Source organism: Stenotrophomonas genospecies 3 (assembly GCF_054473855.1).
In genome coordinates this window covers 1-56,287 of the sequence record NZ_JBTMUR010000010.1, presented here as the reverse complement: position 1 = coordinate 56,287, position 56,287 = coordinate 1, and the positions used below count along the sequence as shown (strand labels likewise).

The following is a 56,287-nucleotide window of genomic DNA, read 5'->3' as shown; positions in this document are numbered from 1 at the left end:
CGGCACCAGGTTGCCCAGGTTCTGGTTGAAGGTGACCACCAGCTTGCCGTTCTTCACCTGCGCCGACTGCACCTGCAGCGCGCCGAGCAGGCCGGCCACGGCCGGGTCCAGCTTGTAGATCGGTTCGCGCTGGGCGTAGTCGCTCAGCCAGGCATTGAGCAGGCCGCGGGTGCGCGAATCGAGGCGACCGCCCTGGTTGGCCGGGGTGAAGTCATCCACGCTGGGCTGCTGCAGGTGGAAGCCCTGGGTCTGCGCGTCGTAGCGCAGTCCACTGCTGAGCTTCACCGTGCCCAGCTTGGCCGGGTTGCCACCGGCGGTGGCCAGTGCCACATCCATGCCCAGGTTCAACCGTTCGCCGGCCGGAAGGCTCAGCTGTGGATGGCTCATGGTCAGCGCGATCAGGCCGCCGAGGGCGTCCTGGGTGCGTGGGAAGCTGCCATCGAGGTACTGCTGCACGTCACTGGCGCCGACCGACAGTTCGCGGCCGGAGATGGAAGGGGCGGCCTGGGCGCCGATCGCAGCGGCGATCAGCACGGTGGACGCCGCGAGGCGGGTCATCAGGGAACGCAGGCGCATGGCGGTGACCGGTGGATATGAATGGACGAATCAAAGAGTAGCCGCGCCGGCTGAATCGCGCGTGCATGCCGCTGCAACGGTTCAGTCCAGCGTTGGCCGCAGTTGCGCCGACTGGATCTGCCAGGCGCGGCCATCGGCACGGGGTTGCACCCGGTACCAGCCACCGAAGCGGAAGGTGCCCTCAGGGGTCACTGCGCGGATCTGTACCGGAACCTCCAGCAGCTGCGGCGGCTGGTGACCGTCGCGCGCGATCGGTAGTTCGCTGGTCAGGCGCAGGCTGCGCACGTCCGTGAGCTGGCGCAATGCGGCATCGTCGGCGCGTCGTGCATCGCTGGGCGGGAAGGTCCACGCGGCGTCGACGGCCTTGCGATCGCGATTGAGCAGGGCCATTACATAGGCATTGAGCATTCCCGCCGGCAGCTCGGCCTCGGCCGCGACGGCGGCAAACAGGGGCTCGACATCGATGGCCTGCACGGCCGGTGCATCGCCTTCTGCGGCGGTCTGTGACTTCGTGCGGGCAGCCGCCTCGGCCGTGGCCGACGGTGTGGCATCCGCTGGATCGGATTGCGATGTCGGCCGGGAACAGGCCAGCAGCACCAGCGGTGCGAGCAGTATCAGGAACCTGCGCATGTCTGCCTCCTCCCCGAGGCGAACGGAAGGAGGCAGTGTATCGGCTGTGCCGCGATCAGCGGGAGGAGGGCAGCTGTTCCAGTGCATCCAGCGCTGGCAGCACCTGCGTGGCGATGGCGGCCAGGGCATGCCCTTCGGTGTCGGCGTGGCGCTGCACGATGTCGCGCAGCAGCTGGGTGGCGATCACCAGGGTCGCGCGCTCGTCACCGCTGATACCAGCGGTGCGCGGCGCCGCTTCCAGCAGGCGCATCAGGTCGCGGCTTGCGCGATGTTCCAGTTCGATGGTGCAGCGCCCGGTGCACTGCAACCCGTCCTTTTCGATGGGGGTCACCGAGATCCGGTAGCGGGTGGAGGGGCTGGCCATGAGGGTGTGCTCGCCGTAGCTGTGGAGGATGTGCCCACCTTAGGCAAGGCCGTGCCCGGCGGCGATGGCCGGGGCTGCACGCAGTGTTCCACCCGGTACGTTCCGGGGCCGCAACGGACCACGCCCAGCCAATGGCGACGGGCCTGTACGCGCATTCCCGGGGATGCGGCAACGCTGTGTTGCGGGCTGTGGTTGGGACAAAAAAAACGGGACGGCCAGAGCCGTCCCGTCGGAATCCGCGTTGGGGCGCGCGCTTACAGCGCGGCGTCCTTCAGCTTCTTCAGCGGACGCACCTTCAGCTTGGTGGTGGCCGGCTTGGCAGCGAACCACTGCTCTTCCTTGGTGAACGGGTTGATGCCCTTGCGCTTCGGCTTGGCCGGCACATTGACGGTGGTGATCTTCAGCAGGCCCGGCAGGGTGAAGGAGCCAGCGCCCTTCTTGTGCACCGAGGAGGCGACGGCGCTTTCAAGCGAGGCCAGCACAGCGCGGACGTCCTTGGCGATGACGCCGGAGGCTTCAGCGATGTGTGCAACCAGGCCGGACTTGGTCAGCACTTCCTTGATCGGCTTCGGAGCGGCCGGCTTGGCGGCTGCCTTCGTCGCGACTTTCTTCACTGCCTTCTTCGGGGCAGCCTTCTTAGCGGTCTTTGCCATGGTTTCCTGTTCCGTGAACGGTTGGTTGTTTGGTCGGCGCCGAACCCCGTCGGCAAGCGCAATGTAGGGCAACTCTCGGGCGCCGCCAATAGCCCGAAGCGTGGAAAGTGCATGTTTTTTCATATCCAGGCCGATTCAGTACATGGCCGGCAGTGGGGGAAGGGGGTGTGGCAGCGCGCGCGATAGCCCGCGCCCGCGCATTGGAGGAATGCGCGAAACCACTGAAAACAAGGGAAAAATGCGCGCCGGCCTGGCGAAGAAGTGACCAGTTGTCCGGTTTCCGGCGGACCTGTGGCGTGCGGCGGAGCGACGCAGGGCTAACGCCTCCCGTGCGAGGGTGACCGTTCATCACCGTCACGCAGGAGCAGCACATGGGAATCTCGCGACACGCCACCGCGCACTGGGAAGGCGATCTGAAGTCGGGCAAGGGGCAGTTGAGCACGCCGCAGAGTGGGCTGCTGGACAAGACCCGCTACGGCTTCAACAGCCGCTTCGGCGACGAAAAGGGCACCAATCCGGAAGAACTGATCGCTGCCGCGCACGCCGGCTGTTTCACCATGGCGCTGTCGGCCAAGCTCGGCGAAGCCGGCTTCACCCCGACTTCGCTGGATACCGAAGCCAAGGTCGATCTGTCGCTGGAAGGCGGCCCGCAGCTGTCGCAGATCCGGCTGAAGGTGAAGGCGGTGGTGCCGGGCATCGACGCGACGCAGTTCCGTGCGATTGCCGATGACGCCAAGCAGAACTGCCCGGTATCCAAGGCGCTGAGCGCAGTGCCGATCAGCCTGGAAGCCGAGCTGGGCTGAGCCGGCGTATCTGTAGAGCCGAGCCCATGCTCGGCTCCTCTGGCTGCCATGATCTGGCCGGAGAGCAGCCGAGCATGGGCTCGGCTCTACAGCATCCCTTTACCAATCGATGGTGCCGGTGATGACCGTCTGCACCTGGCCACCGGACCAGACTTCCCCGTCTTCATCGACGAAAAGGGTCAGGCGCGCGTCGTGGCCGACTTCGCGGCCCTGGCTGACTTCGAACGGTGCGCGACCACGGGGCAGCGCATCGCGCAGGTCCAGCCATGCGGCCAGCACCGCATTGGCGGCACCGGAGGCGGCGTCCTCGAAGCGGCGTCCATTGCCGACGAAGGCACGTACCGCCAGATCGAAGCCCTCACCGCCATCGCTGAAGGCATAGGCAAACACGCCCATGCTGTCGGTGGACTCGGCCAGTGCGGCCACCGCATCCCAGTCCGGCTGCAATGCGCGCAATGCGGCCTCATCGGCCACCTGCACCACCCACCAGCTGCGTCCGCCCTGCATCCGCGCCGGCGGCAGGGAGCCCAACGGCCAGTCCTTCAGCGCCGCCTGCAGGCGTGGATCGGTCGCCTCGGCAGTCTCGGCCAGCTGCGCGCGCGGCGTGCGGATGGCGATGCGCTGCTGCGCACCCTCACCGCTGACGCGTAGCGGCAGGGCACCGGCAATGCCGTCCTGTACCAGCACACCATCGACCGCTGCGGCCAGGCCGGCCTGCAGCACCGCATGCGCGGTGCCGACGCTGGGGTGGCCGGCAAACGGAACTTCCTTCTGCGGGCTGAACATGCGCAGCCGGTAACTGGCACCGGCGACCTGCGGCGGGAACACGAAGGTGGTTTCGGGCAGGCGCGTCCAGCGCGCGATGGCCTGCATGCTGGCGTCGTCCAGGCCCTCGGCATCGAGCACCACGGCCAGCGGATTGCCGGCGCCGGCGCGCGGGGAGAACACATCCAGCTGCAGGAAACGGCGGGTGGACATCAGGCGGCACTCCAGTAAACAGGCCGCATAGCGTAGCGCGGGGCACCAAAAAGGGGACGGAGGGAATTAAGTCGCTTTTGCCCCATGTGCCATAAGCGACTTAATTCCCTCCGTCCCCTTTTTTCCGTGGGCTACCAGCGGATGTGGCCGTCGATGACCGCCTGCACCTGGCCGCCGATCCAGACCGTGCCCTGCGCATCGACCTGCACCTGCACGCGGCCATCGCGGCCGACTTCGCGGCCCTGGCTGGCCACGTAGTGGCCCTCGCGGCCGGGCAGGGCATCGCGCTGGCGCAGCCAGGCGCCGATCAGCGCATTGGCGCTGCCGGTCACAGGGTCCTCGGGTACGGCGGCCGCATCAGCGGGGCAGAATGCGCGCACCACCCGGGTATGGTCGGTGCCGGCTTCGTCGGCGAACACGGCCAGGCCGGTGGCATCAGTGGTGAGGCTCCAGTCGGCCAGTGCGGCCATGTCCGGCACCAGGTTGCGTACGGCGGAGGCGTCGCGCAGCGGCAGCAGCCACCAGCGAGCGCCGTTGTCCCAGAGTTCGGGTACGTGCCCGCTGGCAGCCAGCGCCAGCAGCGCTTCCGGCGCTCCGTCCGCCGCTGTGTCCAGTTGCTGCGCCGGTGGGCTGGCCAGTTGGATCTGCAGTGCCTCGGCCGGGCCGCTCACCCGTACCGGCAGCAACCCCGCCGCGCATTGCTGCAGCAGAGCACCGTCGCGTGGTTGCGCCAGGCCGCAGGTCACCGCCGCCCAGGCGGCGCCGACGCTGGGGTGGCCGGCAAATGCCAGCTCGCGGGTCGGGGTGAAGATGCGGATGCGGTAGTCGGCGCCGGGCGCACTGGGGCGCAGGAAGAACACCGTCTCGGACAGGTTCAGCCAGGCGGCCAGGGCCTGCATCTGGCTGCTGGAGAGCTCGTCGGCGTCCAGGATGACGCCCAGTGGGTTGCCGGTGCCGGGGCGGGGGGCGAAGACATCGAGCTGCAGGTAACGGAGGACGGCCATCTACGGGGATATTGCGCTTAGAATCAAAGGTTCCGCCCCCGAGGGCGGCTTCCCCACATTCTACATAGCCAATCCATGTCAGCTTCCCCCCTTGTCGATCGTTGGATCGTACTGAAGTTCGGCGGCACCTCGGTGTCGCGTCGTCATCGCTGGGACACGATCGGGAAGCTGGCGAAAAAACGTGCGGAAGAGACCGGCTCGCGCGTGCTGGTGGTGGTTTCGGCGCTGTCCGGGGTCACCAACGAACTGACCGCGATCGCCGATGGCGCGCCGGACAGCCGTGATCGCGTGGCGGCGCTGGTCGAACGCCACGAGGCCTTCCTGGTTGAACTCGGCCTGGGCCGCGAGGTGCTGGCCGAGCGCCTGGCGGCGCTGCAGGGGCTGCTCGACGACGCGCGCGCGGCCACCCGGCCGCTGCAGTGGCAGGCCGAAGTGCTGGGCCAGGGCGAACTGCTGTCCTCCACCCTGGGCGCGGCTTATCTGCACGCTTCGGGCCTGGACATGGGCTGGATGGATGCCCGCCAGTGGCTGGACGCGATGCCGCCGCAGCCGAACCAGAGCGACTGGTCGCAGCGCCTGTCGGTGAACTGCCAGTGGCGTGCCGATGCGGAGTGGATGCAGCGCTTCCGCGCGCAGCCGACCCGCCTGCTGATCACCCAGGGTTTCATCTCGCGGCATGCCGATGGCGGTACCGCCATCCTCGGCCGTGGTGGCTCGGATACCTCGGCGGCGTACTTCGGCGCGCTGCTCGGCGCCAGCCGCGTGGAGATCTGGACCGACGTGCCGGGCATGTTCAGCGCCAACCCGAAGGATGTGCCGGACGCGCGCCTGCTGACCCGCCTGGACTATTACGAGGCGCAGGAAATCGCCACCACTGGCGCCAAGGTGTTGCACCCGCGCTCGATCAAGCCGTGCCGCGATGCCGGCGTGCCGATGGCCATCCTCGATACCGAGCGCCCGGAACTGCCGGGCACCAGCATCGATGGCAGCGCTGCGCCGGTGCCGGGCGTAAAGGCGATCAGCCGCCGCAACGGCATCGTGCTGGTGTCGATGGAAGGCATCGGCATGTGGCAGCAGGTCGGCTTCCTGGCCGATGTGTTCAACCTGTTCAAGAAGCATGGCCTGTCGGTGGACCTGATCGGTTCGGCCGAAACCAACGTCACCGTGTCGCTGGATCCGTCCGAGAACCTGGTCAACACCGATGTGCTGGCCGCGCTGTCGGCCGACCTGTCGCAGATCTGCAAGGTGAAGGTGATCGTGCCGTGCGCAGCGATCACCCTGGTTGGCCGCGGCATGCGTTCGCTGCTGCACAAGCTGTCGGACGTGTGGGCCACATTCGGCCGCGAGCGCGTGCACATGATCTCGCAGTCGTCCAACGACCTGAACCTGACCTTCGTCATCGACGAAGCCGATGCCGATGGCCTGCTGCCGATCCTGCACGCCGAGCTGATCGACAGCGGTGCGATGCCGGTGGAAGAGACCGAAGTGTTCGGCCCACGCTGGCGCGAGATCGCCGGCACCGTGCGCCCGCGTGGCACGCCGTGGTGGCGGGGCCAGCGGGCGCACTTGCTGCAGCTGGCCGACGCCGGTACGCCGCGCTATGTCTACCACCTGCCGACCGTGCGCGCCCGTGCCCGCGCGCTGGCCGCGATCAAGCCGATCGACCAGCGCTACTACGCGATCAAGGCCAACAGCCACCCGGCCATCCTGCAGCTGCTGGAAGCCGAGGGCTTCGGCCTTGAGTGTGTATCGCACGGCGAACTGAAGCACGTGTTCCAGCACCTGCCGGAACTGTCGCCCAAGCGCGTGCTGTTCACCCCCAGCTTCTGCCCGCGCAGCGAGTACGAAGCCGCGTTCGCGCTGGGCGTGACCGTCACCGTCGACAATGTCGAAGCGCTGCAGCGCTGGCCGGACCTGTTCCGCAACCGCGAGCTGTGGCTGCGCGTGGATCTGGGCCGTGGCGAAGGCCACCATGCCAAGGTCCGTACCGGCGGCAAGGACTCCAAGTTCGGCCTGCCGATCGCCCGCGTCGATGAGTTCGTGCGCGCGGCCACCGATCTGGGCAGCCGCGTGGTCGGCCTGCACGCGCACCTCGGCAGTGGCGTGGAAACCGCGCAGCACTGGCGTCTGATGTGCGATGAGCTGGCCGGTTTCGCCCGCCGCATCGGCAGCGTACACACCATCGATATCGGCGGTGGCCTTCCAATTCCGTACAGCGACGAAGACGAGCCGTTCGACCTGGACGCCTGGGCCGAGGGTCTGGCCGAGGTCAAGGCACTGCATCCTGCATTCCGCCTGGCGATCGAGCCGGGCCGCTACCTGGTGGCCGAATCCGGCGTGCTGCTGACCCATGTCACCCAGGTGGTGGAGAAGGACGGCGTGCGCCGTGTTGGCCTGGATGCCGGCATGAACGCACTGATGCGCCCGGCCCTGTACGACGCCTGGCACGACATCGAGAACCTCAGCCGCCAGGGCGGTTATGCCGAAGCGGCATTCGACGTGGTCGGCCCGATCTGCGAATCCAGCGATGTGTTCGGCAAGCGCCGCAAGCTGCCGGTGTCGACCGCACCGGACGACGTGATGCTGATCGCCGATGCCGGCGCCTACGGCTATTCGATGGCCAACACCTACAACCAGCGGATGCTGCCGCGCGAAGACGTGATCGAATGACCACCGCGCGCGCCCTGCACCCGCCCACCGACACGCCCCGCGCCATCGCGCGGGCCCGTGCCTGACCGGATACACCATGACTGCTTTCGACAAACACCAGGTTTCCCGCTTCCGCTTCGTCCGCTGCGAATTCGCCGCGGACACTGGCGTGGCCAAGCTGGTCTACGCCTTTGATGACGGCCCGGAGATGGTGGAAACCATCACCGTGCCGGGCGCCCCGTTCGTGCTGGACGAAGCGCGTACCGCCGCTGTGCAGCGCGCGCTGCAGCTGCTGCACCTGATCGCCGGTGTCAGCTACTACAAGGCGGGCGTGCCGGAGACGGTCAGCATCGACAGCTACGCCATCGATGCCGATACCGCTGCGCTGGTGGAGACGGTCTACCTCAATGGCCTGGGTGAATTTGCCTACCGCAACGGCCTGAACCTGCGCGGGCGCTTCCGCCTGCCGGTGCAGGGCGAGGCAGTGCAGGCGCCGGTGCTGGGCCTGCAGCCGCACGCGCTGGTGGCGATCGGTGGCGGCAAGGATTCGCTGGTCAGCATCGAAGCGCTGCGCCGTGCCGGCGTGGACGAGACGGTGACCTGGATCGGTGGCTCGCAGCTGATCCGTGCCTGCGCTGAACGCACCGGTCTGCCCACCTTGAACCTGGGCCGCGCGCTGGCGCCGGAACTGTTCGAGCTCAACCGCCAGGGCGCCTGGAACGGGCATATCCCGGTTACCGCGGTGAACTCGGCAATCATGGTGCTGGCCGCGCTGCTGCAGGGCGTGGACCAGGTGGTGTTCTCCAACGAACGTTCGGCCAGCTACGGCAGCCAGATTCCAGGCACCGGCGAAGTGAACCACCAGTGGTCCAAGGGCTGGGCGTTCGAGCAGGCGTTCGGCAGCCACGTGCAGAAGCACGTCGCTGCGGACCTGCAGTACTACTCGCTGCTGCGCCCGATGTCGGAGCTGGCGGTGGCTCGCCAGTTCGCCAAGACCGACTTCTACGACGCGCATTTCTCCAGCTGCAACCGCAACTTCCACATCCTCGGCGAGCGCCCGGTGAACCGCTGGTGCGGCGTCTGCCCGAAGTGCCATTTCGTGTTCCTGGCGCTGGCCCCGTTCATGCCCAAGACGCGCCTGGTGCGTATCTTCGGCCGCAACCTGCTGGACGATGCCGAGCAGGCCGGTGGCTTCGACGCACTGCTGGAGTTCCAGGACCACAAGCCGTTCGAGTGCGTGGGCGAAGGCCGCGAATCGCGCGCGGCGATGGCGACCCTGGCGCAGCGCCCGGAGTGGAAGGAAGACGTGCTGGTGAAGCGCTTCTGCAATGAGATCCAGCCGCAGCTGGATGCCGCCGAACTGGAACTGGCACCGCTGCTGCAGCTGCAGGGCGAGCATCGCGTTCCGGCTGCGCTGTGGGAACGGGTGCGTGAAGATTTCGAAGCTTGAAGGAAAGCGCGTTGCGCTGTGGGGCTGGGGCCGTGAGGGCCGTGCGGCATTTGCGGTGCTGCGTGAGCGCCTGCCGGCACTGCCGCTGAGCCTGTTCTGCCCGGCGGCCGAAGTGGAGTCCGCGCGTGCGGAAACACAGGGCGTGCTGGACGTGCGTGGTGAGCCGTCGGCCGAGGCGCTGGCTGCCTTCGATGTGGTGATCAAATCGCCCGGCATCAGCCCGTACCAGCCGATCGCGCTGGCCGCGGCGGCGCAGGGCACCACTTTCATCGGTGGCACCGCGCTGTGGTTTGCCGAGCATGCGGGTGCCGATGGCATCGTGCACGACACCGTGTGCGTGACCGGCACCAAGGGCAAGAGCACCACCACCGCGCTGGTCGCGCACCTGCTGCGTGCCGCCGGCCACCGCACCGGCCTGGTCGGCAACATCGGCCTGCCGCTGCTGGAAGTGCTGGATCCGCAGCCCACGCCCGAGTACTGGGCGGTGGAACTGTCCAGCTACCAGACCGGCGAAGTGGCACGCAGTGGCGCCCACCCGCAGGTGGCGGTGGTGCTGAACCTGTTCCCCGAACACCTGGACTGGCATGGCAGCGAACAACGTTACATCGAGGACAAGCTGCGGCTGGTGACTGAAGCCGCACCGCGCATCGCCGTGCTCAATGCCGCCGATCCGCATCTGGCTGCGCTGTCGCTGCCCGATAGCGAAGTGGTCTGGTTCAACCAGCCGCAGGGCTGGCATATGCGTGGTGACATCGTGCATCGCGGCGAGCAGGCCGTGTTCGATACCCGCAACACGCCGCTGCCGGGTCGCCACAACCGCGGCAACCTTTGTGCGGTACTGGCGGCGCTGGAAGCGCTGGGGCTGGACGCCGTGGCGCTGGCACCGGCGGTGCAGGATTTCCGTCCGCTGCCGAATCGCCTGCAGCGCATCGGCGCGGCCGATGGCCTGACCTACGTCAACGATTCGATCAGCACCACGCCGCATGCCAGCCTGGCCGCGCTGGAGTGCTTCGCCGGGCAGCGCATCGCGTTGCTGGTGGGCGGGCATGACCGTGGCCTGGACTGGACCGATTTCATGCAGCACATGGCGCACGACGTGCCGCCGGTGGAGATCGTGACCATGGGCAGCAACGGCCCGCGCATCCACGCGATGCTGCAGCCGCTGGCCGATGCCGGTCGCTTCGGTCTGCACGCGGCGGCGGATCTGCCCGAGGCAATGGCGCTGGCACGTGCCGCGTTGGGTTCTGAAGGCGGGGTGGTATTGCTGTCGCCGGGCGCGCCGAGCTTTGGTGCCTACCGGGATTACGTGGCGCGTGGCCGTCATTTCGCTGAGCTGGCTGGGTTTGACCCGGAGAGCATCAGCGCGATTCCCGGGCTGGGTATCGCTTGAAGGTAGTGCCGGCCGCTGGCCGGCAACCTCCGGAGAAATTCATCCACGCATGGCGTGGATCTACTGTTCGTCTTCGATGAACGCGTAGCCGCCTTCGATCAGCTGCTGCAGGTACGCATCGAAGCTGGGCGCGATCACCGCATAGCTGTCCGGATCGTGCAGGTAGCGCACCACCTGGCCGACCGCGCCGCCCGGCGCGGGATCAAAATCCAGGTACAGCATCGAGGTGCCGCCGTTGTTCATGCAGTGCGAGAAGCACAGGCGGCGGTTCATCGGCAGATCGGCGTCGATGCCCTCACCCAAGATCTCTGGCTCGTCATCCAGCCACTCTTCGTAGATCGAACGGATGCTGTCGTCCCACTGCTGCTGGTCTTCGAAGATCTGCGCAACCGAACGCAGGTAGTAGGGATAGCCGCCGTCCTCCACGTCCGAGCCGAGCACCAGCACGCAGACCTCGCCGCCGGGGTACTCACGGAAGTGGGTGCCATCCACGCGGGACAACAGTTCCAGCAGGCTGTCTGGCACCTGAGGCCACTGCGCACGCAGGCGCTGCAGGTCTTCGCCGCTGGCGCCCTGCACGTGGGCCCACTGCGGGGCATCCTCGGCAGGCAGGCGGGGGATCAGGCCAGACAGAAAGCGATCAACAAGGTTCATGCAGAAAAAAGGGGACGGAGGGGATTAAGTCGTATCCAACCACACCTGCGTCACGTCGCCAATGCAGAATGCGACGCGGGAGGGGCGAATACGGCTTAATCCCCTCCGTCCCCTTTTTCTTGCGGAGCAGGCGCATGAATCGTTGGCGATGCAGTGTGGCGGTGGTTCTGGGGCTGGCGGCGATGCCGGCGTGGGCGGCGATGAAGACGCAGCCGGTGGAGTGGAAGCACCAGGGCACGACTTTCAGCGGCGTGCTGGTCTATGACGACGGCGACAACGATAAGCGCCCCGGGCTGGTGATGGTGCCGAACTGGAAAGGCGTGAACGAATCGGCGGTCGAGAAGGCCAAGCAGCTGGCCGGCGATGACTATGTGGTGCTGGTGGCCGATGTCTACGGCAAGAGCGTGCGGCCGAAGACCGATGCCGAGGCCGGGCCGGTGGCGACCAAGCTCCGCAATGATCGGCCGCTGCTGCGTGCGCGTGCGCTGGAGGCGGTGAACGTGCTCAAGGCCCAGGCCGGCAAGGCACCGCTGGATGCCAGCCGGATCGGTGCGGTGGGCTTCTGTTTCGGTGGCACCACGGTGCTGGAGCTGGCCCGTGCCGGTGCGCCGCTGGCAGGGGTGGTCAGCCTGCACGGCGGGCTGGGTTCGCCGCTGCCGGCACAGGCTGGTGGCAGCCACCCGTCGGTGCTGGTGCTCAATGGCGCCGACGACACCAGCGTGACCGCCGAGGACATCGGCAGCTTCCAGAAAGAAATGGACGCGGCCAAGGTCGATTGGGAGTTCACCAACTACAGCGGCGCGGTGCACTGCTTTGCCGAGCGCGATGCCAACAGCCCGCCGGGCTGCCAGTACAACGAACGGGCGGCCAAGCGCGCCTGGAAAGCGCTGGATGAGTTCTTCGAGGAGCGCTTCGAGAAACGTTGATCCGTGCAGCGGTAGTGCCGGCCGCTGGCCGGCATTCCCGTGACATCCGCAGCATCATGAGGTTGCCGGCCAGCGGCCGGCACTACAATGCGGTAAACGCGATCGGTCGGTAGTCACCGATGTTTCCGTGCCGACCGTTGGTCGGCACACCTCAACCCATCAATGCGAGCGCTGCACCGCGTAGCGGGCCAGGCCGCGCAGGGCCGCCACGGCATCATTGTCGGCCAGGCCATCGAGCGCGCGCTCGGCGGCCTCGGCATATTCCTCGGCACGCGCGCGGCTGTAGTCCAGGCCGCCAGTAGCGCGGATCGCGGCCAGCACTTCCGGCATCGCCGAGGCGTCGCCGTCCTGCACGATGGTGCGCAGGCGTTCGCGGGTGGCGGCGTCCGAATGGGCCATGGCATGGATCAGGGGCAGCGTGGCCTTGCCCTCGGCGAGGTCGTCACCCAGGTTCTTGCCCAGCTCCTCGGCATTGGCCGAATAGTCCAGCACGTCGTCGGCAATCTGGAACGCGTAGCCCAGGTGCATGCCGTAGTCGAACAGGGCCTGCTGGGTGGCTTCATCCACGCCGCTGGCCAGCGCGCCCAGGCGGGTGCCGGCGGCGAACAGCACCGCGGTCTTGCGCTCGATCACGCGCAGGTAGGCGGCTTCGTCGGTATCCGGGTTGTGCACGTGCAGCAGCTGCAGCACTTCACCCTCGGCGATGCGGTTGGTGGCATCGGCCAGGATCTGCATCACCGACATGCGCTCCAGCTCGACCATCAGCTGGAAGCTGCGTGAGTACAGGAAGTCGCCGACCAGCACGCTGGGCGCGTTGCCCCACAGCGCGTTGGCGGTGCTGCGGCCACGGCGCAGGCTGGATTCGTCCACCACGTCGTCGTGCAGCAGGGTGGAGGTGTGGATGAACTCGATGATCGCCGCCAACTGGTGGTGGTCCGGACCGGCCTGGCCGACCGCATGGCCGGCAAGCATCACCAGCATCGGGCGCAGGCGCTTGCCGCCGGCGGAAATGATGTGGTCGGCGATCTGGTTGATCAGCACGACGTCCGAGGACAGGCGGCGCCGGATCAGGGCGTCGACGGCGGCCATGTCGGCCGCGGCAAGCGACTGGATCTGGGGCAGGCCCAGGGCGGGACGGGTGTCTTCGGTGATGGTCATGCGATCAGGCTTTCAGGCTCATCGCTGATTATAGGCGTTGCCTGTGAATTCGGGCGCAAACCGGGCAGGCCGGCGTCCGCGGCCCGGCCACGGATGCCGCCTGCGTGAATACGTATGCAGGTTGCGCCATGCCCGTGAGGCCACCGCTAAGCTTGCGGCATCAGGATTTCGGCCCGCTCCCGGCGGGTCCCGCACGCCCGGAGGGGGGCTGTCGATGTCGCACTATCCATGGTGGCGCGGAGCCGTCATCTACCAGATCTACCCGCGCAGTTTCCTTGACGCCAACGGCGACGGGGTAGGCGACCTGCCGGGCATCATCCAGCGCCTGGACCACATCGCAACGCTGGGCGTGGACGCGATCTGGATCTCGCCGTTCTTCAAATCGCCGATGGCCGACTTCGGCTACGACATCGCCGACTACCGCGACGTCGACCCGCTGTTCGGCAGCCTGGACGACTTCGACCGCCTGCTGGCCAAGGCGCACGGTCTGGGCCTGAAGGTGATGATCGACCAGGTGCTGAGCCATACCTCGATCGAGCACGCCTGGTTCCGCGAGAGCCGCCAGGACCGGACCAACCCCAAGGCCGACTGGTACGTATGGGCGGACCCGCGCGAGGACGGCACGCCGCCCAACAACTGGCTGTCGCTGTTCGGCGGCGGCGCCTGGCAGTGGGAGCCGCGCCGAGAGCAGTACTACCTGCACAACTTCCTGGTGGACCAGCCGGACCTGAACTTCCATCACCCGGACGTGCAGCAGGCCACCCTGGACAACGTGCGCTTCTGGCTGGACCGCGGCGTGGATGGCTTCCGCCTGGATGCGATCAACTTCTGCTTCCATGATGCGCGCCTGCGTGACAACCCGGCCAAGCCCGCCGACAAGCGGGTGGGGCGCGGCTTCAGCCCGGACAACCCGTACGCCTACCAGTACCACTACTACAACAACACCCAGCCGGAGAACCTGCCGTTCCTGGAGCGCCTGCGCGCGCTGCTGGACGAGTACCCGGGGGCGGTCAGCCTGGGCGAGATATCTTCGGAGGACTCGCTGGCCACCACCGCCGAGTACACCTGCGATGGCCGCCTGCACATGGGCTACAGCTTCGAGCTGCTGGTGGACGACTACAGCGCGGCCTACATCCGCGATACGGTTTCGCGGCTGGAAGCGGCGATGACCGAAGGCTGGCCGTGCTGGGCAGTTTCGAATCACGACGTGGAGCGGGCGGTCAGCCGCTGGGGCGGCCACCCGGCTGACCCGCGCCTGGCGAGGATGCTGGTGGCGATGCTGTGCTCGCTGCGCGGCTCGGTCTGCCTGTACCAGGGCGAGGAACTGGGCCTGGCCGAGGCCGAGGTGCCGTTCGAGGCCCTGCAGGACCCCTATGGCATTACCTTCTGGCCCAACTTCAAGGGCCGCGATGGCTGCCGGACCCCACTGCCGTGGACCGACGCGCCGCTGGCCGGTTTCACCGCCGGCCAGCCGTGGCTGCCGATCCCGCCCGAGCACCGCGCCGCGGCCGTGGCGGTGCAGGAGCGCGACCCGGACTCGGTCCTGGCTGCGTTCCGCGGGTTCCTGGCCTGGCGGCATAGCCAGCCGGCACTCCTGCATGGCAGCATCCGATTCATCGAAAGCGCCGAGCCAGTGCTGCTGTTCGAGCGTATGCTTGCAGATGAAACCCTCCTGCTGGCCTTCAACCTGTCGGCCGAGGCGGTGAGCCATCCGCTGCCGCCGGGCAACTGGCAGCAGGTGGCGGTGCCAGGCCCGGATGCGGGCACGGTGCAGGGCAATGAACTCCAGCTGCCGCCGCGCGCGGTGTATTGCGCCCGACGCAGCTGACCGTTTTCTCCGGTGGCGGTACTTGCGGGGACGGGGCCGAAGCGCCCCGTCCCTTTTTTGTGGGTGGGATGCCGGTGAAGGGCATTCGCGCAAAAGAAAGCCCGCTGCCTGCGCAGCGGGTTTCCGGTCCTGCTCCCTGTTTTCTGTTGCCGGCCAGCGGCCGGCACTACCGGGTCCGGGTTGCCGGGCGCGGCCCGGCGCTACCTCAGAACTTGTAGTTCACGCCCAGCATGTAGGTGCGGCCCCACTCGATGTACTCCAGCGGGCGGTCCTTGCTGCCGGCGTAGGTGCGGTACGGCTCGTTGGTCAGGTTGCTGCCCTGCAGCAGCAGGGTCAGCCCGCGCAGGCTGCTGCTGTCGCTGAAGGTGTAGCTGACCTGTGCATCGGTCACGTTCTCGCCCACCACGTAGCGCAGCGTGCGATTGCCGTTGAAGTTGCCGATCTCACCGATGAAGTCCGAACGGCGGCGCTGGCTCACACGTGCTTCAAAGCCGCTGCGCTCGTAGTAGGCGGTGAAGTTGTACACGCGCTTGGACAGTCCCGGCAGGCTGATCGGGTCGGTGCCCACACTGGAGGCGCTCTCCGGATCCAGGATGGTGATGTCGCTCTTGTTGAAGGTCGCGCTGGCCTGCACGCCGAAGCCGCGCAGGCTGTCGGTCAGCATCTCCAGCGGGAACGACCCGGTCAGCTCCAGCCCCTTCAACGTGCCGCCCTTGCCGTTCTGCGGCGTGGAGAAGGTGCCGGTGGTCAGCACCGGTGCGGTCATGCCCGGCGGTGGCACGTAGTTGCCGAGCAGGCCGCTGAAGTCGTAGTTGTCCACCGACTGCGTGTAGACGTAGCTCTTCAGGTCCTTGTAGAAGATCGCCGCAGCCACGTAGGCCTTCTCGCCGAAGTACTTCTCATAGGACAGATCCAGCGCGGTGGCGCGCCACGGATCCAGCAGCGGATTGCCACCGCTGCCACCGGGGCGGCCGTTGTTGGTATCCACGCCGAATTCCAGGCCGGCACGCATCTGGTCCACGCGCGGGCGCGCGACCTGCTTGGCGGCGGCGAAGCGCAGCGTCTGCTGGTGCGGGAACATGAACACCAGGTTCAAGCTCGGCAGCCAATCCTTGTAGGTCCTGCCGGCAGAGAAGGGCTGGATGTTGCTGCCCGCCGGCTGCGAGCTGTCCCAGTAGCGCGAGTCCGAGCTCTGGTCGGTGTGCTGCATCTGCACGCCGATGTTGCCGCGCACGCCGACCACGCCGATGTCGGTGTTGATGTTCAGGCGTGCCCACGCCGTGGTGATCTTCTCCTCGACCGTCCAGGATTTCGGAATCAGGTAGTCCAGGTTGTCGACCGGGTTGAAGGTCATGTAACGACCGACGGCTGCCGGCACATTCCACGACGGGATGTAGCCGATGCCGGCGAAACCGAGGTTGACCGGGCGGTACTGCAGGTCCGGTGCGATGGTGGATTCGCCTTGGGAGCCGAGCAGGATGTTGCCTTCGGCCTGGGCCTTCTGCTTGCGACGGTCGGCATAGTTCACGCCCACGTCCACATCCGAGAACCAGCTGGACATCGCCTCGGGAACCGGCAGCGTCGCCGCCAGCTTGGCGCCCTTCAAGCGGTCTTCGACCTCTGGCACCTTGCCGTAGCCGGAACCATAGATCGTGTTGGTCAGGAACAGGCTGTCCGGATTGGAATAGTCGCGCCCCGGCGTGATCTGCGAGAAGCTGTTGTTGTTCACCACCAGCCCGATCGTGTCGAACTGCGGGCGCGGCACCAGCTGCAGGTTGTTTTCCAGGTTGATCTCGCGGCGGGTTGCCTTCGAATAGTTCAGGTCGGCGACCAGCTTCACGCCACCGACGTTGAACTCGTTGTTCCAGCCGAACGCATCGATCTTGTCCTTGCGCTTGTTGTACATGCCGCGCACCAGCGGGTACGCATTGTTGATCGTGCCACCGGTGAAGCTGCCATCGGCATTGCGGCCGACATTGCTGAACACCGGCAGGATCGCGTTGGGATTGTTGCTGTCCTCGCCGTTGCCGCTGAGGCTCAGCTCGAACTGGTTGGCGGTGTCGATCTGCTCGGCTTCGGTGTGGAACGCATCGAAGGTGCTGGTCCAGCTGTTGCTGGGGCGGAACTGGATCGTTGCCATCACGCCGTCGCGCTTGTTGTTGCCGGTGCGGCGCAGGGCCTTGATGCCATCGGTGAAGTAGGTGCCAGGTGCGATTCCGCGACGCTCGCCCTTGTCGGTGTGTTCGGTGGTCCAGGGCTCGTACAGGCCGACCTGGTTCTCCTGGATCGGCATGTCGCTGTGCGCATAACCAATGGCGATGCCCAGGGTGTTGTCGAAGAACTGGTCGATGTAGCTGGCGCTGAAACGGTTGCCATACGGGTCGATGTTGGCAGCGCGGCCCAAGGAGCTCTTCTGGTAGCGGCCGCTGACCGCGATCACCCGCTCGCCGAAGCTGAGCGGGCGTGCGGTCTGCATGTCGATGGTGCCCGACAGGCCCTGGCCGACCAGCGCCGCGTCCGGGGTCTTGTACACGGTCACGCCGTTGACCAGCTCGGACGGGTACTGGTCGAATTCGACGCCGCGGTTGTCGCCGGTGCTGACCACTTCACGGCCATTGAGCAGGGTGGTGGCGAAGTCGGGCGACAGGCCACGCACACTGATCACCTGCGCACGGCCGGCCACGCGCTGGGCAGCCAGGCCGGGCAGGCGCGAGATGGATTCGGCGATGCTGACGTCGGGCAGTTTGCCGATGTCTTCGGCGGAGATCGCTTCGACCACCGAGGTGGCGTCCTGCTTGATCGCGATCGCATTCTCGATGCCGCGGCGGATGCCGGTGACCTGCACCGTATCCAGATTGGTCGCGGCAGTGGCGGCCGGCGTCGTGGTGCTCTGCGTGGACTGTGCCGACGCCAGCGTCGGCGCCAGGACAACGGCCAGCGCGATGCTCAGCGCGCTGCGCTTGTGGTTCAACATTTTCCCCTCCCAGGCAATGTTGCAGATCGATTCGTGAACGTCCCGGCGTGACCGTGGACGTGCGACGCGGTGGCCGCTGTCGTCGCCGCTATGGTAGGCAGCGTGTTCTTCGCGGGAATCACCCTGCATACGTATTCAATGGCGTCTGCAGGGATGTAATCGCTTTCAGGTTCTGTTTGCGGTAGTGCCGGCCGCTGGCCGGCAATCGCGTTCACCGGGTTGCCGGCCAGCGGCCGGCACTACCGGGGCATTCAACGCGGCGTGAAACGAATGGCCTGCCCACCGCCCGGTGCCAGCACCAGCGTCAGCACGTCGGCGCTGGTCACCTCGCGGGTTTCGCGCGTGAATGCGAATGGATTGCTGCGGAAATCGGCGTCCTCGCCATCGCGGTAGATCTCGGCGCGATAGCGCACGCCCGGTTCCAGGAAGCCCAGCGACACCGGCAGCACACGGCCGTGCTCGTCGGTGATGCTGCCGAGGAACCAGTCGCGGCTGTTGCGGTCGCGGCGCACGATCGTCACGTAGTCGCCCACTTCGCCATCGAGCACGCGGCTCTGCTCCCAGTCCACCGCGACGTCTTCGATGAAACGGAATGCCTCGCGATGCTGCAGGTAGTGCTCGGGCAGGTCGGCGGCCATCTGGATCGGGCTGTACAGCACCACATACAGCGCCAGCTGGCGTGCCAGCGTGCTGGGAATGGCCTGGCCGTGGCGGCCCTTCAGGCTGAGGATGCCGGGGGTGTAATCCATCGGCCCGGCCAGCATGCGGGTGAACACCAGGTTGACCTCATGTTCCGGCGGGTTCGGCGGCTGGCCCCAGGCGTTGTACTCCATGCCACGTGCGCCTTCGCGCGAGATCCAGTTGGGATAGGTGCGGCGCAGGCCGGTGTCCTTGATCGGCTCATGCGGGTTCACCGACAGATGGCGGCGCGCAGCCTCCTGCACCACCGTCAGATGGTGGCGGGCCATGAACTGACCGTCGTGCCACTCGCGCCACAGCGGGCCGCCCGAGGGATTGCGGCGGTCGACCTGGCCGTCGTCACAGACATAGCCGGTCTTGAACTGGTCCACGCCCAGCCGCGCGTACAGGTCCAGCGCAGCGTCCAGCTGCTCCTCGTAGTGCTCGATGGCGCAGCCGGTTTCATGGTGGCCGATCAGGTGCACGCCCTTCTTCAGGCCATACGCCGACAGCGCTTCAATGTCGAAATCGGGCGTGGCACGGGTGAAATCGAAGTCGTAGCCGTTGCCGACCCAGTTGCCGTCCCAGCCCGGGTTCCAGCCTTCCACCAGCACGCCACGGAAGCCGTGTGCGGCGGCGAAGTCGATCACCTTCTTCGTCTTCGCGGTGGTGGCCGCATGCTTCGGCCCGGTCGCCCAGCTCTCGTTGTCCAGGTGCATCGACCACCACACCCCCAGGTACTTGGCCGGCTTCACCCAGCTCACATCACCCAGCGCATTGGGTTCGTTGAGGTTGAGGATCAGGTCCGATTCGACCAAGCCGCCGGCACGGTCGGCAATCTGCAGCGTGCGCCACGGCGTGGCGAAGGGCAGGGTGCGGCGCACCTTCCAACCTTCGGCTGAGGGTGACAGCTGTGCGCGCAGGCGTTGTCCTTCCGTGCGGCGCAGCCACATGCCGGCATAGTCCACCAGCGCGGCCTCGTGGATCGCCACGTGCAGGCCATCGCGGCTGCGCAGGGTCATCGGCGTATGCACCAGCGGCACCTCGCGCAGCGGCGTGCGCTGGTACAGGTACTCGTAGTGGATCGGTTCGCCGGCAGGGATCCACCACGCGGTGGAATCCTGCGCGATGGCGAACTCGGTCAGCTCGTCATCAATGATGGCTTCGCGCAGGTTCGGCTGCTCGGGGAATACGTAGCGGAAGCCGAGGCCATCGTCGTAGACGCGGAACACCACATCCAGCCGGCGCTTGCTGCCGGTGGTCTCGGCCAGCTGCACGGTCAGTTCGTTGAAGTGGTTGCGGGTGAGCCGGCGTTCGCCCCAGGGCTGTTCCCAGTTGTCATCGACGCTGCGTTGCTGTTGGCCGAGCAGGGCGAAATCCCGGTCCAGGCGCCCATCGCGCAAGGCAAAGCCCAGCTTCGAATCTTCCACCACGGTCTCGCCGAAACGCTCGACGCGATAGCGCGCGGTGCCACCGTCCAGCACCAGGCTGGCCTTGAGCATCCTGCCAGGCGATTCGACAGTGAGGACCTGCGGCGCAGCCTGCGACAGCGTGGTCATTCCCAGCAACGCCAGGCCGAACACGTGCGCGAGCACAGTGCGTACAGCAGTGGACGACATCGGCATTTCCCCTCCCAAGGCGCCGTTGGCAGACCCGGACCATAAGCCAGCGCGGCAGGCCCGCTACCGCGCAACGCCATGAATACGTATGCAGCTGGACGCAGCCGACAGCCCCGCGTCTACCATGGGGCCAAGGCACCTTGAGGGAGGGGCCGCGCCCGCCCGCCGGCAACGGTGGTGCGGACCTACAACGCGTGCAGAGAGGGAGGGAGGCCGACGGGCGCAAGCCGGTCCGCCGCTTCGATGCTGAAGATCATTTGCCTGACCGCTGCCCTGGGGGCAGCGCTGGGATCGACCGCGCAGGCGGCCGACCTGCAATTCGACGGCCGCCATGCGCGCGCCGAAGCCGCTGCCAAGGGCAGCTACGTGCTGCATGCGCCGAAGGCTGAGGTGCGTATCGCGCCCATGCCGATGCGCAGCCAGACCGGCAGCGTGATGTTCGATGCACTGTTCGCGCTGGCCCAGCAGGAGATGGACCAGGACCGCGTGGATGCGATCCGCGATCCCGCGTTCGACGAAGGCCGGCCGGTGCCATGCGAGTGCTTCCAGACCGGCGCGCGCTGGCCCTACGTGTGGACCCGCGATGTCAGCTTCGCCGCCGACCTGGCGCTGGCGCGGCTGGACCCGAAGCGCACCCGGCAGTCGCTGCAGTTCAAGCTCTCGGCGGCGCGCGATGGCCATACGCCCGGCCTGTTCGTCGCGCAGGACACCGGTTCCGGCGGCAGCTGGCCGATCAGCAGCGACCGCGTGGTGTGGTTCCTTGCGGCACGCCACCTGCTGGACGATCGCGCGTTTGCCGACCAGGTCTGGCAGGCGCTGCAGGGCACGCTGGCGCAGGACCGCGCGATGGTGTTCGACGCGCAGGTGGGCCTGTACCGTGGTGAGACCTCGTTCCTGGACTGGCGCGAGCAGACCTATCCGGACTGGACCCGCGAGGACGTGCGCTTCATCGGTGATTCCTACGCACTGTCCACCAACGTGCTGCACTACCAGGCACTGCGCCTGGCCGAACGCCTGGCCGGCCAGCACGGCGACGCCCGCGCAGCCGACTACAAGGCCTGGGCCGATGCGCTGGCGCAGCAGATCGATGCGCGCTTCTGGCGCGAGGACATGGGCCAGTACATGAGCTACATCGGCGAAGCCGCGCACCCTGTGCCGTACGTCAAGGTCGATCTGCTCGGGCTGTCGCTGGGCATCCTCGCCGAGGTGCTGCCGCCCGAGCGCGCGCGCCGTGCACTGGCTGCCTACCCGATGGGGCCAGCCGGCAGCCCGGTGGTCTGGCCGCAGGAATCGCAGCAGCCGATCTACCACAACCGCGCGATCTGGCCGTTTGTCAGCGCGTACTCTCTGCGTGCGGCGCGGCAGCTGGACGATGCGCCGCGCATCGCCGCCGAGATCCGTTCGCTGATGCAGGGCGCTGCGCTGGCCGGTTCCAACATGGAGAACTACGAGCTGGTCAGCCAGGCCGTGCATGTTGACGAGGGCGCGTTGAGCGGCCCGGTGGTCAACTCCGAACGCCAGCTGTGGTCGGTGGCCGGCTATCTGTCGATGGTGCTTGAAGGTGTGTTCGGTGTGCAGGACGATGGCCGCGTGCAGCCCAAGCTGCCGGCCGTGCTGGTGCCGGAGCTGTTCGGCACGCATCCCCGCATCACGCTGGAAGCCAACGGCAGGCGCTATGTGCTGGAGCGCCCGCAGAACGTGGGCGATGGCCTGCTGGTGGCCGGCAGCACCATCACACGTGGCACGACTACCACGGTGCAGCTGGTCGCTGTCCCGGCAGCAACCGGTTTCGCTGCCACGACTGCGGATGCCAACGCGCGTGCGCCCGCAACACCGGCGGCACCGCAGGCCCTGCGCATGGGCACGGGCTGGAACGTTCCGGTGCAAGCCGAGCAGGTTCTGTGGAAGGACGGCAGGGCCCTCGTCGCCAGCAATGGCCCGGTGCACATCAGCGACGATGGCCTGCAGCACTGCCTCAGCCTGACCCTGCGCGAGGGTGCGCTGGAGTCGCTGCACAGCCCGACGCTCTGCGTCGGTCCGCAGCAGGTGCTGAAGGGCGAGGAACGCTGGCAGTTCAACTCGGTCAAGGCCGGGCAGGTGCGCCTGCGGCTGCAGTACCGCAACCCGAACGGGCCGATCAACACCGGCGTCACCGCTGCGGTCAAGCAGCTGGTGCTGCAGTGCCCGGGCCAGCCATTGCAGCGGCATACGGTCACCCTGCCGCACAGCGTGGCGATGCAGGACTCGACCTCGGCGACATTCACGGTGCCAAAGGGGCAGTGCACGGTCGCGCTTGAAGAGGGCTTCAACATGAGCGCGCTGCAGCACTTCGCGCACTACACCGGCGGCAAGGGCGGGCGTGATGGTGTGCTCAACCAGGCCCAGGTGCAGGCGCTGAAGGTGGCGCCGGTGGCGATGGAAGAGGGCGCACGATGAGTCGTCCCGCCAAACCGCAGCTGTCGTTCTGGCAGATCTGGAACATGTGTTTCGGCTTCCTCGGCATCCAGTTCGGGTTCGCCCTGCAGAACGCCAACGCCAGCCGCATCTTCGAGACCCTGGGCGCGGACATGGACGCGGTGCCCGGGCTGTGGATCGCGGCGCCACTGACTGGCCTGCTGGTGCAGCCGGTGATCGGTTACCTGTCTGATCGCACCTGGACGCGCTGGGGCCGTCGCCGCCCGTTCTTCATGATCGGTGCGGTACTGACCACGCTGGCGCTGCTGGTGATGCCGAATTCGCCGACGCTGTGGATCGCCGCCGGTACCTTGTGGGTGCTGGACGCCTCGATCAACGTGTCGATGGAACCGTTCCGCGCCTTCGTCGGCGATCAGCTGGCGCCGCGCCAGCGTCCGGCCGGCTATGCCATGCAGAGCTTCTTCATCGGTGTGGGCGCCATCGTCGCCAGCTTCCTGCCGTTCATCCTGGCCCACTTCGGTGTTGCCAATACCGCAGCTGCGGGAGAAGTGCCCGATACCGTGCGCTATGCGTTCTACTTCGGCGCGGTGGTGCTGCTGGCGGCGATCACCTGGACGGTGGTCAGCACCCGCGAGTACTCGCCGGCGGAGCTGGCCGGGTTTGACGATGCCGAGCCGCCGGCGCACCACGCAGGGGCTGCGATCAGTGGCCCGGCACCGTGGACGCAGGTGGCGCTGTGGCTGGGGCTCGGCGTGGTGCTGGCGCTGTTGATCGCCTGGCGGCAGGGCGACAGGATGCTGTATGTGCTGGCAGGACTGTGCGCCGGCTACGGCCTGCTGCTGGCGGCCGCGCGTGCGTTGCCGGCCACGCATATGCTGGCCGCCATCGTCGGTGACCTGCGCGCGATGCCGGTGACCATGCGTCGTTTGGCGTGGGTGCAGTTCTTCTCGTGGTTCGCGCTGTTCGCGATGTGGATCTACACCACCGCCGCGGTGGCGGGTACCCACTTCGGCTCGACCGATCCGCAGTCACCGGCCTACAACGAGGGCGCCAACTGGGTGGGCGTGCTGTTCGGTGCCTACAACGGCTTCGCCGCGCTGGCCGCAGTACTGATCCCGCCGATGGTGCGTGCGATTGGCCTGCGCTGGAGCCACCTGGTCAACCTCTGGCTGGGCGGTGCAGGCCTGGTCTCGCTGATGTTCATCCGCGACCCGCACTGGCTGCTGCTGTCGATGGTCGGCGTCGGCTTCGCCTGGGCGTCCATTCTTTCGCTGCCATACGCACTGCTGTCCGACAGCGTGCCGGCATCGAAGATGGGCGTGTACATGGGCATCTTCAATTTCTTCATCGTGATCCCGCAGCTGGTTGCGGCCAGCGCGCTCGGCTTTGCCCTGCGTGCCTGGCTGGGTGGCCAGCCGATGCATGTGCTGGTGCTGGGCGGCTGCAGCCTGTTCGTTGCCGGCCTGTGCGTGCTGCGGGTTCCGTCCCGTCCGGAGGTGGTGTGATGCGTGGTGCGCTGTCTGTTGCTGTTTCCCTGGTACTGCTGGCCGGCCATGCGGCGGCCGCGCCACGCCCGGACTATGTGGGCACCACCGAACCGTTCGCCAGCGATGCGGTGTACTTCGTGGTCACCGACCGCTTCGTCAACGGCGACCCGTCCAACGATCATCGCGACCAGGGCGGCAAGCACCGCACCTTCGATATCCCGGTGCCGTGCCCGGACAAGGTGGACGGCAACATCGGCTATCTCGGCGGTGACTTCCGCGGCGTGCTCGACAATGCGCAGTACATCCGCAACCTCGGCTTCGGCGCGGTATGGATCACGCCGATCGTTGACAACCCGGACGAGGCGTTCACCGGCAGCAAGCCGATCAGCTGCACCAGTACGCTGACCGATCGCGGCAAGACCGGCTACCACGGCTACTGGGGCATCAACTTCTACAAGCTCGATGAGCACCTGCCCAGCAAGGACCTGGACTTCGCGGGGTTGACCAAGGGCCTGCATGGCGCAGGCCTGAAGGTGGTGCTGGACATCGTCGGCAACCACGGCTCGCCAGCCTGGACCATGCCGAGGCGGCAGCCGCAGTTCGGCCAGATCTTCGACAAGGACGGCACACTGATCGCCGATCACCAGAACCTGCCACCGCAGAAACTGGACCCGAAGCACAACCCGCTGCACGCGTTCTACAACAACATCGGTCCGGTCGACAGCAAGGATGGCTCGATCTTCGACGGCAACCTGGCTGAACTGTCCGACTTCAACCAGGACAATCCGGCGGTGATGGATTATCTGGTGGGTGCTTACCTGCAGTGGACCGGGCAAGGCGTGGATGTGCTGCGCATCGATACCATCGGCTGGCTGCCGCACCCGTGGTGGCATGCCTTCGTCAAGCGCATCCGTGCTGAACATCCGGGCATGTTCATGTTCGGCGAAGCGTTCGATTACAACGCGGCGAGCATCGCCGAACACACCTGGCCGGCCAACGCCAATGTCAGCGTGCTCGACTTCCCGCTGCGCGGCGCACTGGAGCAGACCTTCGGCACCGCTGGAAAGGGCTTTGAAACCCTGGGCGAGCCGCTGCACCTGACCGGCGGCCCGTACGCCAATCCGTACGAGCTGATGAGCTTCTACGACAACCACGACATGCCGCGCCTGCAGGCCAGTGACAGCGGCTTCATCGATGCGCACAACTGGCTGTTCACCGCACGCGGCATTCCGGTGGTCTATTACGGCTCGGAAACCGGCTTCATGCGCGGCCGCGCCGAGCATGCCGGCAATCGTGCCTACTTTGGCCAGCCGCGCGTGGACGCCGCACCGGAGAGTCCGATCTTCGCGCCGCTGCAGCGTATCGCGCGATTGCGCGAAGCCACGCCGGCGCTGCAGCGTGGCCTGCAGGTGAACGAGCGCCTGCAGGGTGATGAGGCGGTGTTCTTCCGCGTGCTGCAGTATGGCGACGTGGCGCAGACCGCGCTGGTGCTGCTGAACAAGGGCGACCGGACCAGGACCCTCACTGTGTCGCGTTACGTGCAGGCGGGCCGCTGGCGCGATGCACTGGACGGCGGTTCGTTGCAGGTGGATGCCTCCCTGAAGGCCGACGTGCCCGCGCACGGCGTGAAGGTCTACGTGCTGGACGCCGCCGTGCAGCAGCCGGCATTGCAGGCCGAGCTGGACAAGGCGATGGCCGACCAGAGGGCGCGGGATCAGCGGCTGGGGCGGTAGTGCCGGCCGCTGGCCGGCAACCCATGAATCCATGGCACCTTCAGGTGCCGGCCAGCGGCCGGCACTACCTGGTTTGCCTGCATCCGGCACAATAGGCACCCCTCACGCCCCGCCGTACCGCCATGACCGACCTCGCTCCGCAGACCCCGATCGAAACCCTGCTGAAGGCGGCGATGGACGGGGCGGTGCCGATCCGCGCCTTCATGGAGGCCTTCGTCGCCTCGGAAGTGGTGCTGCTGACCGGCAGCCTGGTCACTCCCGACGGCAGCGGCTTCGACCCGCTGCTGTTCGACAAGCAGGGCACCCTGCATGTGGCGGTGTTCACCGAGCCGTCGCGGGTGGGCATCTACAGCCAGCAGGCCGAACACCAGATCCGCTGGCTGATGCTGGACGTGCTGCGCCGCTTGCCGGGTGGCTATGGCGTGGTGATCAATCCGGGCACTTCGCTGGGCTTTGAGATTTCGCCGAGCGGCGTGGGCGAGATCCTGAAGGACTTCGCCCAGGGCTGAACCGCCACCGCGCTATATTTGTAGAGTCGAGCCATGCTCGACTGCCTTTCGCACAGTGCCAGATCAGTCGAGCATGGCTCGACTCTACAGAACGCTTCCCCATCGAGGCATTGCCATGGAATTCAGGGTATTACCCGCCGATGCACCGGAACGGCAGCAGTTGGCCCGGTGGTACCACGCCGAATGGGGCCGCGACGCCGGCCTGTCGCTGGAACAGGAACTGCAGCGGCTGAACACACCTCAGGACGCCGAGGGTTTCCCGCACCTGATCGCTGCCTTCGATGACGGTCAGGTGGTCGGTGCGGTGCAGCTCAAGCGCCGGGAGATGCAGGCCTTCCCGCAGTACGAGCACTGGCTGGGCAGCGTGTTCGTGGCCGATAGTCATCGCGGGCGTGGGCTGGCTGGCGGCCTGGTCGAGCAGGCAGCAGCGCAGGCGGTGCGGATGGGTGTATCCGACCTGTATCTGCAGACCGAGGCCCTGGATGGTGGGCTGTACGCGCGGCTGGGCTGGAAGCCGCTGCAGGAAGCCGACAACCGCAGCCACCGTGTGCTGGTGATGGTGCGTTCGCTGTAGGAGAAGTGCCCTGGTGCTTCGTCCAGGCGGTGAGCTGGATGTGCCGGTTGAATGAGCTTGGGAGCTCCGGCTCACTGCTGTCGGAAAAGGGGCGACCTCAGGGCTTGGAGACTTCGGACATCGCATGCTCAATCGGCAGCCAGGTTGCCCGCGACGAGGACAGCGTTGTGTCGTACATCGTCACGCTCGATGTATCGCAGGAGGTCCTGTGCGAGAACGCGTTTGCTGATTGTTGCCAAACGCTCATTGTCCGCATCCGATTTTGCCGATGAGCTGGCTGAGAGCAACAGCATGTTAACGATGTGGGATGAGATTCTGGACTGCAGTTCAGCCTGGGATCTTGCTTCACCATCCTCGTCGAAAAGCATGTGGATGGACATCGCAAGATCATCGCTGTACTGCTGCTTCAGACTGGGTAGTCCATGGGTGATGTGAAAGGCTCCCAGAAGCGAGAACGCAATGGCGACCAGGGAATGCGATCCCAACTGCAACCATATCTTCATGACGGAACTCCTAGCGGGGACGGACCCATTCGCAGCGGTCCAGCTTTCCGTTTATCGATCCGCATCGGTAATAGCCGCCACTAAAGTTGTAGCGGATCTCACGTGGCCAATCCCCCTTGTCGATATCAATATCAATCTGTCCCCCATTCCTGATGGTGTCTGATTCAGGCAATGCCTGGCCAAAAACATCCCTGGCGGTGTCTTTGGTCAGTCGAGCCGCCCCTCTTGCCATTGGATTGATCTGCCAGCAAGCGGTGTCGCCGTTGTCCATCAGCAGGCAGCCGCCAACGCCTCTCCCGAAGAAGTACTCGAGCGACCGGAAGAGTGAGCCAATGAGGTTTCCATTGATCTGCCCGTGTTGCCAGGCTGGATTGTTTGCGGTGTGCGCGATTCGGATAGCATCGTCCACTGCGGGGATGAACTGGTTTGCGACATGCAGGCTTGAGAAGTAGCCGCTGTCGTTTACGGGTTTTATGAACACCCATTCTTTCGACATGCGGACGATCGCTTCAAGCTGAAGTCGTTCGCCGTCTGCCAGGCCCTGTGAACTGCTATCGAAGTCACCTTGCCCATACCGGGTCAGCACCGGTTGGCTCGGTAGGCGCCAGCTTGGAACGTTGATGTCGGCAGCGACTCCCAGATCGCCCTGGGAAGGGGCCTGGTGGAGGCGTCTGGGCACCTCGCCAGGAGGAATGTAGTTGACGGTGACGTAAAGCGCTTGGGCGGTGTTGGGGTTGACCACGAGGTAGGCCTCCCAGCCACGACGGAACCCATGAGCCATCTCGCCAGCGGATTCGTATTGCCAGGATTGAGTGCAGTTGCCACAGGTGACTACCTGGACCGCGTGTGCCTCGAACGGGGAAAGCACGGAGCCTGCGAGAATCAAGGTGGCTGCAGAGATCATTTTCACAAAGTGGCTCCTTGGACGAGTGGGTGTACCTGCGGGTACACCTTCCTGATCCACGGTGTTCCCACGCATTCACCTTGCGCTTCGTGGCGACTGCCGCGTATCGGTATCCGCCGTGCGGTTCGTCAGAGATCCGAGGATCTTGATGTCAGGCATCCAATCTGACCCCTGCTGCACCCAATGTCAGTCAGCGTTATTCTGGAAGCGGACTTCATCTTCTGATGGCTGATAACGTGACCATGGCTGTACCCCGCCATTCCCGCTCCGCCCTGATCTTCCTGATCGCGGCGATCGTTGCCGCGTTGGTCTCCATGCCCCTGCTGCGCGCCCTGGGCATGGTGCTGTGGCCGGTGTTCGTCATTGCCTGGCTGATCAATCTGGGCGCGGCCTGGCATCTGGCCCAGTGGGCGCGCCAGCAGGGCCGTTCGGCGTGGGCATTCGGGTTGCCGGCGGCGCTCGGCACCGTCGCCTCGATCGTGGTCTTCGTGCTGCTGGCGTTGCTGGGGCCGAAGGCGACGGTGCGCTGAAGCTTCGCGGTCACCGTGTGCAGTATGCCGAGCATGGCTCGGCACTACAGTAAGGCCGAGCCAAGCCCGCAGGTGTTGCGTGGAGCGCCGGCGGACAGGCCGGCGCCCCGTTGCCTCACATCGTCACCTTGCGCCGGTTGTCATCGCTCACCCGGTCGATCAGCTTGTTGTAGGGATCGAAGCCTGCTTCATCCGGCTTTTCATCCACCGTCACCGTGATCTTCGGCGCGGCACTGGTGATGTGGTGGCGCTGCAGATACAGCACCTTCTGGTCGCGTTCCTTGCCCGAAGGCCCGTTGGCGAACACGCCGATCTCGACCCAGTCATCCATCGTGCCGTCGCTCTCCTTGCCCTTGCCATCGGCGTACTGCTTGGCGGCGTGCAGGTCCAGGGTAACCTCGTAGCGACCGTCAGCACGCTTGCGGGCGCTGGCGGCCATCACCCGGTTGTCGTAGAAGCTGATCTTCTCGAACAGGTCGGTGACCAGCTGCTGGCGGTCGGCCGGGGTCTCGGCGCGGATGTAGTCCAGCAGTTCGCGTGAGGTGGTGTACGGCGGTTGCTGATAGCCCTTGTCCTGCAGAAAGCGCTTCAACGCCCGGTTCAGCGCCTGCTCGCCGATTTCCTCGCGCAACCGGTAGAACACCAGCGAACCCTTCTGGTAGTGGATGTACTGCTGGTTCTCCACACGTTCCAGCGGCTGTTCCTCGATGGCCTCGCCGCCGCGGCCGGACAGGTAGCCGTCCAGTTCGCGCTTGAGGAACTGGCGCATGTGCTGGCGGCCGTACTCCTGCTCCATCACCATCAGCGCAGAGTACTGCGACAACGATTCGGACAGCACCGTCGCGCCCTGTACGTTGGCACCGATCACCTGGTGCGCCCACCATTGGTGCGCGATCTCGTGCGCGGTTACGTAGAACACGTAGTCCACCTTGTCCGGGTCACGCAGGTCGGCGATGAAACCGATGGCCTCGGAGTAGGGGATGGTGTTGGCGAACGACTGCGCGAAGCGGGCATAACCCGGGAACTCGATGATGCGCACCTGGCGATGCTGGTACGGGGTGAAGTTCGCCTCGTAGTAGGCCAGCGATTTCTGCACCGCTTCGATCATCCGGTCCACGTTGTAGCCGTGCGCCGGGTCGAAGTAGACCTCGATCGGGATGTCCTTGTACTTCGCCTTGCGCACCTCCCAGCGTGCCGACAGATAGGCGTAGAAGTTCAGCATCGGCCGATCCATGGCGTAGCTGAAGCAGCGGCGGCCATTCACCGCGGTCTCCTTCAGCAGGTAGCCCGGCGCCAGCGCCACCTGGTCCGGTGCGGTGCAGACCGTGGTGCGGAAATCGAGCCAGTCGGCATCGTTGGAGATGTAGGTGTTGGCACGCGCGGCTTCGTCTTCCAGCTTGGGCATGCGCCGCGGCTCACCCAGGTCGCGCTTGCGCCGCTCGTTGCGGTCGCTGATCTCGGCGCCTTCGTTGTAGCCGAAGGAAGGCAGCACGCGGCTGTTGAAGAAGGTGCCGTTGTCGACGATGTTGCTTGGCGCCTGGCCCGCGGTGATGCCGTTGGGCTTCTGCACCACCCGGAAATGCACGCTGCGGGTTTCACCCGGTTGCAGCGGTTTCTGCAGGCGGTAGATGCGGTAGCCGAGTTCGGCGTCATGCATCGAAAGTGTCTGCCCACCCAGGTCAGCCGCGACCAGTTGCTTGTCGTCGCCCATCGAGACATGCACGTCCTGGATCGGCACGGCATGCGTGTTGCGCACCGTCCAGTTCGCATCGATCACCATCGACTGCGATTCGGGGAACAGGTCAACGCGGTTGTCCACCGCCACGATGCGAGGCTGCGGCAGGTTGCGGTACTTCGACAGTTCACGCTCGTAGCGGGCCTGCAGATCCAGCTGCTGGTCGGGCGAGATGAACTCATTGCGGATGTTGGTGCTCCAGTACAGCCAGCCACCCACGCCGACGAAGGCCAATGCGGCGACTCCGGCGAAGACCCCGGTCGGGCCGCGCAGGCGGCGGCCGGCCAGGGCCAGGCGCTGACGCAGGCCCTGGCTGACACCTCGTACCCAGAAGGCTGACGCCAGGCACATCAAGGTCAGCAGGAACAGGGCCCAGTAGCCCTGGAACGCCAGTTGCCCGGTCAGGAAGTGGCCGTAGCCGTTCATGTCCGAATAGGGCGCGTTGGGCCAGCTGCCGAAGTTGTACAGGTTCTGCGTGTAGTCGAGCAGGCCGAGCACACCCTGGCCGATCATCACCACGATCAGCAGTGCGTAGCCGACGAACTTGTTGTTGGTGAGCACCTGCAGCACCAGCGCCAGGCCGCCCATCAGGATGTAGACCACCGAATCCAGGGCCAGGCTGCGCAGGTACAGCAGCGGCTCCAGATGCGTGTAGCCCTTGGCCAGCTGCACACCCATCGCCGCCAGCGCGCCGGCGGCCTGGAAGCAGACGATCACCGCCAGCAGTGAGGTGAACTTGGCCAGCAGCGGTACCCAGTTCGGCACCGGCATGGCATCGGTCACTTCATTGATGCGCGCGCTGCGTTCCTTCCAGACCAGCTCACCGGCGAAGAACAGCACGATGATCACCAGCAGCCAGCTGAAGGCGCCCTGCAAGCCCATGATCATCTGCGAGGTGACCGGCCAGATCGAGGTGCCGTACAGGGTCTGCCGGAACAGCGCGCTGGGCAGGAAGTTGGCCAGGCCCAGCACCAGCAGCACGATGAACGGCACGCTGCGCAGGACACCACGTGTATCGAAGCGGACCTGGCGCAGGAACTGCTGCCACGCCGTGGTGGTAGTGAACGCCGGTACCACGCGCGGCAGCGTTGCGCGGGTGGGGCGGACGGCGCCGGCATCGGCAACCGGTTGCGCCTGCCTGCGGCCCCAGCGCCGACGGCCACTGCCGCTGCGTTCGGTGCGGAACAGCGCGAAGGTGGCGGCGAACAGCGCGGCAGCCACGCCCAACCACAGGGCGCGATTGGCCAGCAGGTAACCGGCCAGCTCGGGAATCCCGTTGTTGCGTTCGGCGGTGGACCAGTAGCGGATCGTGCGGCCGAGTGCGCGCATGCCCAGCGGTTCGCTCAGCACCGCGATCCACGTGTTGTCGATGTCGCGCAGCAGGGCCGCGCTGGCGCCGTACAAGACCAGGTAGGCCACCAGGCCGATGTAGACCCACAGGATCGAGCGCGTCAGCGCCGCCAGCAGCGACAGCAGCGCGGTGGTGAACAGCAGGTTCGGAATGACGATGACCGCGAACGTCCACGCATAGCCCTGCCAGCTGATCGGGCCCATGCGCTCGGGATCGACCCACGGCATGAACGGCGCCAGCCACAGGCCGAACGCGATCAGGACGTAGACCAGCAGCCCGGCCGCCAAGGCGGCAGCGATGCGTCCGGCCAGGTAATCGCGGCGTTTCACCGGACTGGCGAAGATCAGTTCGGCGGTGCCGAGTTCGAAGTCACGCAACAGCGCATTGCTGACGAACAGTGCGGTGACCAGCATGCCAAGTAGGGTGAAGATGCCCAGCATCTGCGCGATCACGGTGGGCGCGTTGCTGTGCACGTTGCCAGTGCCGCCACCGATCTGCACGGCGTCGCTGGAGGCGGCGGCGAAGGCGAGCAGGGCGAACAGCCCGGCCAGCAGCCACAGCAGCGGGGAACGCAGCTGCTCGCGCAGCTCGAAGCGGAAGAAGTCGAGGATCATGGCGTGCTCCGCTCAGGCTGCCGCGCGGGCACGGGCCTGCAGGCGCAGGCGCTGGAAGTACACGTCCTCGAGGTCGGGCGCCACGGCCGCAAAGCCGTCACCGGGGTCGTTGGTGCTGTGCACGTGGATCACCGGGCGGCCCCCCACCAGGCGGGTCGACAGCACGACATAGCGCGCTTCGTGGTCGGCCAGTTCCGAAGGATCGACCTGCTTGCGCCAGACCTGGTGCTGCAGGGCGTCGATGGCCTCGGCAGGGCGGCCGGTCAGCAGTACCTGGCCCTTGTTCATGATCGCCATCGTCGGGCACAGGTCGGTCACGTCCTCGACGATGTGGGTGGACAGGATCACTGCCACGTTCTCGCCGATCGCCGCCAGCAGGTTGAGGAAGCGGTTGCGCTCTTCCGGGTCGAGGCCGGCGGTGGGTTCATCGACGATCACCAGCCGCGGGTCTCCCAGCAGCGCCTGGGCGATGCCGAAGCGCTGGCGCATGCCGCCGGAGTACGTGCCCAGCTTGCGCTTGCGCGCGTCCCACAGATTCACCTGCTGCAGCAGCCCATCGACCACCTCGCGGCGCTGGGCGCGCTGGGTCAGGCCCTTGAGCACCGCGAAATGTTCCAGCAGGTCCAGCGCGCTGACTTTCGAGTACACGCCGAAATCCTGCGGCAGGTAGCCCAGCCGGCGGCGCACCGCGTCCTTGTCGCGTAGCACGTCGATCGACGCTTCGCCCGGAATGCTGAGCGTGGCCGTACCGCTGTCGGCTTCCTGCAGGGTGGACAGCGTGCGCATCAGCGACGACTTGCCGGCGCCGTTCGGGCCGAGCAGGCCGAACATGCCGCGCGGGATGTCCAGGGTGACGTTGTTGAGGGCATGCACGCCGTTGGCGTACGTCTTGGACAGCGAATCGATCTTCAGCATGCGACGTACACCTTTCCATGGGCGATGTCTGCGCGTTATCCGCGCATCAGCGTCCGTGCGCATCCGCCGTTGGTCATGGGGGGAGAATCCGGCCGTCGTGCGTTGGCAGGGGCGCCGGCCCTGCGGTGCCTACCCGCGCAGCGACGATTCCCGCACCACCAGCTTCACCGGGATGCTCTGGCTTTCCACCGGCTGCCGGCCGATCAATGCCAGCAGGCGCTCGACCAGCAGCTGTCCGGCCTGCTTGGTGTCCTGCTGCACGGTGGTCAGCGCCGGGGACACAGAGGCTGCCAGCGGAATGTCGTCGAACCCGGTCACCGCGACGTCCTGTGGCACCTGCAGGCCGGCCTCGCGCAGGGCCCGCATCGCGCCGATGGCGATCAGGTCGCTGGCCGCGCAGATGGCGTCGATCGGCGCGTTGCGAGCCAGCAGGGCCTGGCAGGCTTCCTGGCCCGACGCCTCGGTAGTGATCGCATCGTGCTGCAGCGCCGGCTCCGCAGCCAGGCCGTGTTCCTGCAGGGCCGCGACATGGCCGCGGTAGCGCTCCTGGAACTCGGGGTAGTGGCTGGAGGCATGACCGAGGAAGGCAATGCGGCGGCAGCCCTGCTGCAGCAGGTGGGTGGTGATGTCGTGCCCGCCCTGGAAGTTGTCGCTGCCGATCGACACGCCGGGCTGGCCGGGCAGGGCGGCGCCCCAGCGCACGAAGTGCGTGCCCTGTTCGACCAGCCGCTGCAGGCGGTCGCGCGATTCGTGGTAGTCGCCGTAGCCGAGCAGGATGATGCCATCGGCCTTGTTGCTGTCCTCGTAATCGGCCTGCCAGTCGGTGGACAGCTGCTGGAACGAGACCAGCAGGTCCTGCCCGTGCAGCGCGCAGGCGCGGGTGATCGAGCCCAGCATCGAATGGAAGAACGGGTTGATCAGCGAGTCGTCGTTGGTCGGGTCCTCGAAGAACAGCAGGGCCAGCGTGCCGGCATTGCGCAGGCGCAGGCTGGAGGCGTTCTTGTCGACCTTGTAGTTCAGCTCGCGGGCGATGCGCAGGATGCGCTCGCGGGTCTCGGCGTTGACCATCGGGCTGCCCCGCAGGGCCCGCGATACGGTCGGCTGGGAGACCCCGGCCAGGTGGGCGATGTCCAGGGAGGTGGCTTTGCCTTTGATGGTCATGGGCACGCGGGAGGGGGCAGGGTGGAAGGTGCCTGGGCATGATGCCATGCGGTGGCTGCTGGCCGTCCTGGCCGTCACTGCTTGTGGCCACGGTCGCGGTCGTGCGACGGTCAACACCATAGCCTGATGGAGCCAAGCGGTGACCTTTCGCCTGTACCCGGGTGTCCCCGACGATTTCGAGGCGCGGATCCGCATCCTTGCGCCGGAGGAGGGTGGGCGTCGCAGCCCGGCCCGGAACGGTATCCGCTGGGACTTCGCCTACGCCGATGACGCCGGGACACCCGAGCTGTTCATGATCTGGCCCGACTTCCGGCACGCTGAGGGCGACAGCTGGGCGACCGAGCTGCCGCTGCCGGTGGGAGAGTCCCTGTTGGCCGGCCTGACCGTGGTCAATGAGGTGCTGAGGGCGGGGCTGCACCGGGAGCGTATCCGGCCGGGCGTGCGCTTCCACTGCCATGAAGGGCCCAAGGTGGTGGCGGTGGGGGAGGTTACGCGGGTCACCGGCCTGCTGCTGGATCGCCCCCTGCTTCGTTGAGGCCGGTTCCGACCCGTATCGGCCGGATTCCCGACGGGCCGGGCGCGAAGGGAATGGTAAGATGCCTCGTTCCGATATCCCCCATTCGCAACCGTGGGAGGTCCAGCGTATCGGCACCCCGTCGGGTGTGCTATCACTGGTCCAGCCCCGGACAACGGAAGAATCCATCTATGGCGCGCGGCATCAACAAAGTCATCCTGGTCGGCAACCTCGGCAACGACCCGGACGTGAAGTACACCCAGAGCGGCATGGCGATCACCCGCATCAGCCTGGCCACCACCAGCGTCCGCAAGGACAAGGATGGCAACCAGCAGGAACGTACCGAATGGCACCGCGTGGTGTTCTTCGGCAAGCTCGGCGAGATCGCCGGCGAGTACCTGCGCAAGGGCAGCTCGGTCTACGTCGAAGGCAGCCTGCGCTACGACAAGTACACCGGCCAGGATGGCGTGGAGAAGTACTCCACCGACATCGTTGCCGATGAAATGCAGATGCTGGGCGGCCGTGGTGAAGGCGGCGGCGGTGGCGGTGGTGGCAACTACGGCGGCGATCGTCCGCAGCGCCAGCAGGCTCCGCGCCAGGAGTACGGCGGCGGTGGCGGCGGCCAGCGTGGCGGCCAGGGCGGTGGCTATGGCAACCAGGGCGGCAACCAGGGCGGCGGTTACGGCAACCAGGGTGGCAACCAGCGCCCGCAGCCGCAGCAGGCGCCGCCGATGGACGACTTTGCTGACGACGATATTCCGTTCTGATCGAACGCTCGTTCGCAGCAGAAAAGAAAGCCCCGCTCATGCGGGGCTTTTCTTTGTCCGCGATTCCCGCGGAGTTGTGCCCCGCAGCATCAGTTTTCGTGCACCGCGACTTGCAAACAGACAATTTCCTCCCCTATGGTGCAATCGATTGCATTGCTGTGAATCGTTGCGTTTGATACCGGTTGGGAGGCCGGCAGGTGGATGTCCATCCATTCGATCAGACCGGCTCCGGCGACGGGCCTCACGCGGCGCGATGCGTTGCGCATGGCCGTTGCTGGAGGCGTAGCTCTGGGTACTGCGGGAGCGTTGCCTGCATTCGCCGCCACCGCAGCGCTCAAGGGCAATTTGAAACATTCCGTTGCCCGCTGGACCTTCCCGCAGCTGTCGGTCGCCCAGCTCTGCGCGACGGTGAAGGAGATTGGTTTTGCCGCGATCGACCTGGTCGGCCCGGAAGACTGGCCCACGCTGAAGGCCAATGGCGTGTACAGCTCGATGTGCAACGGCGCGGAGCTGGGCCTGACCAAGGGCTTTGCCGGCCGCGAATTCCACGACCAGCTGGTGGAGCGCTACACGCAGCACATCGACCTGGTGGCTGACGCCGGCTACCGCAACCTGATCTGCTTCTCCGGTAATCGCAACGGCATGGACCCCGCCGAAGGCATGGCCAATGCCGAGGCCGGCCTCAAGCGCATCCTCGGGCATGCCGAGAAGCGCGGCGTCGTACTGGTGATGGAGCTGCTGAACTCCAAGGTCGACCATCGCGACTACCTGTGCGACCACTCCGCATGGGGTGTGGAGCTGTGCCAGCGGCTCGGCTCGGACAACTTCGGCCTGCTCTACGACATCTACCACATGCAGATCATGGAGGGCGACATCATCGCCACCATCGGCAAGCATCACGCCTGCTTCAAGCATTACCACACTGCAGGCGTGCCTGGCCGGAACGAGATCGGAGACCAGCAGGAGCTCCACTATCCGGCCATCTGCCGCGCGATCCGCGATACTGGTTTCAAGGGGTATCTGGCGCAGGAGTTCACGCCTGCGGCGCCCGATCCCGTTGCCTCATTGCGCGAGGCGATCCGCCTCTGCGACATCTGAAACGATATCCACCCAGGTGAGAAACCCATGGCAGATAATCACTACGACGCCATTGTTGTTGGCTCGGGAATCAGTGGCGGTTGGGCGGCGAAGGAGCTGACCGAAAAGGGCCTTAAGGTCCTGATGCTGGAACGCGGGCGCAACATCGAGCACGTCAAGGACTACGTCAATGCGATGAAGGAAGCGTGGGACTTCCCGCACCGCAACCGGCCAACGCAGGCGATGAAGGCCGACTTCCCGGTGCTGATGCGCGACTACGGACTGGCCGAGAACCTGGAAGGGATGTGGGCCAACGAACAGGACTCGCCCTACATCGAAACCAAGCGCTTCGACTGGTTCCGCGGCTACCACGTCGGTGGTCGCTCATTGTTGTGGGGCCGGCAGAGCTATCGCTTCTCCGACCTGGACTTCGAGGCGAACCTCAAGGATGGTATCGCCGCTGACTGGCCGATCCGCTACGCCGACATCGCGCCATGGTACGACCATGTGGAGAAATTCGCAGGTATCGCTGGTACGCGCGAAGGGCTGGACGTGTTGCCGGATGGTGAGTTCCTGCCGCCGATCCCGTTGAATATCGTCGAGAAGGACGTAGCTGCACGGATCAAGAAGGCCTTTGGCGGAACGCGCCATATGATCCACTCGCGCACCGCCAACATCACCAAGCCGATGCCCGAGCAGGGGCGCGTCAACTGCCAGTACCGCAACAAGTGCATCCTGGGTTGCCCTTTCGGCGCTTATTTTTCCACCCAGGCAGCGACACTGCCGGCGGCGATGAAGACCGGCAACCTGACCTTGCGGCCGTTCTCGATCGTCAAGGAAGTGCTCTACGACAAGGACCGCAAGCGTGCCCGCGGGGTGGAGGTGATCGACGCCGAGACCGGGCAGACCTATCAGTACATGGCCAAGGTCATCTTCCTCAACGCATCGTCCTTCAACTCGACCTGGCTGCTGATGAACTCGGCCACCGATGTGTGGGAGGGCGGGCTGGGCTCATCGTCGGGCGAGCTCGGGCACAACGTGATGGATCATCATTTCGGTGCAGGTGCCTCGGGCCGGGTCGAGGGCTACGAAGACAAGTATTACTTCGGGCGTCGCCCCTGCGGCTTCTACATTCCGCGTTTCCGCAACGTCGCGACCGACAAGCGCGGCTACCTGCGCGGGTTCGGCTACCAGGGCGGTGCCAGCCGCACCGGCTGGTCGCGCGAGATCGCCGAGCTGAACATCGGTGCCGATCTGAAGGAGGCGCTGACCGTGCCCGGTGACTGGCGCATCGGCATGACCGGGTTCGGCGAAATGCTGCCGCACCACGACAACACGATCCGCCTGGACCGCGACCGCAAGGACAAGTGGGGGCTGCCAGTGCTGGCGATGGACGTTGCCATGCGTGCCAACGAACTGGCGATGCGCAAGGACATGGCCGCCGATGCCGCCGAGATGCTGGAGGCGGCCGGCGTCAAGGACGTGAAGATGCACGACAACGATTACGCCCCGGGCAAGGGCATCCACGAAATGGGGACCGCGCGCATGGGACGTGATCGGAAGAGCTCGGTGCTGAACCAGCACAATCAGGTCTGGGATGCGCCCAATGTCTATGTGACCGACGGTGCCTGCATGACCTCCAGCGCCTGCGTGAATCCTTCGCTGACCTACATGGCGCTGACGGCCCGGGCCGCCGACCATGCGGTGCGCGAACTGAAAGCGGGGAACCTCTGATGGATCGCCGCGAACTTCTGAAAATGATCGTCGCCGCCACGGGGGCGGCCATGGTCGGCCTGCCTGCGCTCGTGCAAGGGCAGGCGCCGGCCGCCGCTGCGAAGCTCCATTTCTCCGACGCCGATGTCGGCACGCTGGACGAGATCGCCGAGACCATCCTGCCGCGGACCCGGACACCAGGGGCGAAAGACGCGGGCGCTGGTCTGTTCATGGCGACCTTCGTCAACGACTGCTACACCGCCCGGCAGCAGGCGACGTTCCGCGCAGGGCTGGCCGACATCGACAAACGCGCCGGCGGCCGCTTTGTGTCGCTCACGCCGGAAGCCCGCACCGAATTGCTGCGCACGCTGGACGCCGAAGCCAAGGCACGACATGCCGATGTGACTGAAACAGGTACGCCTGAGGAGGGCGAGGCGATGCCGCACTACTTCACGATGCTCAAGCAGCTGGCCATCTTCGGCTTCTTCACCTCCAAGGTCGGCGCGACCGGGGTGCTGCAGTACGTTGCCGTGCCGGGGCGCTACGACGGCGATCTTGCTTATGTTCCCGGCACGCCCGCCTGGGGGACCAGCTGATGGAGCGCAACAGGATGATCAAGCCGCTGCTGATTGCGGCCACCGTGCTGGCCGCCGCACCCGTGTTCGCGCAGAACGGTGCCGACGCCGCGCGCGATCCGAAGAAGACCGAGGTGTGGACGCCGGTGCCTGCGACCGTTGCCACGCCGCCAGGCAAGGCACCGTCCGACGCAATCGTGCTGTTCGATGGCAAGGATGTCTCCGCGTGGGAGTCGGAGCAGGGCGGAGGCGTGCCCTGGAAGGTTGCCGATGGCGCCATGACCGTCGTGCCCGGCAGCAAGGGCATTCGCACCAGGCAACGCTTCTGCGACGTCCAGCTGCATGTCGAGTGGCGCACGCCTACCGACACGAAGGGCTTCGACGGGCAGAACCGCGGCAACAGCGGCATCTTCCTGCAGGAGCTGTATGAGCTGCAGGTGCTCGACAGCTACAACAACCCGACCTATGCCAATGGCCAGGCGGGCTCGATCTACAAGCAGGCCATGCCGTTGGTGAACGCCTCGCGCGCACCGGGTGAGTGGCAGGCCTACGACATCCTCTGGAAGGCGCCGCGCTTCTCGCAGGGCGGTGGACTTGTGTCGCCCGCGCGCATCACGGTGCTGCACAACGGCGTGCTGGTGCAGGACGACACTGTGCTGGCGGGCAAGACCGAGTACATCGGCGCGCCTTCCTACGCGCCGCATGCGTGTGCGCCGCTCTATCTGCAGGAACATGACTCCAGGGTCAGCTACCGCAACATCTGGGTGCGCGAGCTGTAGGGGCACGCGGCCAGCGTGGTCGCCGGCCGCTTACTTCGCCAGGTAGCTGGCGATGTCGTTGATCTCCTGCTGTGACAGCTGGGAGAAGGGCGGCATCAGCCCACCGCCTTTGCTGATCTTTTCCTTGATCTGTGCGGGTGCCATGCGCTTGCCGATGTCGGTGAGCGCCGGGAATGCGCCCGGCATGCCCGCACGATCCGCACCATGGCAGGCCACGCAGTTCGCGGTGTAGAGCTTTGCACCCGCAGCCGGATCGTCCTTGCACCAGGCGGCCGTCGCAACGCTCATGCCACCCAGGGCCACCGCCATTGCCAGGATCATTTTCATGTGGGGCTCCTCGATGCGTCAGCGCCGCGCACGGGCGGGCACGTTGGTGGTCAGGTGTTCACGCAGATAGTCCGCACCGGTCTGGATGATCCTGGCCGGATCGCGTGGCTGGTCGTGCTCGATGATGTACCAATGCACGCCGGCGGCTGCCGCAGCAGGCAGGATCGCGTTCCAGTCCAGCACGCCCTGGCCCACCGCGGCGAATCCGCCTTCGTCCTGGGCCTGGCCCTTCGGTGCATTGTCCTTGGCGTGCACCGCGAATACGTGGCCGCGGAACTTTGCCAGCATCACTGCCGGGTCCAGGCCTGCACGCGCGACCCAGGCCAGGTCCAGCTCGGTCTGCAGGTCGGGACCGGCGGCGGCGAACAGCAGCTCCAGTCCGGTCCTGCCGTCGAAGTCGACCAGTTCGAAGTCGTGGTTGTGGTAGGCCAGGCGCATGCCCTTGCCGCGCACCTGTTTCGCGATCCGGCCCAGTTCCTGGCCCAGGGCGGTCCAGCCGGCGGCATCGCTCGGACGATCCTTCTTGTCCAGGTACGGCACCACCAGCGTCGTGTTGCCGATCGACCGGTTGAAGGTCACCACCCCATCCAGGTTGCTGCGCAGCTCGGCCAGTGGCACATGCGATGAAATTGCCTTGATCGAATACCGGTCCAGCAGCTGCTTGAGCTCGGCGGCGCTGGTGTTCTGCGTGCCGACCGTTTCCACCGCATGGACGCCAGCGTCGTGGACGATCTTCAGCTGCTGCTCGAGCGAGCCTGCATCGCGCAGGGTGTACATCTGTACCGCGATCGGCTTCTGCGTGCTGACAGCTTCGACTGCAAAAGCGGGCAGGGCAGCGAGCAGCAGAATGAGGCTTGCAGTTCCATGGACAAGGGCTTTCATCAACAGATCCTCCCGGGTTTCAACCGATGGTGGTCCAGGCACGCGACCTGGCTGATGCAATGACACGATCGACGATCTGCGCCGAGCGCAGGCCGTCCTTGAAGGTGGGCAGGCCCTGCGGCCGCTCGCCCTCGATGGCGCGATAGGTGTCGGCGACAAACGCTTCGAAGCACTGGGCGTAGCCCTGCGCGTGTCCGGCCGGCAGCACGGAAAGGCGGCGTTGATCGGCACTGCCGGCGCCTGGTCCGCGCACGAAGATCTCCTCGCGTTGGTCGGGCAGGCCGATCCACAGGCGCTCGGCGTCTTCCTGGTTGAAGGCCGCGCTGGCCTTGGCACCGTCGATCTCGAACCAGAGGCGGTTGTGGCGTCCGGCCGAGACCTGGCTGACCGTCAGAGATGCCAGCGTACCGGCGCCGGTCCTGAACATCGCCGCCGCTACGTCCTCGCTCGTTACCGCCTGCATTGCGCTGGCTGCGGTTGGCGTGCTGAAGCTCTGCCCGCTGACGGCGCCGCGCTCGGCGATGACCGTAGAGAACGCCGCGCTGACCTCGGCGAAGCGCTCGCCGCTGATCCATTCCACCAGGTCGCACCAGTGCGAGCCGATGTCGGCGAACACGCGCGATGCGCCACCCAGCGCCGGGTCCACGCGCCAGTTGTTGCTGGCCGGGTCCAGCAGCCAGTCCTGCAGATAGCTGCCGTGGATCAGGTGCAGTGGCCCCAGATCACCCTGCGCTATGCGTGCGCGCGCCTCGCGCACCACCGGGTGGTAGCGATAAACGAAAGGTACTGTGGCGACCAGCCCGGTTGAGGCGGCCAATGCTGCAAGGGCCTGCGCATCGTCCAGCGTGGTCGCCAGCGGTTTCTCGCAGATCACGTGCTTGCCGGCTTCCAGTGCTGCCTGCGCCATCGCGCGGTGCAGATGGTTGGGCGTGCAGACATGCACGACCTGCACCTGCGGATCGGCGATCACCTCCTCGATGTCCCGATAGGCGCGCGGGACATTCCACAGCTGCGCCATCTCACGCGCGCGCTGCGCTGACGAAGCGGCAACGCCGCGTACCTCGGCACCGGCGAGCAAGGCCGCACGGCGGTGCACGGCGCCGATCATGCCGGCGCCGACGATGGCGATTCCAAGCGTTGGCATCGGCTCGAATCCTCAGCGTGTGGAAGATGCGGCGGCCACGGCGGGCCGGTCGCGGAACAGCAGCAGGAAGGCGATCAGCACCACCAGCGCGACAGCGGCCGGGAACAGCCATATCTGCTGCCAGTCGGGGCCGGCCTCGGTGGTGAAGTGCTCCACCACCGCGCCGGACAGGAAGGTGCCGATCAGCATGCCCACGCCGTACGTGGCCAGGGTGATGAAGCCCTGCGCGCTGCTGCGCACGGCGGGGCCGGCATGGGCATCGGTGTAGATCTGGCCGGTGACGAAGAAGAAGTCGTAGCAGATGCCGTGCAGCACGATGCCGATCACCAGCAGCGGGAAGCCGCTGCCCGCATCGCCGAAGGCGAACAGGACGTAGCGCACCACCCAGGCCGCCATGCCGACCGCCAGCATCGTCTTGACGCCAAGGCGAACGAACAGGAACGGCATGGCCAGCATCAGCAGCACCTCGGAAACCTGGCCCAGCGACTGCAGGCCCGCGGCGCCGCGCACGCCCAGGTCGTTGAGATACGGATTGGTGAAGTTGTAGTAGAACGACAGCGGGATGCAGATGGCGATGGAGGCCAGGAAGAACACCAGGTAGGCGCGCGACTTCAGCAGCCGCAATGAATCCAGCCCGAGGATCTGCCCCAGCCCGGCATCGCGCTGCTGTGACAGTGGCGGCGTGTGCGGCAGGGTGAACGCATACAGGCCCAGTACCAGCGATGCCAGCGCCGCCATGCGGAACGTCAGTTCAAGCCGATGGGCCTGCTCCCACCCCAGCCAGCCGATCAGCACGCCTGCGACAATCCAGCCGATGCTGCCGGCCACGCGTACCAGCGGGAACTGTTTCTCGGGCGACTGCATGTGCCGCATCGCCACGCTGTTGGCCAGTGCCAGCGTGGGCATGAACAGCAGCATGTAGCCCATCACGCAGGCCGAGAACACACTGAAGCTGGTGGCGGTGGACGCCAGCCACATCAGTAGCGCGCCGGCCAGGTGCAGCACCGCGAGGATGCGCTGCGCGGCGAAGTAGCGATCGGCGATCAGGCCGACCAGGAACGGCGCCACGATCGCGCCGATCGACTGGCTGAGGAAGGCGGTGGCCACCTGGCTAGCGCTGGCCTGCAGCGGGCCCTGCACCAGGTACGTCCCGAGGGTCACGAACCACGCCCCCCAGATGAAGAACTGCAGAAACATCATCGCGCCCAGGCGCGACATGGCGTGCGACATGGCTTGCCCTCCCGGGGCGGTAATGGCTCAGATTCCCAGCATGCGGTGCAGTGATGCGGCGTCCGTGCCGCTGTCGGCGAAGTCATCGAAGGCGCGTTCGGTCACGCGGATGATGTGGTCGCGGATGAAGGCGGCACCCTCGCGTGCGCCGTCCTCCGGGTGCTTCAGGCAGCACTCCCATTCCAGTACCGCCCATCCGGGGAAGTCGTACTGGGCGAACTTGGAGAAGATCGCCTTGAAGTCGATCTGGCCGTCACCGGGCGAACGGAACCGGCCCGGACGATCGATCCAGTCCTGGTAGCCGCCATAGACGCCGCTGCTCGCGCTGGCGCGATACTCCGCGTCCTTGACGTGGAAGATGCCGATACGTGCGTGGTAGCGGTCGATGAAACCCAGGTAGTCCATCTGCTGCAGCAGCAGGTGGCTGGGGTCGTACAGGATCTTGGCGCGTGGGTGATGGTCCACCACGTCGAGGAAGCGCTCGAAGGTCGCGCCGTCGTGCAGGTCCTCACCCGGGTGGATCTCGAAGCACAGGTCCACGCCGCAGGCGTCGAACGCATCCAGGATCGGGCGCCAGCGGCGGCCGAGTTCGGCGAAGGCTTCTTCCACCAGTCCCGGTGGACGCTGCGGCCAGGGATAGAAATAGGGCCAGGCCAATGCGCCGGAGAACGTGGCATGCGCGGTCAGCCCCAGGCGCTGACTGGCTTTGGCGGCCAGCAGAAGCTGCTCGACTGCCCAAGCCTGGCGGGCAGCCGGATCGGCGCGCTTGTCCGCCGGCGCGAATCCGTCGAACAGGCTGTCGTAGGCCGGATGCACCGCGACCAGCTGCCCCTGCAGATGGGTGGACAGCTCGGTGATCTGCACGCCATGACCGGCCAGCATGCCGGCGACGTCGTCGCAGTACGCCTGGCTGCGCGCGGCCTCGGCCAGATCGAACAGGTGGGGCGCGCCGGTGGGGACTTGTACGCCAGAATAGCCCAGACCCGCGGCCCATCCGGCCAGGGTGTCCAGCCGATCAAAAGGAGCTGTGTCGCCGATGAACTGCGCCAGGAACAGCGCTGGACCCTTGAGCGTCTTCAACGTGATTCGCCCTCGATGCAATCGATTGCATTATCCTAGCAGGGGCTCACGCAGGACCTGTTGTGCACTGCACAGCAGACAGGAGAACTAACGCCATGGCCACCATCTACGACATCGCGAAGCACGTCGGCGTCTCCGCAGGCACGGTGTCGCGGGCGCTTTCCCGGCCGGACAAAGTGCTGCCGGCCACGCGCGCGCGCATCGAGCAGGCCGCTGCCGCACTCGGTTATGTGCCCAACACGGTGGCCCGCACGCTCAAGACCCAGCGCAGCGGCAAGATCCTGGTTACCGTCCCGGACATCGCCAATCCATTCTTCGCGCAGATCCTGCAGGGGGCGGAGGACGCCGCACAGGCGGTCGGCTATGCGGTCCTGCTGGGCGATACCCAGCATCAACCCGACCGCGAGGAGCGCTATGCGCAGATGCTCCGGCGCAACGAGGCCGACGGCATGATCGTGCTGGGGCACCGCCTGCCGCCCACGGCGCGCGAGATCGTCCAGCAGCGCGGTGCCGCCGCGCCGGTGATCAACGGCTGCGAGTTCGACCCCGCACTGGGCATTCCCAGCGTCCATATCGATAACGCCGCGGCCGCGCGCGTGGTGATGGAACATCTGTATGGGCTGGGACACGAGCGGATCGCCGTGGTCGGCGGACCGCCGGACAATCCGCTGCACCAGCAACGGCTGGAAGGGGTGCGGGCGGCTGGCAAGGCGCGTGGACGCCTGCGCCAGCTGAACATCGTGCCGGGTGACTTTTCGGTGGAATCCGGCCATGCGGCTGCCATGGCGCTGCTGGACGGCATGTCTGCACCAACGGCGATCTTCTGTTTCAGCGATCAGATGGCGCTGGGCACCCTGGCGGCCTGCCGCGATCTGGGCATCCGCGTGCCGGAGGACCTGTCCATCGTCGGCTTCGATGATCTGGCATCTTCCCGCTACCTCACGCCGCCGTTGACCACCATCCGGCAACCGATGGGGGAGATCGGTGAGCGCGCGGTCAACCTGCTGCTTGCCATCATCGAGCGCATGGATGTGCCGCTGCAGCAGACGCTGGATTTCAGCCTGATGCTGCGGGGTTCAACGGCGCCACCCAGGCGTGGGTGAGGCAGGGTAACCGCCGTGAATCCTTGATCCCGAATTGACGCAGAGGTGTCAGACTCACCACAGGCCGCCCGGCAAGGGCGTGCGATCGCGCAAGGGGGGCGGCAATGCCGTTCTTGACGGACTCGACGGAAGTCGCGGTCGAAGGCATCGGCGCGGCACGTCGCATCGGCTGGATGCGCTTCGTGGGCAATGGGCTGGGCGCGATTCCCATCGCCTCGATCATTCTTGAACGTCAGGACGGCCTGTGGGCCTGGGTGTTGCTGCTGCTCAACGCGCTGGCCTGGCCGGCGCTCGCGCTGGTACTGACCCAGCGCTCACGGCAGCCTGCGGTGGTCCAGTTCCGTTGCATGGTGGTTGATTCCTTCTTTGGCGGTGGCTGGATCGCCTTCATGGGGCTCAGCGTGGTACCCAGTGCGTTGTTCGCCGCGCTGCTGGTCGCCGACAAGATCGCCGCCGGTGGGGTGAAGCTGGCGGTACGGGCCACACTGGCACTGGTAGCGGGATTCGCGCTCACCTGGTGGGGCCTCGGGTTTCCTTACCAGCCGGTGTCATCGCAGCGCACGATCGTGCTCAGCGTGCCGTTCCTGTTCGTCTACGGCATCGGCCTCAGCATCCTCAGCTGGCAGCTGGCGCGGCGGGTGAAATCGCAGAACCGCCAGTTGAAGCGGCTGAGCCGCATGGACCCGCTGGTGGAGCTGGCCAACCGCGGCTTCCTGATCGTCCGTGCGCAGCAGGCACTGGACAAGGCGCAGGGGCAGGGTGGTTTTGCCTGCCTGCTGATGCTTGATGTGGATGACTTCAAGCGCATCAATGACTCGCACGGTCATCGCGCCGGGGACGAAGTGCTGCGCCATATCGCCTCCACCTTGCGCGCCTTCGCCCGGCCTGGCGATACCCCTGCGCGGCTGGGAGGCGACGAGTTCGTCGTGCTGCTGCAGGACTGTGCGCCCGTCGATGCGATGCATGTGGCAGAGCGGGTTCGGCTGCAACTTCTGGAGGCAGCACGGCAGGCAACCCCGGGCATCGAGTTCAGCGTCAGCATCGGAATCGCGGCGACGCCGCGCGGTGGCAGCGTCGAGGACTGGCTGGCACTGGCCGACCGCGCGCTGTACCACGCCAAGCGCCAGGGCAAGAACAACGCCAGCTATGGCGAATGAGGTGTTGCCAGGTCTCTGGCGCAGGCCAGCATCTGGGCGGCCGTTGCCGGAGGCTTGCAGCGCACCGCCAACTGCAGCGTAGTGGTCGGCATGCCCAGTTCCAGCGCAACAAAAGCCAGGCCGCTGCGGTGCATGCTCTGCATCGAGGCCGGCACGATGGCGATGCCCAGGCCGGCAGCGGCAAGGTTGATCGCCGAAGCCACCTGCGGCGCTTCCTGCTGGATGGTAGGCGCAAAGCCCTGGCTGCGGCAGGCAGCGACGACGTCTGCACTCAGGCCCTGGCCCGATTTCCGCGAGAACAGGATGAAGCGCTCGTCGCGCAGCTCGATCAGCGCGATGCTCGTCCGGCACGCCAACGGGTGATCGGCCGGCAGTACTGCCACCAGTGGCTCGGCACTGAGTTGCTGTGTCATCCGTTCACCGGTATCGGAAAACGGCGGGCGCACGATCACTGCATCGAGCTCGCCATCATCGAGGCGCTGGACCAGCGATTCACTGCCATCTTCGACCAGCTGCACCTGCACCGCCGGATGTGCCCGCTGGAAGCTGCGCATCAGCGCGGTGACCGCCTCGTTGTAGGTCGCCGATTCGGTCAGCCCCAATGTCAACGTGCCGACCTCGCCGCGTGCGGCGCGCAACGCCTCCTCCTTGGCCTGGTCGACGCGCGCGAGGATGTCCTCCGCGGCTTTCCAGAATACCTGGCCAGCATCGCTGAGCACGATGCCGCGTCCCTGCCGGTGGAACAGCGGTGTGCCGATCTCTTCCTCCAGGGCGCGGATCTGCTGCCCGAGCGGCGGCTGGGCGATATGCAGGGCCTCGGCGGCCTTGGTGAAGCTCTGCAGCTGGGCAGTCATGACGAAGTAGCGCAGGTGCCGCAGTTCCATTGGAACCTCAAACGTTCTGGTGCTGTACGAACACGGTATTGGACGGTCGCCGCTGGCGGCAACATCATCGGTATCCCACGGCAGATGTCCAACGACAAGGGAGACCACATGAAAAAGACACGTCAGTTGCGCGATCTGCTCCGCCAGGGCAGCGTGATTGCGCCAGGTGCATTCGATGGATTGTCGGCACGCCTGGTGGAGCTGGCCGGCTTCGATGCGGTGTATGCCAGCGGCGGCGCCATCGCGCGTTCGGCCGGCGTGCCGGACATCGGCCTGCTCGGCCTCAGCGAAGTGCTTGCGCAGGTTGAACGGATCGTCGATGCCTGCGATCTGCCGGTGATCGCCGACGCTGACACCGGCTTCGGCGGCACCGCGAATGTTGAACGCACGGTGCGCGCGTTCGAAAGGGCAGGCGTTGCCGCCCTGCATATCGAGGACCAGGCCTTCCCCAAGCGTTGCGGACACCTGGATGACAAGACGCTGGTCGACGCGGGCGAGATGTGCACGAAGATCCGTGTCGCCTGCCAGTCGCGGATCGACCCGGAGCTGATGATCATCGCGCGTACCGATGCCATCGCCTGCGAAGGCCTGGATGCGGCGATCGAACGGGCGCAGGCCTATGTGGACGCGGGCGCGGACATGATCTTCGTCGAGGCACCGGAAACGCTGGAGCAGATCGAGGTGATTTCGCAGCAGGTTCCCGGGCCGAAGCTGATCAACATGTTCCACAGCGGCAAGACGCCGCTGGTGCCGGTGGCGCGGCTGGCCGAACTCGATTACCGGCTGGTGATCATTCCCTCGGACCTGCAGCGCGCTGCGATCCGGGCCATGCAGCGCACCCTGCAGGAGATCGCAGCGACTGGCGACAGCGGGCGTGTTGCCGGCGAGCTGGCCAGCTTCGGCGAGCGTGAGACGATCGTGTGCACGGCGCGGTATCTGGCACTGGACCGGGTGTGATCCGGGCGTGATTGCGGACGTGCCGATGGACGGAGAAGGGGTGGCGGAATCCGCGTGCGTTGCCTGTTCATCCTGCACCCGGAATCATCGCCGCCAATCCTCTACCATGGGCCACCCTGCCCGGACGTGCCGCCCATGCAAGACGCCCTCGTTGCCCAGCCCAAGCCCCCCGTCCCGAGGATCGCGGCCTGGCTGATGATGCTGCTGGGCATGTGGCTGGCGTTGAAGCTGGGCCTGGTGGTGACCCTGCTGTCGGGCCTGCTGGTGTTCCAGCTGACCCACCTGCTGGCCTCCACCGTGGAGGGCAAGCTGCCGCCAGGCCGGGCGCGGGCGATCGCGGTGATCGTGCTGTCAGCGGTGATCATCAGCGCGCTGGTGCTGGCCGGGATCGGCGTGGCGTCATTTTTCCGCAACGAGACCGGTGGACCGGACGCATTGCTGGCGCGGCTGATGGAGATCCTCAATTCGTCGCGGCACCAGGTGCCGGCGCTGCTGCAGCCGTACATCCCCGAGGACATGCCGGCGCTGCGCACGGCACTGAACGACTGGGCCGCCGAGCATCAGCGCCAGCTGGGCGTGGCCGGTACCTCGGTGGTGCAGGTGGGCGTACGCGTACTGATCGGTATGGTGCTGGGCGCGATGATCGCGCTGTATGACGAACTGCCGCTGCCGAAGATGGGCCCGCTGGCGCAGGAGCTGATCGGCCGCACCAGCCGCCTGGCCACTGCGTTCCGCCAGGTGGTGTTCGCGCAGGTGAAGATCTCGCTGCTCAACACCGTGTTCACCGCCATCTTCCTGCTGGGCGTGCTGCCGTTGTTCGGCGTGCACCTGCCACTGTCCAAGACCCTGGTACTGATCACCTTCATCGCCGGCCTGCTGCCGGTGGTGGGCAACATCATTTCCAACACCATCATCACCATCGTCGCGCTGTCGGTCTCGTTCTACGTGGCCGTGGCGGCGCTGCTGTACCTGATCGTGATCCACAAGCTGGAGTACTTCCTCAATGCGCGCATCGTTGGCGGCGAAATCCAGGCCCGCGCCTGGGAGCTGCTGTTGGCGATGCTGGTGATGGAAGCGGCGTTCGGCCTGCCCGGCCTGGTAGCGGCGCCGGTGTTCTACGCCTACGTGAAGCGCGAACTGGTCGACCAGCGCTGGATCTAGTACGGCAGGGTGTGACGCATTCGCCCCAGCCCGGCGCGGGGTGAGACCTTGCCGGCGCGTTCGCGGTGGCTGCGGTATACCCATGGTCACGGTTCGCGCGGCACTGGCTTGGCGCTGCCGGGACCGGCGGCTACAGTGATCCGCACTTCAGGGGAAATTTGCATGGCCGGCAAGGCATCGCCCATCGGACTGCGGACCTGGGTCTGGATCCTGGCGGGGTCGTTCGTGGTCTGTACGCTGCCGTTGATGGCCATCGCGCTGGTCCAGGGCACGCTGCGCTACAGCGCTGCCGAGGACAACCTGGTCAGCCTGCGCCAGCTGCGCCAGACCTTCGACCTGGCCAACCTGGTCTCGGCCGAACGCGGCCCGGCCAACAGCCTGCTCGGTGCCGACCCGGCCGATGCCAGCGAGCATGCGCGGCTTACGCTGCAGCTGGCGGTGGTGCGCAGGCGTGTGGACACCGCGCTGCAGCAGCTGGATGCCGTGTTCACGGCTGATCCGGGCGTGGTGGATGAGCATGGGATGCTGGCAGACGCGCAACGTCGCCTGCAGTCGGCACGCGCGGGCGTGGACCGGGTGGCAGCGCAGCCGCGCGACGCACGACGCGTCGAAGACGTGGAGCGCGCGATCAGCGGCATGTTTGCCGTGGTCGACCGCCTGCACCTGCTGACCTCGGCACAGATCAACGTACTGGTCCGGGCCGACCGCGAAGCGGCGATTCCAGCCATGCAGGGCCAGGTGCTGATCGACCTGCGCGAGCACGGCGGGCGGCTGGCCTCCAACGTGATGGCGCCGGTGGCGGTCCCCGGTGCCTGGCGCAACGAACAGGTGCGCGCGGCGCTGCAGACCGAGGGCCGCCTGCTGGAACTGTGGCGGCTGGCCGGCAGCCACGAATCGGTGTTCCGCAGTGATCCGACGCTGTCCTGGCATTGGGATATGGCGCGCCGGCAGTTCTTCGGCGAGTCACTGCCGATGATCGAACAGCTGATCGACGACGGACGGCGTGGCCTGCCGCCGCCGTGGACCGCTGCCGAGTTCACCACGCGCTACGTGCCGACCCTGCAGTCGCTTGAGGCGCTGCGTGACGGTTACCTGAGTGTGTCCATCGCCAGGTTCGAGCACACCCGCAACCGGGAGGCCACGCGGCTGGCGGTACTTCTGGCCACCGCGCTGGGAACCCTGGTGGTACTGGGTGTGGCGCTGCGTATCGCGCATCTGCAGATCCTGCGGCCTCTGCTGCAGGCACAACGGCAGGTGATCCAGATTGCCTCCGAAGCGCCGGGGCCCGAGCAGCATGTCACCCATCCGCTGGCCGAGATGCAGCGCCTGTTCGATGCGATTGAAGTGCTGCGCGAGAAGTCGCGCGAACGCTCGGCGCTGACCAGCGAGCTGCGCCAGCTGGCCGGCACCGATGAATTGACCGGACTGCTGAACCGTCGCGCGCTGGAGGAACTGGTGCAGCAGCGCCACGACGAGGGGCGGATGAGCGCAGTGGTGATCCTGCTGGACGTTGATCGCTTCAAATCGATCAATGATGGTCATGGCCACGATGCGGGTGATGAAGTGCTGGTACAGGTGGCGCAACTGCTGCAGCGCCATCTTCGCCGCAGCGACAGCATTTCCCGCTATGGTGGCGAGGAGTTCCTGGTGCTGCTGGCCGACGGTGACCTGGCCGCTGGCCGACAGCTGGCCGAATCGCTGCGGCTTGCGCTGCAGCAGCTGGACATCGTGGTGGCCGGCGGTACCGTGCTGCGGGTGACCGCCAGCTTCGGCGTGGCCCGCGGTGCTACCGACGCCTTGGGCTGGCGGACCCTGCTGCGTGCCGCCGATGCGGCCATGTACCAGGCCAAGGCGCAGGGCCGCGACCGCGTGCGGGTCGCCGGTGGTGGGCGCATTCCACGCTGAAACATCATGTTCATCGCTGGCGCACGCATGGCTGCCTAGACTGGACCTTCGACCATCTGGCAGGAGTGCATCATGACCGTTCGCCCCGTCGTTGCTGCAGCGCTGCTGGCCGGGATGCTGGCCGGCTGTACCTCCACTTCGTCGCAGACCGCTGCGGATGCGCCACGCCACCCCTCCGTTGCCGCCGACCTGAGCCCGGTGCCGGCCTTCACCGGCGGCGGTGCGGGTTGGAGCATCGAGATCGCCTCCACCGGCCAGGGCAACCACGATGCCAGCCTCAGCGCTGACGGCCGCACCCACAAGGGCACGCTGCGCTATCCGGGGCAGCCGGCCGATGCACCGAGCTCGCTGATCGTGCTCAACGGCGAGCTTGGCCAGCAGCCCGCCATCGTCGAGATCAAGCGTGAGTCGTGCCGCACTGCCGAAGGTGTGGATACCCTGGCCAGCGTGCAGGTGACGATGGAAGGGCAGCCACAGCGCCGCGGTTGTGGCCACCTGGCCGTGTACTGATCCTGTGCGCCGTCGTGCTTGAGATTCCAACCCTGCACACCGTGCGCCTGCGGCTGCGTCCACAGCAGCTGGATGACTTCGGCGTCTATGCCGCGTTCCTGGCCTCGCAGCGTGCGCGGGGCATGGGCGGGCCGTTCGGTGAGGTGGCGGCGTGGGGGCAGTTCTGCCATGACCTCGCCAGCTGGCATCTGTTCGGCCATGGCGCGTTGATGATCGAGCGCAGTGACACCCGTGCCTGTATCGGCCAGGTCGGGATCAATCATGGCCCGCTGTTTCCTGAAAAGGAGCTGGGCTGGTTGCTGTACGACGGCCATGAAGGGCAGGGCTTTGCCACTGAAGCGGCCGGTGCACTACGCGATTGGGCGTTCGTGGTGGTGCGGCTGCCGACGCTGGTCAGCTACATGGCGCCGGACAACCTGGCATCGCAGGCCGTCGCGCGGCGCCTGGGCGGGGTGCTGGATGCGAACGCCGCGCGCAGCGATGCGGATGATCTGGTCTACCGCTACAGCACCCGGTAGTGCCGGCCGCTGGCCGGCATCATCGGTGCACCCGGGGGCGTCATCTACGCATGTCAAGCCATGACCCATTGCGCGTGGCGCCCGGGCTTTGCCATCCTCCCTGCTGTTTTCCGTAGCGTGGAATCCCGATGCGTCCTGTGTTCTGGCTGGCTTTGGCCCTGCTGCCCACCCTGGCGGTGGCGCAACCCGCGCGTATTGCCAAGACCAAGGCTCCGGCGCAGGATCCCTTCAGCGAGCTGTTCGATACTGCCTGCATGCAGCACATCGGTGCCCCGGCGCGGTTGCAGTCGCTGATGGAATCCAATGGGCTGTCGCCGTTGCAGCCCGCCGAAGCCGCGACGCTGTTGCAGGGGCAATCGGGCGTGGCCTGGATGGTGCCTCTGGCCAGTGGCCGCTATGCGGTGAGCTGGGCTGACGATGGCACGTGTACGGTCTACGCCGAAAAGGCCGACGCGGCGGTCGTGCAGAAGGGATTCGCCCGGTTGGTGCAGGCCGCACCGAAGCCGTTGCAGGTGCGGTCGCTGCCAGGGCGTGGGCCGCTGTCGGCCGATCAGGTGGCCATCCAGTACGGCTGGGCCACGCCGGGGCAGGGCAAGCTGCAGGTGCGATTCCGCCTGGTCACACGGCAGGCGGCCGAAGCCGGCGTGCAGGCGATGGCCTCGGCGGCCCCGGGCGAAGCGATGCTGGCGCAGGGCGCGCCTGGGCCCTGAAGGGCCCACGCTCGCGATTCAGCCTTTCACGCGGCAAGTGGTATATCGTTTATCGATAAATCCACCCGGGGCGGCGAGGCCACCCCAATGCCGGAGGCCGCTTGACCGCTCGTCCCGCCCGCGCCAGACCCGCGCGAGGCTTGTTCACCCTGGCCCAGGCCGCCGTACAGGCGGTGCGGGCGATGTGCTGGCTGGGCATCTTGGCCGCACTGCTGGCCGTGCCGCTGGTCGCCCACGACCGCAGCTGGCTGCTCGACAGCATGCACGACGCTGATGCTGCTGCCGTGCATGGCAGCGACCTGTTCCTGCATTTCTGCCTGGGCCTGGGCGCGATCGTCGCGCTGCTGGTGCTGTGCCTGATGTTCCTGCGCCACCTGCTGCGGCTGTTGAAGTCGGCGGCGCGCGAGCGGCCGTTCACCCACGCCAATGCACAGCGCCTGCAGCGCATGGCCTGGCTGATGCTGTCGATGGAGGTGCTGTCGATCCTGATCGGCGCCTACGCCGCCTGGATGGGCCCGGACTTCACCTGGATGGAGGTGGGCGGCGGCATGTCGATCACCGGTCTGGTCGCGGTGCTGATGCTGTTCGTGCTGGCACGCGTATTTGCCGTGGGTGCGGCAATGCGCGATGACCTCGACGGTGTCATCTGATGGCGATTGTCATCACCCTGAACCGCATGCTGCAGGAACGGGGCATGACCCTGTCCGAGCTGGCCGGGCGCATCGACATCACCCTGGCCAACCTGTCGATCCTGAAAACCGGCAAGGCGCGCGCCATCCGCTTTTCCACACTTGATGCGATCTGCCGTGAGCTGCAGTGCACGCCCGGTGACCTGCTCGGGCATGACCCGGCGCAGGCGCAGGAGGCTGACTGAGTGTTTCCCCTTTTCCCTTACCTACTGACGAAACGGACCTGAAATGGAATGGTTGGCTGACCCCTCGATATGGATGGGCCTTGCAACCCTGGTCGTGCTGGAGATCGTTCTCGGCATCGACAACCTGGTGTTCATCGCGATCCTGGCCGACAAACTGCCGCCGCACCAGCGTGACCGCGCGCGGGTGATCGGCCTGGCGCTGGCCTTGCTGATGCGGCTGGTGCTGCTGGCGGCGTTGGCGTGGATCATGAAACTGACCGAGCCGCTGCTCACGCTGTTCGACCACAGCTTCTCCGGGCGTGACCTGATCCTGCTGGGCGGTGGTCTGTTCCTGCTGTTCAAGGGCACGATGGAACTGCACGAGCGGCTGGAGGGCCGCGAGCATCACGAGGATGGCAAGAAGGTCTACGCCAGCTTCGCGATGGTGGTGGCTCAGATCGTGGTGCTCGATGCGGTGTTCTCGCTGGACTCGGTGATCACCGCAGTTGGTATGGTCGACAACCTGGGCGTGATGTATGCCGCGGTGACCATCGCGATGGTGCTGATGCTGGTGGCCAGCAAGCCACTGACCCGCTTCGTGAACAAGCATCCCACGGTGGTGGTGCTGTGCCTGGGCTTCCTGTTGATGATCGGTTTCAGCCTGGTGGCCGAAGGCCTGGGCTACAAGATCCCGAAGGGTTATCTGTACGCGGCGATCGCCTTCTCGATCCTGGTTGAAGCCTTCAACCAGTGGGTGCGCTTCAATCGCGAGCGCAACGAGCGTCGCCAGCCGTTCCGTCAACGTACTGCCGACGCCGTACTGAGGATGCTCGGCGCGCGGCCGGCCAACGGCCATCACGACGAAGAGGCCAGCGAGCAGGTGGATGCTGAAGAGCGCCTGCAGCCGGCCGAGCACGAGATGATCCGCAGCGTGCTGGGCCTGGCTGATCGCCCGGTGTCGAGCGTGATGACCGTGCGTGCCGACGTGCAGTGGATCGACCTGGCGCGTGGGCAGGAGGATGTGGTGGCACGCCTGGTGGCATCGCCGCATACCCGCCTGCTGGTGGGTGATGGCGACCTGGACAGCCTGCGCGGCGTGGTGCAGAGCCGCGACCTGCTGGCCGACCTGCTGCAGGGCAGGCCGCTGCAGCTGGAGGGCAACCTGCGCGAGCCGCAGTACGTGCTGTCCAGCGCCAGCGCACTGCAGGCGCTGGAACTGATCCGCCAGCACCCGGTGCCGTTGGCGGTGGCGGTGGACGAGTACGGCAGTGTGGAAGGCCTGGTGACCGCCAACGATCTGCTGGCGGCCATTGCCGGTGACCTGGTCGACACCCAGGACGAGCGCTATGGCGTGGAGGCGCAGGGCGAGAACCAGTGGGAGGCCGACGGTGCGCTGACCCTGGACGACCTGCAGCGCCTGGCCGGCGTGTCGCTGCCGCGCAGTGCCGACTACATGACCATCTCCGGACTGGTACTGGAGCAGTTGGGTCGCCTGCCGGACATCGGTGACACGGTGGAGATTGCGGATGTACGCATCACCGTACTGGCAATGGAGAAGCGTCGCATCGCCCGCCTGCGGGTGGAACGCATCGGGCTTTCGTAGAGTCGAGATCCTATGTTCGTGGTCAAGCCTGCTGGAAGCAGGCTTGACCCACCTTCAGCATGGCCGGATCGAA

At 66.4% G+C, this 56,287-nt stretch carries 50 protein-coding genes (1 of these 50 cut by a window edge); 29 read left to right on the top strand and 21 right to left on the bottom strand.

The features are described 5' to 3' along the window. From ACX9OT_RS14295 to ACX9OT_RS14280, 4 genes are all read right to left on the bottom strand, one after another. On the bottom strand, positions 1-576 hold the 5' portion of the coding sequence (locus tag ACX9OT_RS14295; RefSeq protein ID WP_012510326.1) for a YceB family lipoprotein. It extends 21 nt beyond the left edge of the window; only the first 576 of its 597 coding nucleotides appear in the window; the start codon lies at positions 574-576; the stop codon falls past the left edge of the window. A gap of 81 nt (positions 577-657) precedes the next feature. Continuing rightward, positions 658-1,206: a hypothetical protein gene (locus tag ACX9OT_RS14290; RefSeq protein WP_071228086.1), complete on the bottom strand. Its 549-nt coding sequence runs from the start codon at positions 1,204-1,206 to the stop codon at positions 658-660. Positions 1,207-1,261: 55 nt separating this feature from the next. Next, positions 1,262-1,570: a DUF3861 family protein gene (locus ACX9OT_RS14285; protein WP_032129232.1), complete on the bottom strand. Its 309-nt coding sequence runs from the start codon at positions 1,568-1,570 to the stop codon at positions 1,262-1,264. Between the two features lie 254 nt (positions 1,571-1,824). Continuing rightward, the gene (locus tag ACX9OT_RS14280; RefSeq protein ID WP_010483539.1) at positions 1,825-2,223 is read right to left on the bottom strand and encodes an HU family DNA-binding protein; all 399 of its coding nucleotides are present in this window, start codon (positions 2,221-2,223) and stop codon (positions 1,825-1,827) included. A 371-nt stretch (positions 2,224-2,594) separates the two neighbouring features. Between ACX9OT_RS14280 and ACX9OT_RS14275 the strand changes: the two genes are divergently transcribed. Further along, the gene (locus tag ACX9OT_RS14275; RefSeq protein WP_005408443.1) at positions 2,595-3,026 is read left to right on the top strand and encodes an OsmC family protein; all 432 of its coding nucleotides are present in this window, start codon (positions 2,595-2,597) and stop codon (positions 3,024-3,026) included. 99 nt (positions 3,027-3,125) lie between these two features. Here the strand turns inward: ACX9OT_RS14275 and ACX9OT_RS14270 are convergent, their stop codons facing one another. Next, a complete protein-coding gene (locus tag ACX9OT_RS14270) occupies positions 3,126-4,004 on the bottom strand; it encodes a PhzF family phenazine biosynthesis protein (RefSeq protein ID WP_049462180.1) in 879 nt (292 codons plus the stop codon). A gap of 131 nt (positions 4,005-4,135) precedes the next feature. Next, a complete protein-coding gene (locus tag ACX9OT_RS14265) occupies positions 4,136-5,008 on the bottom strand; it encodes a PhzF family phenazine biosynthesis protein (protein ID WP_459002614.1) in 873 nt (290 codons plus the stop codon). Between the two features lie 75 nt (positions 5,009-5,083). Here ACX9OT_RS14265 and ACX9OT_RS14260 point away from each other — a divergent pair, with 75 nt between their 5' ends. From ACX9OT_RS14260 to murD, 3 genes are all read left to right on the top strand, one after another. Continuing rightward, the gene (locus ACX9OT_RS14260) at positions 5,084-7,678 is read left to right on the top strand and encodes a bifunctional aspartate kinase/diaminopimelate decarboxylase (RefSeq protein ID WP_100437481.1); all 2,595 of its coding nucleotides are present in this window, start codon (positions 5,084-5,086) and stop codon (positions 7,676-7,678) included. Positions 7,679-7,754: 76 nt separating this feature from the next. Beyond that, positions 7,755-9,107, top strand: coding sequence for a UDP-N-acetyl-alpha-D-muramoyl-L-alanyl-L-glutamate epimerase (murL, locus tag ACX9OT_RS14255; protein ID WP_154262640.1), 1,353 nt, complete (start codon positions 7,755-7,757; stop codon positions 9,105-9,107). Continuing rightward, positions 9,088-10,497 carry a UDP-N-acetylmuramoyl-L-alanine--D-glutamate ligase gene (murD, locus tag ACX9OT_RS14250; protein ID WP_049462183.1) on the top strand — a complete coding sequence of 470 codons (1,410 nt, stop codon included), beginning with the start codon at positions 9,088-9,090 and terminating at the stop codon, positions 10,495-10,497. The genes murL and murD overlap by 20 nt, the downstream gene beginning before the upstream one ends. Before the next feature lie 60 nt (positions 10,498-10,557). On the opposite strand, the gene ACX9OT_RS14245 is transcribed toward murD, so the two are convergent. Beyond that, entirely contained in the window at positions 10,558-11,151 is a 594-nt protein-coding gene (locus ACX9OT_RS14245; protein ID WP_049462184.1) for an SMI1/KNR4 family protein, read from the bottom strand. Positions 11,152-11,285: 134 nt separating this feature from the next. Here ACX9OT_RS14245 and ACX9OT_RS14240 point away from each other — a divergent pair, with 134 nt between their 5' ends. Continuing rightward, on the top strand, positions 11,286-12,077 hold the full coding sequence (locus tag ACX9OT_RS14240) for a dienelactone hydrolase family protein (RefSeq protein ID WP_071227633.1): 792 nt from the start codon (positions 11,286-11,288) through the stop codon (positions 12,075-12,077). A 159-nt stretch (positions 12,078-12,236) separates the two neighbouring features. Here ACX9OT_RS14240 and ACX9OT_RS14235 read toward each other — a convergent pair whose 3' ends face one another. Further along, positions 12,237-13,235 carry a polyprenyl synthetase family protein gene (locus tag ACX9OT_RS14235; RefSeq protein WP_121503972.1) on the bottom strand — a complete coding sequence of 333 codons (999 nt, stop codon included), beginning with the start codon at positions 13,233-13,235 and terminating at the stop codon, positions 12,237-12,239. A gap of 214 nt (positions 13,236-13,449) precedes the next feature. Here ACX9OT_RS14235 and ACX9OT_RS14230 point away from each other — a divergent pair, with 214 nt between their 5' ends. Next, positions 13,450-15,063: an alpha-glucosidase family protein gene (locus ACX9OT_RS14230; RefSeq protein ID WP_459002610.1), complete on the top strand. Its 1,614-nt coding sequence runs from the start codon at positions 13,450-13,452 to the stop codon at positions 15,061-15,063. 205 nt (positions 15,064-15,268) lie between these two features. On the opposite strand, the gene ACX9OT_RS14225 is transcribed toward ACX9OT_RS14230, so the two are convergent. Both ACX9OT_RS14225 and ACX9OT_RS14220 read right to left on the bottom strand, forming a co-directional pair. After that, entirely contained in the window at positions 15,269-18,037 is a 2,769-nt protein-coding gene (locus ACX9OT_RS14225; RefSeq protein ID WP_459002608.1) for a TonB-dependent receptor, read from the bottom strand. A 251-nt stretch (positions 18,038-18,288) separates the two neighbouring features. Further along, on the bottom strand, positions 18,289-20,340 hold the full coding sequence (locus ACX9OT_RS14220) for a glycoside hydrolase family 97 protein (RefSeq protein ID WP_459002606.1): 2,052 nt from the start codon (positions 20,338-20,340) through the stop codon (positions 18,289-18,291). A 237-nt stretch (positions 20,341-20,577) separates the two neighbouring features. Here ACX9OT_RS14220 and ACX9OT_RS14215 point away from each other — a divergent pair, with 237 nt between their 5' ends. From ACX9OT_RS14215 to ACX9OT_RS14195, 5 genes are all read left to right on the top strand, one after another. Further along, on the top strand, positions 20,578-22,770 hold the full coding sequence (locus ACX9OT_RS14215; protein ID WP_459002604.1) for a glucosidase family protein: 2,193 nt from the start codon (positions 20,578-20,580) through the stop codon (positions 22,768-22,770). Further along, on the top strand, positions 22,767-24,254 hold the full coding sequence (locus ACX9OT_RS14210) for an MFS transporter (protein ID WP_459002602.1): 1,488 nt from the start codon (positions 22,767-22,769) through the stop codon (positions 24,252-24,254). Before ACX9OT_RS14215 ends, ACX9OT_RS14210 begins: the two co-directional genes overlap by 4 nt. Next, positions 24,254-25,969, top strand: coding sequence for an alpha-amylase family glycosyl hydrolase (locus ACX9OT_RS14205; protein ID WP_459002600.1), 1,716 nt, complete (start codon positions 24,254-24,256; stop codon positions 25,967-25,969). Before ACX9OT_RS14210 ends, ACX9OT_RS14205 begins: the two co-directional genes overlap by 1 nt. A 122-nt stretch (positions 25,970-26,091) precedes the next feature. After that, complete coding sequence (locus ACX9OT_RS14200; RefSeq protein WP_459002598.1) at positions 26,092-26,478, top strand: SseB family protein; 387 nt, start codon at positions 26,092-26,094, stop codon at positions 26,476-26,478. 115 nt (positions 26,479-26,593) lie between these two features. Continuing rightward, on the top strand, positions 26,594-27,052 hold the full coding sequence (locus ACX9OT_RS14195) for a GNAT family N-acetyltransferase (RefSeq protein WP_071227801.1): 459 nt from the start codon (positions 26,594-26,596) through the stop codon (positions 27,050-27,052). A gap of 128 nt (positions 27,053-27,180) precedes the next feature. Here the strand turns inward: ACX9OT_RS14195 and ACX9OT_RS14190 are convergent, their stop codons facing one another. Together ACX9OT_RS14190 and ACX9OT_RS14185 are read right to left on the bottom strand one after the other, a co-directional pair. After that, positions 27,181-27,555: a hypothetical protein gene (locus tag ACX9OT_RS14190; RefSeq protein ID WP_049422733.1), complete on the bottom strand. Its 375-nt coding sequence runs from the start codon at positions 27,553-27,555 to the stop codon at positions 27,181-27,183. Positions 27,556-27,565: 10 nt separating this feature from the next. Further along, positions 27,566-28,465 (bottom strand): hypothetical protein, encoded by a 900-nt coding sequence (locus tag ACX9OT_RS14185; RefSeq protein ID WP_459002595.1) that lies wholly within the window; start codon positions 28,463-28,465, stop codon positions 27,566-27,568. Positions 28,466-28,701: 236 nt separating this feature from the next. Between ACX9OT_RS14185 and ACX9OT_RS14180 the strand changes: the two genes are divergently transcribed. Continuing rightward, the gene (locus ACX9OT_RS14180; RefSeq protein ID WP_459002593.1) at positions 28,702-28,989 is read left to right on the top strand and encodes a hypothetical protein; all 288 of its coding nucleotides are present in this window, start codon (positions 28,702-28,704) and stop codon (positions 28,987-28,989) included. A 115-nt stretch (positions 28,990-29,104) separates the two neighbouring features. Here ACX9OT_RS14180 and ACX9OT_RS14175 read toward each other — a convergent pair whose 3' ends face one another. The 3 genes from ACX9OT_RS14175 to ACX9OT_RS14165 all read right to left on the bottom strand — a co-directional run bounded on the left by ACX9OT_RS14175 (position 29,105) and on the right by ACX9OT_RS14165 (position 34,765). After that, positions 29,105-32,689: an ABC transporter permease/M1 family aminopeptidase gene (locus ACX9OT_RS14175; protein ID WP_459002591.1), complete on the bottom strand. Its 3,585-nt coding sequence runs from the start codon at positions 32,687-32,689 to the stop codon at positions 29,105-29,107. A 12-nt stretch (positions 32,690-32,701) separates the two neighbouring features. Further along, positions 32,702-33,604: an ABC transporter ATP-binding protein gene (locus ACX9OT_RS14170; RefSeq protein ID WP_459002589.1), complete on the bottom strand. Its 903-nt coding sequence runs from the start codon at positions 33,602-33,604 to the stop codon at positions 32,702-32,704. 129 nt (positions 33,605-33,733) lie between these two features. Then, entirely contained in the window at positions 33,734-34,765 is a 1,032-nt protein-coding gene (locus ACX9OT_RS14165; protein WP_153856432.1) for a LacI family DNA-binding transcriptional regulator, read from the bottom strand. Between the two features lie 139 nt (positions 34,766-34,904). On the opposite strand from ACX9OT_RS14165, the gene ACX9OT_RS14160 reads away from it, so the two are divergent. From ACX9OT_RS14160 to ACX9OT_RS14135, 6 genes are all read left to right on the top strand, one after another. Further along, a complete protein-coding gene (locus ACX9OT_RS14160) occupies positions 34,905-35,300 on the top strand; it encodes a hypothetical protein (RefSeq protein ID WP_110711515.1) in 396 nt (131 codons plus the stop codon). A gap of 170 nt (positions 35,301-35,470) precedes the next feature. After that, positions 35,471-36,046: a single-stranded DNA-binding protein gene (locus tag ACX9OT_RS14155; RefSeq protein ID WP_010483495.1), complete on the top strand. Its 576-nt coding sequence runs from the start codon at positions 35,471-35,473 to the stop codon at positions 36,044-36,046. A gap of 201 nt (positions 36,047-36,247) precedes the next feature. Continuing rightward, positions 36,248-37,144 carry a hydroxypyruvate isomerase family protein gene (locus ACX9OT_RS14150; RefSeq protein ID WP_459002586.1) on the top strand — a complete coding sequence of 299 codons (897 nt, stop codon included), beginning with the start codon at positions 36,248-36,250 and terminating at the stop codon, positions 37,142-37,144. A gap of 27 nt (positions 37,145-37,171) precedes the next feature. Next, on the top strand, positions 37,172-38,857 hold the full coding sequence (locus ACX9OT_RS14145; RefSeq protein WP_459002584.1) for a GMC oxidoreductase: 1,686 nt from the start codon (positions 37,172-37,174) through the stop codon (positions 38,855-38,857). Further along, positions 38,857-39,432, top strand: coding sequence for a gluconate 2-dehydrogenase subunit 3 family protein (locus tag ACX9OT_RS14140; protein ID WP_071227793.1), 576 nt, complete (start codon positions 38,857-38,859; stop codon positions 39,430-39,432). Before ACX9OT_RS14145 ends, ACX9OT_RS14140 begins: the two co-directional genes overlap by 1 nt. Positions 39,433-39,446: 14 nt before the next feature. Next, on the top strand, positions 39,447-40,190 hold the full coding sequence (locus tag ACX9OT_RS14135) for a 3-keto-disaccharide hydrolase (protein ID WP_459002581.1): 744 nt from the start codon (positions 39,447-39,449) through the stop codon (positions 40,188-40,190). A gap of 30 nt (positions 40,191-40,220) precedes the next feature. Here ACX9OT_RS14135 and ACX9OT_RS14130 read toward each other — a convergent pair whose 3' ends face one another. Genes ACX9OT_RS14130 through ACX9OT_RS14110 form a run of 5 tightly spaced genes read right to left on the bottom strand, consistent with a single transcriptional unit; the run spans position 40,221 to position 44,853 of the window. Next, positions 40,221-40,517 carry a c-type cytochrome gene (locus ACX9OT_RS14130; protein WP_032127645.1) on the bottom strand — a complete coding sequence of 99 codons (297 nt, stop codon included), beginning with the start codon at positions 40,515-40,517 and terminating at the stop codon, positions 40,221-40,223. 18 nt (positions 40,518-40,535) lie between these two features. Continuing rightward, on the bottom strand, positions 40,536-41,399 hold the full coding sequence (locus tag ACX9OT_RS14125; protein ID WP_049398855.1) for a sugar phosphate isomerase/epimerase family protein: 864 nt from the start codon (positions 41,397-41,399) through the stop codon (positions 40,536-40,538). A 19-nt stretch (positions 41,400-41,418) separates the two neighbouring features. After that, the gene (locus ACX9OT_RS14120) at positions 41,419-42,543 is read right to left on the bottom strand and encodes a Gfo/Idh/MocA family protein (protein ID WP_107433642.1); all 1,125 of its coding nucleotides are present in this window, start codon (positions 42,541-42,543) and stop codon (positions 41,419-41,421) included. Positions 42,544-42,555: 12 nt separating this feature from the next. Further along, positions 42,556-43,773 carry a nucleoside permease gene (locus ACX9OT_RS14115; protein WP_459002578.1) on the bottom strand — a complete coding sequence of 406 codons (1,218 nt, stop codon included), beginning with the start codon at positions 43,771-43,773 and terminating at the stop codon, positions 42,556-42,558. 27 nt (positions 43,774-43,800) lie between these two features. Beyond that, positions 43,801-44,853 carry a sugar phosphate isomerase/epimerase family protein gene (locus tag ACX9OT_RS14110; protein WP_459002577.1) on the bottom strand — a complete coding sequence of 351 codons (1,053 nt, stop codon included), beginning with the start codon at positions 44,851-44,853 and terminating at the stop codon, positions 43,801-43,803. A gap of 95 nt (positions 44,854-44,948) precedes the next feature. On the opposite strand from ACX9OT_RS14110, the gene ACX9OT_RS14105 reads away from it, so the two are divergent. Continuing rightward, positions 44,949-45,956, top strand: coding sequence for a LacI family DNA-binding transcriptional regulator (locus ACX9OT_RS14105; RefSeq protein ID WP_459002576.1), 1,008 nt, complete (start codon positions 44,949-44,951; stop codon positions 45,954-45,956). Positions 45,957-46,060: 104 nt separating this feature from the next. After that, entirely contained in the window at positions 46,061-47,113 is a 1,053-nt protein-coding gene (locus ACX9OT_RS14100) for a sensor domain-containing diguanylate cyclase (protein WP_459002574.1), read from the top strand. Here the strand turns inward: ACX9OT_RS14100 and ACX9OT_RS14095 are convergent. Continuing rightward, positions 47,101-47,997, bottom strand: coding sequence for a LysR family transcriptional regulator (locus tag ACX9OT_RS14095; protein WP_459002572.1), 897 nt, complete (start codon positions 47,995-47,997; stop codon positions 47,101-47,103). The two genes, ACX9OT_RS14100 and ACX9OT_RS14095, sit on opposite strands and share 13 nt — an antisense overlap. A 108-nt stretch (positions 47,998-48,105) precedes the next feature. Between ACX9OT_RS14095 and ACX9OT_RS14090 the strand changes: the two genes are divergently transcribed. The 9 genes from ACX9OT_RS14090 to ACX9OT_RS14050 all read left to right on the top strand — a co-directional run bounded on the left by ACX9OT_RS14090 (position 48,106) and on the right by ACX9OT_RS14050 (position 56,214). Beyond that, positions 48,106-48,954 (top strand): isocitrate lyase/PEP mutase family protein, encoded by an 849-nt coding sequence (locus ACX9OT_RS14090; RefSeq protein WP_459002570.1) that lies wholly within the window; start codon positions 48,106-48,108, stop codon positions 48,952-48,954. Between the two features lie 135 nt (positions 48,955-49,089). After that, complete coding sequence (locus tag ACX9OT_RS14085) at positions 49,090-50,115, top strand: AI-2E family transporter (RefSeq protein WP_012510371.1); 1,026 nt, start codon at positions 49,090-49,092, stop codon at positions 50,113-50,115. Positions 50,116-50,277: 162 nt separating this feature from the next. Further along, positions 50,278-52,020, top strand: a complete 1,743-nt coding sequence (locus ACX9OT_RS14080; RefSeq protein WP_032127635.1) for a GGDEF domain-containing protein — start codon at positions 50,278-50,280, stop codon at positions 52,018-52,020. A 72-nt stretch (positions 52,021-52,092) separates the two neighbouring features. Further along, positions 52,093-52,530, top strand: a complete 438-nt coding sequence (locus ACX9OT_RS14075; RefSeq protein WP_032127634.1) for a hypothetical protein — start codon at positions 52,093-52,095, stop codon at positions 52,528-52,530. Positions 52,531-52,544: 14 nt separating this feature from the next. Next, positions 52,545-53,048 carry a GNAT family N-acetyltransferase gene (locus ACX9OT_RS14070; protein ID WP_458075032.1) on the top strand — a complete coding sequence of 168 codons (504 nt, stop codon included), beginning with the start codon at positions 52,545-52,547 and terminating at the stop codon, positions 53,046-53,048. Between the two features lie 128 nt (positions 53,049-53,176). Then, on the top strand, positions 53,177-53,758 hold the full coding sequence (locus ACX9OT_RS14065; protein WP_100437520.1) for an NMCC_0638 family (lipo)protein: 582 nt from the start codon (positions 53,177-53,179) through the stop codon (positions 53,756-53,758). A 182-nt stretch (positions 53,759-53,940) separates the two neighbouring features. Then, positions 53,941-54,408 (top strand): DUF2975 domain-containing protein, encoded by a 468-nt coding sequence (locus ACX9OT_RS14060; RefSeq protein ID WP_049461809.1) that lies wholly within the window; start codon positions 53,941-53,943, stop codon positions 54,406-54,408. Next, a complete protein-coding gene (locus ACX9OT_RS14055; RefSeq protein WP_459002567.1) occupies positions 54,408-54,632 on the top strand; it encodes a helix-turn-helix domain-containing protein in 225 nt (74 codons plus the stop codon). Before ACX9OT_RS14060 ends, ACX9OT_RS14055 begins: the two co-directional genes overlap by 1 nt. A 43-nt stretch (positions 54,633-54,675) precedes the next feature. Next, on the top strand, positions 54,676-56,214 hold the full coding sequence (locus ACX9OT_RS14050) for a TerC family protein (protein WP_132809516.1): 1,539 nt from the start codon (positions 54,676-54,678) through the stop codon (positions 56,212-56,214). The last annotated feature ends 73 nt before the right edge of the window (positions 56,215-56,287 follow it).

Coding starts and splice junctions, on each gene's coding strand:
- ACX9OT_RS14060 (WP_049461809.1), top strand. CDS start 53,941: ATGTGCTGGCTGGGCATCTTGGCCGCACTGCTGGCCGTGCCGCTGGTC.
- ACX9OT_RS14075 (WP_032127634.1), top strand. CDS start 52,093: ATGACCGTTCGCCCCGTCGTTGCTGCAGCGCTGCTGGCCGGGATGCTG.
- ACX9OT_RS14140 (WP_071227793.1), top strand. CDS start 38,857: ATGGATCGCCGCGAACTTCTGAAAATGATCGTCGCCGCCACGGGGGCG.
- ACX9OT_RS14195 (WP_071227801.1), top strand. CDS start 26,594: ATGGAATTCAGGGTATTACCCGCCGATGCACCGGAACGGCAGCAGTTG.
- ACX9OT_RS14230 (WP_459002610.1), top strand. CDS start 13,450: ATGTCGCACTATCCATGGTGGCGCGGAGCCGTCATCTACCAGATCTAC.
- ACX9OT_RS14055 (WP_459002567.1), top strand. CDS start 54,408: ATGGCGATTGTCATCACCCTGAACCGCATGCTGCAGGAACGGGGCATG.
- ACX9OT_RS14130 (WP_032127645.1), bottom strand. CDS start 40,517: ATGAAAATGATCCTGGCAATGGCGGTGGCCCTGGGTGGCATGAGCGTT.
- ACX9OT_RS14080 (WP_032127635.1), top strand. CDS start 50,278: ATGGCCGGCAAGGCATCGCCCATCGGACTGCGGACCTGGGTCTGGATC.
- ACX9OT_RS14240 (WP_071227633.1), top strand. CDS start 11,286: ATGAATCGTTGGCGATGCAGTGTGGCGGTGGTTCTGGGGCTGGCGGCG.
- ACX9OT_RS14120 (WP_107433642.1), bottom strand. CDS start 42,543: ATGCCAACGCTTGGAATCGCCATCGTCGGCGCCGGCATGATCGGCGCC.
- ACX9OT_RS14265 (WP_459002614.1), bottom strand. CDS start 5,008: ATGGCCGTCCTCCGTTACCTGCAGCTCGATGTCTTCGCCCCCCGCCCC.
- ACX9OT_RS14085 (WP_012510371.1), top strand. CDS start 49,090: ATGCAAGACGCCCTCGTTGCCCAGCCCAAGCCCCCCGTCCCGAGGATC.
- ACX9OT_RS14190 (WP_049422733.1), bottom strand. CDS start 27,555: ATGAAGATATGGTTGCAGTTGGGATCGCATTCCCTGGTCGCCATTGCG.
- ACX9OT_RS14050 (WP_132809516.1), top strand. CDS start 54,676: ATGGAATGGTTGGCTGACCCCTCGATATGGATGGGCCTTGCAACCCTG.
- ACX9OT_RS14125 (WP_049398855.1), bottom strand. CDS start 41,399: ATGAAAGCCCTTGTCCATGGAACTGCAAGCCTCATTCTGCTGCTCGCT.
- ACX9OT_RS14150 (WP_459002586.1), top strand. CDS start 36,248: ATGTCCATCCATTCGATCAGACCGGCTCCGGCGACGGGCCTCACGCGG.
- ACX9OT_RS14175 (WP_459002591.1), bottom strand. CDS start 32,689: ATGATCCTCGACTTCTTCCGCTTCGAGCTGCGCGAGCAGCTGCGTTCC.
- ACX9OT_RS14285 (WP_032129232.1), bottom strand. CDS start 1,570: ATGGCCAGCCCCTCCACCCGCTACCGGATCTCGGTGACCCCCATCGAA.
- ACX9OT_RS14135 (WP_459002581.1), top strand. CDS start 39,447: ATGATCAAGCCGCTGCTGATTGCGGCCACCGTGCTGGCCGCCGCACCC.
- ACX9OT_RS14260 (WP_100437481.1), top strand. CDS start 5,084: ATGTCAGCTTCCCCCCTTGTCGATCGTTGGATCGTACTGAAGTTCGGC.
- ACX9OT_RS14170 (WP_459002589.1), bottom strand. CDS start 33,604: ATGCTGAAGATCGATTCGCTGTCCAAGACGTACGCCAACGGCGTGCAT.
- murL (WP_154262640.1), top strand. CDS start 7,755: ATGACTGCTTTCGACAAACACCAGGTTTCCCGCTTCCGCTTCGTCCGC.
- ACX9OT_RS14245 (WP_049462184.1), bottom strand. CDS start 11,151: ATGAACCTTGTTGATCGCTTTCTGTCTGGCCTGATCCCCCGCCTGCCT.
- ACX9OT_RS14180 (WP_459002593.1), top strand. CDS start 28,702: ATGGCTGTACCCCGCCATTCCCGCTCCGCCCTGATCTTCCTGATCGCG.
- ACX9OT_RS14165 (WP_153856432.1), bottom strand. CDS start 34,765: ATGACCATCAAAGGCAAAGCCACCTCCCTGGACATCGCCCACCTGGCC.
- ACX9OT_RS14290 (WP_071228086.1), bottom strand. CDS start 1,206: ATGCGCAGGTTCCTGATACTGCTCGCACCGCTGGTGCTGCTGGCCTGT.
- ACX9OT_RS14275 (WP_005408443.1), top strand. CDS start 2,595: ATGGGAATCTCGCGACACGCCACCGCGCACTGGGAAGGCGATCTGAAG.
- ACX9OT_RS14065 (WP_100437520.1), top strand. CDS start 53,177: ATGCGTCCTGTGTTCTGGCTGGCTTTGGCCCTGCTGCCCACCCTGGCG.
- ACX9OT_RS14155 (WP_010483495.1), top strand. CDS start 35,471: ATGGCGCGCGGCATCAACAAAGTCATCCTGGTCGGCAACCTCGGCAAC.
- ACX9OT_RS14105 (WP_459002576.1), top strand. CDS start 44,949: ATGGCCACCATCTACGACATCGCGAAGCACGTCGGCGTCTCCGCAGGC.
- ACX9OT_RS14235 (WP_121503972.1), bottom strand. CDS start 13,235: ATGACCATCACCGAAGACACCCGTCCCGCCCTGGGCCTGCCCCAGATC.
- ACX9OT_RS14200 (WP_459002598.1), top strand. CDS start 26,092: ATGACCGACCTCGCTCCGCAGACCCCGATCGAAACCCTGCTGAAGGCG.
- ACX9OT_RS14215 (WP_459002604.1), top strand. CDS start 20,578: ATGCTGAAGATCATTTGCCTGACCGCTGCCCTGGGGGCAGCGCTGGGA.
- ACX9OT_RS14220 (WP_459002606.1), bottom strand. CDS start 20,340: ATGCCGATGTCGTCCACTGCTGTACGCACTGTGCTCGCGCACGTGTTC.
- ACX9OT_RS14270 (WP_049462180.1), bottom strand. CDS start 4,004: ATGTCCACCCGCCGTTTCCTGCAGCTGGATGTGTTCTCCCCGCGCGCC.
- ACX9OT_RS14100 (WP_459002574.1), top strand. CDS start 46,061: ATGCCGTTCTTGACGGACTCGACGGAAGTCGCGGTCGAAGGCATCGGC.
- ACX9OT_RS14205 (WP_459002600.1), top strand. CDS start 24,254: ATGCGTGGTGCGCTGTCTGTTGCTGTTTCCCTGGTACTGCTGGCCGGC.
- ACX9OT_RS14145 (WP_459002584.1), top strand. CDS start 37,172: ATGGCAGATAATCACTACGACGCCATTGTTGTTGGCTCGGGAATCAGT.
- ACX9OT_RS14095 (WP_459002572.1), bottom strand. CDS start 47,997: ATGGAACTGCGGCACCTGCGCTACTTCGTCATGACTGCCCAGCTGCAG.
- ACX9OT_RS14090 (WP_459002570.1), top strand. CDS start 48,106: ATGAAAAAGACACGTCAGTTGCGCGATCTGCTCCGCCAGGGCAGCGTG.
- ACX9OT_RS14280 (WP_010483539.1), bottom strand. CDS start 2,223: ATGGCAAAGACCGCTAAGAAGGCTGCCCCGAAGAAGGCAGTGAAGAAA.
- ACX9OT_RS14225 (WP_459002608.1), bottom strand. CDS start 18,037: ATGTTGAACCACAAGCGCAGCGCGCTGAGCATCGCGCTGGCCGTTGTC.
- ACX9OT_RS14115 (WP_459002578.1), bottom strand. CDS start 43,773: ATGTCGCACGCCATGTCGCGCCTGGGCGCGATGATGTTTCTGCAGTTC.
- ACX9OT_RS14210 (WP_459002602.1), top strand. CDS start 22,767: ATGAGTCGTCCCGCCAAACCGCAGCTGTCGTTCTGGCAGATCTGGAAC.